The organism is Actinomadura sp. ATCC 39365, assembly GCF_054392275.1.
Genome location: NZ_CP184335.1, coordinates 4652683 through 4710353, shown reverse-complemented (window position 1 = coordinate 4710353; position 57671 = coordinate 4652683). Strand labels below are relative to the sequence as shown.

Genomic DNA, 57671 nt, shown 5'->3' with positions numbered 1-57671 from the left:
CCGGTGGCGACGCCGGTGTCCAGCACGGCCACGGCGGTGCCCGCGCCGGTCAGCCCGGCCGCCCTCGTGCGGTCGCCGCCGATCAGGGGGACGCTCTGCCCGAGGGCCGGCGGCACCGGCCGGTCCTCGGACACGCTGAGCACGCCCGGCCGGGCGGCGAGCCGCTGCAGGCCCGCCTGGTCGGTCCGCAGGGTGACCACGGGCAGGCGTGACAACGTCTGGAGCACCTGGCCGGCGCCGGAGCCGGCGACGGCGGCCAGCTCGTCGCGATCCCTGGTCACGACGTTGACCCGGAGCCTGCCTCCGGCGTCGAGCCTGCCGGCCAGTCCGGGTTCCACCCACGGTCCCGCGTCCGTCCGCGGTCCCGCGTCCGCCCTCTGTCCGGCCGCGGCGGCCGGCGCTGCGGTCGCGACGGTGAGCGAGGAGAGCAGGATCGCCGTCAGGACGAGCACGCGGTGGACGGCCGCCCTGACGGTGGCTGATCGCCTCATGAGGCTCTCCTTCGGCGCGGGACGATGATGCCCGCGCAATGTACGCGGCCCCTGTTGCCACCCGTTTGCCAGCGACGTCAGCGGCCCTCGCGGCTGCCGATCCGGCTGAAGATGGCGGTCGACTCCTGGCGGGCGGCGCCGGCGTGCGCGGCCTCGCCGTCGCGCGACTCCAGACGGGCCAGGACGGAGAGCGTGCGGGCCCGCCACAGCGGCAGCTCCAGCGTGTCCCACAGGTCGAGGGAGGCGGACAGCGCGGCTCTGGACTCGGCCGTCGCGTCCTGCTCCAGGCGCAGTTCGCCGAGCGTCCGCAGGCCGAGCGCGCGGCCGAAGCGGTCGTCCTGGCGGGTGAAGACACGCAGGCTCGTCTGGAGCGCCCGCTCGGCCTGCGGCAGGTCGCCCACCCGGATCCGGATCTTGGCCAGGGACTGGTCGGCGTAGGCCGCCCCGTGCGGGTCGGACAGGACGGCGAACAGGCGGCGGGACTCGCGGGTCCTGGTCGCGGCGTGCCCGTACTCGCCCCTCGCCCGGTGCACCAGGCCGATGCTGCGCTGGAGCAGGGCCTGGCAGCGCAGGTCACCGATCTTCTGGTACGTCTCCAGCGCCCGGCTGAGCAGCCACAGCGCCAGCTCGTCGTCGCCGCGTTCGCGTTCCACGAAGCCCAGCATGTAGATGGCGTGCGCGTGCCCGGCCTGGTCACCGAGGGCGGAGAAGAGCGAGGCCGCCTCCAGCAGGTCGGTCTCCCCCTCGGCGAACCAGCCGCCCTCGGCCCGTACGGTGCCCAGCCCGGACAGGGCGGCCGCCAGGTGCCGCCGGTCGCCGAGCCGCTGGAAGGCCCGCCGGGCCTCCTCGTAGGCGGCCACGGACTCGGTGAAGCGGTCCTGGGCGAAGCGGATCCGGCCCAGGCCGAGCATCACCAGCCCCTCCCCCTCCAGGTCCCCGGACCTCCTGACGGTCTCGGGGCCGCCGGCGCCGCCCTGCCCGGCCCGGCCGCCGAGCCGGGGGTCGCCGCGCAGGATGTCCAGGCGCAGCCGTACCAGGGCGGGGCCGGGATCGAGCCCCAGCTCCTCGCTCAGGTGCGCGCGTGACCGTTCGAAGGCGTCCAGGGCCTCGGCGATGCGGCCGGAACGGTAGAGCGCGAGCATCAGCAGGCCCACCAGCCGTTCCCGGGTGGGGGCGGTCGCCACCTCCTCGGCCAGCGCGCCGAGGACCCGCCGGTGCCGGCCGAGCCGCAACGACGCCTCGGCGTGCTCCTCGATCGCCTCGCGCCGCGCCTCCTCCAGCCTGACGCAGAGCGTGTCGCGGGCGGCGCCGACCGCCGCCTCGTCGAGCACCGGGCCGCGCCACAACTCCAGCGCCTGCCGCAGCAGCCCGGTCTTCTCCTCGTCGTCGTCACTGGCCCCGGCCCGCTCCTTCAGTACGGCGAAGCGGTGGGCGTCCACGGCCATGGGGTCGATGCGCAACCCGTAGCCGGAGCCGGTGGCGAGCACCTCCACGTCGCTCCCGGCGGCGCCCGCGAGCAGGCCGCGCAGCCGCGAGACGAGCACCTGGACCTGCCTGCGCGCGCCCTGCGGCGCCCCCTCGGGCCAGAGCACCTCGACCAGCCGCTGGAGCGGGACGATCCGGCCGGCCGACAGGGCCAGCACGCCGAGCAGCAGCCGCTGCTGCCGCCTGCGCAACGCCACCGGCGCCCCCGCCCACCGGAACTCGACCGCCCCGAGCACCCGGACGCCGTCGTTCGGTGAATCGATCACCTCCCCATGATTGACCGATTGTCGAAGCCCACCGTCAACCGATATTCAACCGAGACAAATCCCGCATTTGTCCGACGAAACCTTGGCGGCTCCGATACGTGGGCGATATCCGACTGAGACGAACCAACCGCCGAGAGGAGGCAAGTCACATTCCGTAACGCTTACTCGAACATAAACAGCGCGTCACGGACACATGCAGAAGTCGTTTTCCCGGCACGCGAGACCGGCTTCACGGGGGTGAAGCCGGTCTCTCCGGCGTGCAGGGCGGGCACTAATCCACGTAGCCCTTTCTGCCGTGATCGACGCGCACCGCGGAGATGATGTCCGCCTCGACGGATATGGCGACCCAGTAATCCTTCCGGCAGTTCTCGCACTCGACATAGCCGGCGCCTTGGAAGTCGCCTCCTTCGGGGCGCACCGAGGGAGATCGCAAGCCCTTCGTCCCCCACTCGACACGGTCCCCCACCCGGTAAGGCCGCAGTTCGAGGAGCCCGAACTGGAACTCCGCCTCGGCCTCGCCGGTATATCCGCACCTGGGGCAGGTTTCCGTGAAGGACAGCAGATTGTAAGTGCTCACTAGGGCATCACCCTGCGGAGGGTTACCCCCGGGAGCCGTAGGGTCTGTGTGACGAAATTGGTCAGGTTTCGCTCCATCGTCACCGCGGTCATCCCGCTGGCGGCCGCGAAGCCCACCAAGGCGGCGTCACCGCGTCCCTTCTCTCCCACCACGGCGTTGAAGGCCGTCCGGAACTCCGAGGAGGAGGCCCACTCCTCGGCCTGCTGACCGGTGATCGTCTGGATGTTGTTCTCCTGGAGGAAACGACGCCGTGCGTTCAGCCCGTTGGTGACGTTGAGGAATTCGTGTCGCTGGTTCGGCGTGATGTACACCGTCGAGGCGTTCTGGATCTCGGCCAGCGCCTGTGCGTGGCCCCCTATCGCCTTCACCATGAGGTTGTTGTCGGCGAGGATTCCGCAGTTGTGAACGAGGACCGAGGTGTCCCCGGTGACCACATAGTACGTGTGGAGGTCGGCGACGGTGAGGTTGTGGACGCGGGCTTGGGCGGTCCACGCCCTGACCGCCTTGATCTGGACGTAGGTGCCGGCGGCCGTACGGAGGAGCTGGCCGGGACGTAAGTCCTTGGCCTCGCGCCAGCTCCCCGCGTCCGCCACCCAGAAGGGGTGACCGTCGGTGGCGACGATGTCGCGGGTGCTGCCGCCGCCACTGTCCACGGTGACGGTGACCAGGTTCTTGGGGCCCTCGCCGGCGATGGTGGCGGTGACGTCCTTGGCTTCGGTACGGCCGGTCTCCGGGTCTGTGGCCAGGACCTTGTCGCCGGGTTTCAGCTGGTCGATGGGTTTACTGAAGCCGCCGGCGAGCAGGACCCTGGTTCCCGGGACGAAGCTGTTGGACAAGGGGCAGGAGCCGCCCGCCGATGGGTTCTTGCTGCGTTTCGCGACGCGGGCGAGGAGCCCGTCCAGGGCGGCGATCTTCTTGTTGATGTCGTCGATCTTGGCGTCGATGGCCTCTATGGCGCGGCGGGCCGCCTTGATGACGCCCTGCACCTTCTTGTAGATCTTGATGCCCATCCGGACCCTGGTGGACAGTTTCCAGATCAGGCCGCCGATCTTCTTGGCCGGCACGAATTCCAGGATCAGGCTGACGCAACTGCCGACGCTGCCGCCCAGACAGCCTTTTATGTCGTCTATTTTCAGGAAATCTTTGATGAATCCGATGCCTGCGGCCTTCAAGGCTTCGAGCACCGCGTTCCGTTTGGCGGTCTGCTGGTGCTGCTGCCGCTCGTTCTGTGCCGAGTCGCGGGCGTTGCCGAGGTTCTTCCTGGCTCCGCCCGGATCGCAGGGGCCCTCGCAGTCAGGGCTGTCGTAGTCCCCGGGCGCGCAGGGAGGAGCCATGGAGTGGAAGCAGGCGACGCCGGTGCAGCAGGGTTTCTTGCCTGAGGGGTCGGCGAGCGTGGACGGATTGTTGTTGGCGTAGTTGTAGCCGTTCATCTGCTGGGAGTCGCCCATCTGGATGAGGGGGTCGACGGAGATGAAGCGGCCGGTGAGCGGGTCGTAGCTGCGGGCGCCGAGCGTGGTCAGGTCCGTGCTGGTGTCGTTGATGCCGCCGACGAACCCGCGCTGGTGATCCTGGGGCCAGGCGCCCTGGCTGCCGCGCAGGGTGCCGAAAGGGGTGTAGCGGCGCTGGCTGAGGGCGCCGGTCTCGGCGTTGATGGCCAGTTCGGCGGTGCCGTGGTGGTCGCCGAGGACGTAGGTGACCCCGGTGGTGGTCCGCATGGCGTTGCCGACGTAGCGGCTGGCCGTGGGGCTGGTGGCCCCCTTGACCAGGTGCACCTCCAGATCGGGCAGGTACAGCGTGGTGCCGTCCTTGTCGCGCCGGATGAGCCGGTCGCCGTCGGCGGTGTAGAGGAAGCGGGTCTCGCCCTTCTTGTCGTCGTCGACCTTGACGAGCTCGCCCTCGGCGTCCCAGGTCAGCGTCTGGTTGCTCGCCTGGGTGTGGCGCTCGACGGTGTTGCCGGAGGCGTCGTAGGCGAAGGAGGCGGCGCCGGGGACCGTGGTGAGACGGTGAACCTTGGCCGGGTCGTAGACGTAGGTGCGGTCCGATTGCTGGACGCCGCCCGCCGGGCCGGCGCCGTGGAGCGACTCGCTGCGGCGGTTGCCGGTGTCGTCGTAGGTGTAGGCGGCCCGGTAGGGGGCCGGCCCGCCGACGGTGGCGTTCGCGCCGGTGGCGGCGCAGGCCGCGTCGCCGTCCTGGGTCCAGGCCTCCGACAGGCGGGACAGCTCGTCGTAGCGGAAGCACTGGTTGTCGACGCCGTCGCGGGAGGTGTCCTTGATCTGGGTGATGTTCCCGGCGGGCTGGTAGGCGTACTGGGTGCTGCGGTCGGTGCCGGACATGCCGAAGTGCCAGGTGGTGGCCTTGGCCAGGCGACCGGTGCCGAACTCGTAGTCGAAGGTCTGGTCGATCTGCTTGCCGTCGCCGCCGGACTGCATGCGCAGGCCGATGACCCGGCCGGTCTTGGTGTAGTCGGTGCCGACGACGTACGTCGACAACTGGGACTTGGTGGAGACCAGGCGGCCGAGGTCGTCGTAGGTGTAGGCGATGTTCTCCGCGGGCAGCCCGCCGACGGCGGGGCTGCTGGTCGCGGCGACGCTGCCGTCGAGGTTGTAGCTGGTGTCGAAGACGTACCCCTGGGCGGGCGCGAGGCCGCCCTCGACGGCGGGCAGGATCACCCTGCTGCGCTGCGGGCGGTCCAGGTTGTCGTACGCCTCCACCTGCGTGGTGTACCGGTCGTTGCCGACGATGCGGGTGGAGCTGGTGAGCTGGCCCTTGCGGACGGTGTCGTACACCCACTCGGCGACCTTGGTGCCGGGCGACGACGTGGTGGCGTCGTACCTGGCGACCATGCGGTCGAGCCCGTCGTACTCGATGCCGATCTTCTGGTTGCGGGCGTCGGTCATGAGGACCGGCCGGTCCAGGTTGTCGTAGGCGGTCTTCTCGACGCCGCGGTCGGGGTCGTTCGACTGCACCCGGCGGCCGAGCAGGTCGTAGCCGTAGGACCAGACCTGGTTGCCGGGGCCGGTCACCGACTCCGGCTGGCCGCGGTGGTTGTAGGCGAACTTCGTGACGACCGGCCCGGAGGCCGTCTGCTGCTGGATCTCACGGGTACGGCCGTGCACATCGGTGTAGGTGGTGACCGGGGTGCCGCCGGACGGGGGGACGACCTTGGTCCAGTCGCCGCCGTACTCGTAGCGGGTGTTCCACAGCTCGTTGGTGTCGCCGTCGCTGTTGCCGGACAGCAGCCGTTCGGCGAGCAGCCGCCCGCGGCCGTCGTAGGTGTTCCACAACTGCGACTCCACCGCGCCCACGGTCGCCACCCCGAACCGCTTGGGCTCGGGGTCGCCGTCGGCGTAGTAGGGCGCGAAGGTGTAGTGCACCTGCCCGGCCCCGTTGTAGACGCTGTCGGAGACGATCCGGCCCTTGGTGGCGCCGTTCTTGCCGGGTGCCTGCGACTGCCTCGGCCGCAGCCATCCGTCGAACAGCGTGTACGACGTCTGCTGGCCGCCTTCGTTGGTCAGCGTCTTCGCGCCCACGGCCACGATCGCGCCGGCGCTGACCAGGTACTGGTACTCGTTGTCGGGCGTCATGCTGGTCGTGCGGCCCGGCCCCCAGACCTTCGAGGTGCGGCCCAGCGCGTCCCGCTGCGCGATGGTCACCTTGCCGGCCGGGTTGGTCTCCTTGGTCGCCAGGCCCCAGGCCGGGTCGAGCACCCGGGTCGTGATCATGGCCGAGTCGGGGTCGTCGGCGCGGGCCCGCGGGGTGGTGGTGGTCACCTGCGTGGTGACGCCGTGCGTCTCGGTGTAGTCGGTGGAGGTGGTCAGCCCGGCGGCGTCGGCGACGGTCTTGGGGCGTCCCAGGTCGTCGTAGCTCGACCGGGCCATCACCTGGTAACCGGTGATCGCGGTCGCCGAGGCGGCGCTGCCCCGTTCGGTCCTGGTCACGTCGCCGTGCTCGGGCGCCGCCTTGAACGCCTTGTCGTCGTAGTAGGTGCGCGCGTCGGCGATCAGGTCGGTGAGCAGGTTCGGGGTGTCGGCGCACCGGCGGGCCACCGTGGTCACCCGGGCCGGCAGGCGCAGCACCCGCGCTCCGTCTGCGGTCAGCTCGGTCCTGGTGCACTCCTCGTCGCCGGCGACGCCCACCTCGCCCTCGTCGTCGGTGGTCAGCGCGGCGCCGGTGGTCAGGTCGAACTCGGTCACGGTCGAGCGGGTCTGCTGCCAGGACAGGCCGACCAGGCCGAAGCTCCGGGTGGACCTGGTGCCGGTCAGGTTGGCGGTGATCGTGCCCCAGGGACGGGACCTGGAGGCCGTCTGGTGGTACCACGGCGTGCTGATCGACTTGCTCACCGGCACGCCGCCGGCCTTGTCGTAGGTCACGGTGCGCAGGGTCGTGCCGTGCAGGGACTCGTGGTCGGTGTACGTGCCGCCCTCGCCGTCCTCGACGGTGACGGACCTGGTGCCGCCGGAGACCGCCGCGCGGTCGCCGTGCATGCCCTGGAAGTACCAGTAGTCGGTCTGGGACGGGGTGCCGCCGCTGGCCGCGCTGGTGGCGCCGCCGATCACGCGGACCTTGTCGAAGCCGCGCCAGGCCGACCACGTCTTGAACTTCTCCGGCGTGATGCCGTCGTCGTCGGCGTAGTGCCAGGCGGGCTTGCCGATGCTGTAGTCGTAGCGGGTGACCATGTCCGAGCCGCCGCCGGTCAGGTCGGTCTGGATCAGCTCGCGGACGACGTACTTGTGGAACCAGTCCAGGCTCGGGTCGGCGCCGCCGTTGGAGTTCTGCCAGAACGTCGGGAAGCACAGCCGCCGGTTGCTCGCCGGTTGCGGCAGGTCGGAGGGGCTGCAGTCCATCCCCGAGTAGGTGACGTCGAGCTTGCCGCCGGTCTCGTTCTGGATCGAGGCCACCCGCTCCTTGACGAACGGGCCGACGTCGTCGCCGAGCTTGTCCACCCGGTTGGCCAGCTGCTGGTAGACGAAGCTCACCGGCGGCATGGTGACCGGCTCCGCGCCGGCGTGCCCGGTGTGGACGATGTCGGTGAGCTTGAGCTGCCGGTCCACGTCGGCGATGCCCCACAGGTGCTTGAACTCCCAGGAGTCCACGTCGCGGTGGCCGGTGCCCGCCGCGTTGACGACCTTGGTGGTGACCTTCGTCAGGCGCTTGCGGGTCCAGAAGCTCGGCGAGGCCGTGCCCTTGCCGTCCTTGCACTCGGTGCCCTCGTCGCAGTTCATGTCCCAGGGCACGTCCGGCCAGCGGGCCGGATGGGCGGCGATGTCGGCGCATTCGGCCGCGGTCAGCAGGCAGCGCTCGGCGTTGGTGAAGTCGACCCGCGCGGGCGGCGTGGCCGGGAAGAGGTCGTCGCGGCGCAGGCCGTACTGGATGGAGGTCAGGTAGCCGCCGCGGTCGTAGGCGGTGTCGTCGGCGGCGCGCAGGTTGCGGCCGTAGCGGTTCTGCTCCTTGGCGTAGGAGAAGGTCACGGCGTTGCCGTGGGTGTCCTCGATGTAGTCGAGGTTCCACCGCCAGGTCTGACGGCACCAGGAGTCCTTGAAGGCGTCCTTGTGGCAGGGTTCGCCGGCGTCGTCGCCGAACACCGGGACGTCCCAGGCGGAGTTCGTCTGGGGTTTGCCGGCGGTCCAGCCCGGCAGGCGGTTCTTGCCGAAGTAGTACCGGGTGCCGTCGGCGGTGGTCACCCGCCAGTACTCGTTGTCGTCGTCGCCGTTGGCGGTGTCGGTGCCGGTGCCGGTGAGGCGCTGGACCCGGGTGCCGTCGTCCCTGGCCAGGACCCAGGTGTCGGGGCCGGTCGGGACGAGCTCGCCGCCCGATCCGCCGAGGGCGAGCGTGGCGTTGTCGTAGGCCCAGCACTGGTCCATCGGCTCGACCTGGTAGGTCGGGTCCTTGGGGACGCCGTCGTCCTTGCACGACTTGTACTTGCGCTCGATGTACCCGGGCGACAGCTCGAAGCCGTCGCCGAGCCAGGACGCCTGGTTGTTGGTGGTCGCGGTGCGCCCGTCGATGGAGGCCGCGGAGTAGTTGACCACGAGGTTCGGCACCAGCCCGCCGGGCACCGGCGGCACCCGCAGCGGGTAGGACCAGGTGAAGTCGCCCGTCTGCGGGCTGACCTGCCAGGTCGCCGACGGCGACAGCGAGGTGACGCCGAAGTCGCCCTTGTCCCCTGACGTCCCGGAGGTCACGGCCAGCACCATCGGCTCGGCGGCGAGATCGACGTCGGCGCTGAGCGTCCTGGCCGCGGTGTCGTTGCGGCCCTTCAGCGGCACGGCCCGGCGGCACTCGGCCTTGTCCGGGCTGGTCAGCGCACATGCGGGCAGGGCCGCCAGGCGCACCCGGGAACCGAAGCCGCCTCCGTAGGCTTCGGCGAAGGGGGCGTAGTCCACCTTCATCGTCACCCTGCCCGGCGATCCGGACGTGCGGGCCGCGGTGAAGATCGGGCCGCCGACGCCCGCGCGCTGCGAGGCCGCGCGGTCGTGGGTCTGGATCCGCACCCGCCCGGCGGAGAAGGCGTCAGCCGGCGTCGCCGACAGCGCGCCCGCCTTGCGGGCGGCGGCGGACGCCGGGGACGCTGGGGGCGCGGCCAGGTCCACCTCGACCGTGCCCGGCGCGGGCCAGGCCGCCACGGGGTCGGGGGCCTTGCGTTCGGTGATCCGTGGTTTCACCGCGGCGGGCCGGCCGGGCACGACCCGTTCCCGGTCGACGGGTTCGGGCCGATCTCGTCCGGACGCGGCGTTCGCGGACGGGAGCGTCGCGGGCACGACCATCAGGCCGGCCGTGAGCAGCAACGTGAGGGCCGCGCGGAGCAGCCGGGACCAGGAAGAGCGACGTCGGCGTGCGGCATGGACGCGCATGCCGTACCTCCCAGGGAAGAGAGCGGAAGCAAGGAGGAGAGGCGGCGGGGGCGCCGGCGCGGCGCCCCCGCACCGGGGTCAGTCAGGGGTGTTGTCGTTGAGCGCGTCTTCGGAGACGGTCGTCATCTCCGACCACAGGGACAACAGGTCGATCAGGCTCTCGTCGGCGGGGCCGCGCAGCACCCACACGTCGTCGACGTGGCCCGACCAGTTGAGTCCCGTCCCGCCGCGGCCGAGCTGGGCCGAGGTGATGGGGCCCGCCAGGGTGACGTCGTTGCGGTAGGACTTGACCTCGGCCTCCGGAGCCGCTTCGAGGGTGCCGTTCACCCAGAACTCCAGCGTCTTCTCCCGTGCCCGGTAGACGATCGCCAGGTGGTCCCAGTCGCCGAACCCGGTGTGGAAGGCGGGGTGTTCCACGGCGGTGCCGCCGGGGATCTCCACGACGTACCGGCCGGTCTCGCCCATGTCCGGGTCGCCGCGGGCGGGGTCGAACTTCACTGTCAGGGCGCTGCCGGTGGCCATGGGCAGGTTCAGCAGGGTCATCGCCTTGCGCGCCTGGCCGCTGGTCTCCACCCAGGCCGAGAGCGTGAAGCTCTCCCGCGGATCCAGCACGGCCGACTCGACGGCCGCGTAGTCGCCGGTCGCGCCCGGCAGGCGCAGGGAACCGGGCACCACGCTGTTGCTCATGGGGGTCTTGGCCACGAAGCGGGCCGTGCCGTACAGCTTCACGGGGGTTCTGGGCGCCTCGCCGCTGTCGTCGGGGACGTTGTTGAGGTGCCACTTGTGCGTCACCGTCAGCATCTCCTTGGACAGCGCCGCCGCCTCCTCGACGCTGACGATCCGGTCGTAGACGCGGACGTCGTCGATCTTGCCGGGGAAGTGGTCGAGCTGCTGGGTGCCCCACAGGACCCGGCCGATGGTGAGCGGGCCGTTGGCCGCCCAGGCGCTGGTGTAGTCCATCTCGGTGCCGGGCTCGCCGTTGACGTAGATGCGCACCTTCTTGGCCACCGAGTCGAAGACGCCCATCAGGTGCGTCCACTCGCCGGGTCTGGCCTGTTTGGCTGACCACGCGCTGGCGGAGGCGGCCGAGGTCGAGTCGGCGTTCATGCGCCAGAACACCCATTTGCGGTTCGGCGCGTCGTACCGCAGGCAGAAGCCGGACACGTTGGCGCCGTCCTGGGCCAGCACGGTGGCGTAGGACGAGGGCAGGACGTCCGGCAGCTTCGCCCACGCGGTCACCGTGAAGCTCTTGGTGGTGTCGAGCACCGCGGCGTCGGTACGGGCGAAGGCGGTGGTGCCGTTGCCGCCCATCGCCGTGCCGCGGGAACCGGCCACGCCGAGCTGCGGCGTGCCCGCGGTACGGGCCGGGTAACGGCCGCCGGTCTCCGCCAGGGTGGTGGATCCGGCCGGGTCGTTGAGCTTCCAGTGGGCCTTCGGCCCGCGGCCGGGCGCGACCCGGAACCGGTAGACGGCCGAGCCCTTGGAGTAGTTGCCCGCCTGGTCCTTGACGCGGACGTAGAGGCTGTTGCTGCCGACGACCTTGGGCAGGATCTGGACCGTCTCGGTGGCGCTGCCCGCGGTCCTCTTGCGGAACTGGGTGGGGTCGTCGTTGACCGCGTACGCCCACTCGGTCACCGACGGGTCGAAGGTGATGACGAACCGGCCGTAGCGGCCCAGGCCGTCCTGCGGCGTCTGCGCCGGGTCGAGGGGGTTCTCCGCGACGTACCCGTCGGCCCCGGACGAGGTGATCACCGGCAGCGGCGGCGCCTTGGTGTCGAAGACGAAGTAGCAGGCGGTCGCCGCCCCTGCCGAGCTCCACGGCCCCTTGCCCTTGCGGCTGTCCTGGGCGCGGACCTGCCAGTTGACGACGGTGTTCTCCGGCAGCAGCCCGCGCGGGACCTGCGCCATGAAGCTGTTGCCCGCCTTGCCGGACTTGGCGCTCTTGGCCGGCGTGAGGTACCGCCATTCCTTGTTCTGGCCGGCGGCGTTCTTCCACGACACCAGGAACTCCGCCTGCACCTTGTCGGCCGTGCGGTTGTAGGTGTCGGGGTCGCGGAGGTTCTTGGCGATCAGCTTCGGCGTGGACCAGTTGAACACCGACGGGCTGCCCGGCCCCTTGCACGGCCCGCCCGGCTCCATCTCCAGCTGGCTCATCCTCGGCTGCAGCGGCGGCCGGTTGTAGTGCACGCGGAGGTAGGCGCGCGACTCGAACCGTTTCCAGCCGAGCTGGTCGCCCTCGTCGGCGGCGCGCAGGCCGAACGTGGTGTCCCGCCAGCCCTTCTGCGCCGCCTCCCTGACGCCCGAGGTCACGTTGAACAGCACGTCGCCGGCCGGGCAGGACTTGGCGGCGCATCCCGACCAACCCTTGGCCACGTTGCGGCTGTCCAGCTTGCGCAGCCAGTTGTCGGAGGTGGAGTTCCAGGTGGAGTTCTTGCCGAACGCCTTGGCCAGGTGGATGTTGACCGGCCGCTTGCTGCCGGAGGCCGCCCACACCTCCCGTACGTGGAACTCGGCGGACAGGACCTGCTTGCCGGCCAGCCAGCCGGTGGGGATGCGGTAGAACAGCCGCTTCTTGTGCGGGGAGCCGCAGCTCTTGCCGCTGGAGGGCAGGCCGATCGGGCATCGGCCCATGCCCTGGTCCTTGGTGAAGTTGTAGATCTCGAACCCGCTGCTGGCCACCATGAGGTTCGCCGAGCTCATCGGCGTGCGGTACATCGGGTCGATGTAGATGGGGAACGTCGTGTCGGCCGCGGTCAGCATGGCCGGGTCGGGGGTCAGCGTGAGCTGTCCCTGGCCCAGTTCGGTGCCGATCGTGGCGATCTTCGAGGCGTCCCCGGGGGCGCCGTCCGTGGCGTGGGTGGTCGGGGGGTCGACGGGGCCGTCCTCGCCCACCAGGGCCGTACCCGCCGCGGGGGGCGCGGCCGCCGAGTCCCACATGATGGGCCTGGGCGCCTCGAAGATCACCGCGCCGTTGTCGGGGTCGACCGCCTCCTGCGTGCCGTCGGCGCCGGTGCTCACCGTCAGCGTCGGCGCGGACAGGCCGAGGGTCAGGCTGGCCAGCCGGGGGTCCTGGGCGGCGGCGGGGGTCTTCACCACCAGCGTGTGCGCGAAACCGTCCGCGGTGGCCCGCACACGCAGGTCCACGTCCGGCCCGAGCACGCCGGCGTACACGGCGGTGTCGCCGTCCAGGCTCGGCGTGGGCAGCGTGGTCGGCCAGGTCAGGGACATGGTGTGGCCGGAGCGGGTGAGCGTGGCCATCGGCCCCGTCCCGCCGGCCGACAGCCTGAGGTCCACCAGCGAGGAGTACGGCCGGACCGTCCCGTCCTGGAACCGCAGGCCGTTGTACAGGGGGACCCACGTGTCGCCCTGCTTCTTCCTGATCGGGGTGAGCCGGTCGTTGACGTACATCGTGCCCTCGGGGGTGGCGTACGCCTCCCGCGTCTCGCCCCGCTCGGCCAGCACCTCCACCAGCTGTCCCGTGGCCTCGGCGGAGGCCAGCGCCTCGGCCTCGGCCTGTTTGGGATCGGTGGAGACGGTCCACTTCTGCTCGGTCAGCGAGACGTTGTCCAGGTAGGCCGTCAGCGCGCCCTGGCCGCCGAACTGGAAGGTGAGCGCCCCGGTGGTGGTGTCGGCGGTGGAGTCGAAGGTGAAGGAGAAGTGTTGCGGCTGGTCCGGCAGCTCCACGTCCGTGGCGAAGATCTCCGGGCAGGTCTCGACGTCCTCGCAGAGCACGGCCTTGATGGTCGCCGCGGCGGTGGCGTGGGCGTCGAAGGAGAGCGTGTACGTCTTCTTGGCCTGCAACGTGCGCCCGAGCTGGCGCAGGTGGGCCTGCCCCGGTTCGGTGGTGCCGTCGGCCACGGTGACCTTGAGCACGCCGTTCTCGACCGCCGTCGTGGTCGGCCCGGCGGCCTCCCATGACGTTGCGTCCGTGGTGAACTCCCCGTTGAGCAGCAGCTTCTTGCTGAACGAACCCCGTCCGTAGAAGGCGACCTTCTGGTACGTCCAGCCTTCGGCGAGCGCGCGCGCCTTCTCCGCCTCGCCGACCGCGTACCGGTGGGAGGGGCCCTTGACGAGCTGGTGGACGGGGAGCAGCCCGTCCCCGGCCGCGGCCTGCGCGTGGAAGCGCACGCCCTCGTCCACGTAGCCCTGCGCGACGGCCTGGTCGCGCTCGCCTTGGTCGAGGGTGAACATGCGGTCGCCGCCCGGCTTGCGCAGGCCGGAGACCGGGGACAGCCCCGTCACCGCCTCGCGCGAGACGTGCAGCACCTGGCCCTCAGGGGTGTAACCCCATTTCGTCACCGCGCTGTCGTACTCCGTCTCCCAGGAGGTGAACAGCGTGTTGTCGGTGCCGGTGGTGCTCCGTAGCCGGAACAGGGGTTTGACCATCCACGCGGTGGCGGCGTCCACCGCTTCGGCGACCGCCTGCGGCGGCGTCCACACCGTGCCGGCCAGGCCGCCCACGGCCAGCGACGCCACTGCCAGGACGGCCGTCCACCTTCGTAACCCCATGCGTACTCCCCTGGTACACGATCACGTGGCATGCGTTCCGCCACAGCATCGATCGCCGCCGGCCCGCCGGGGTAGGCCACGGCGACCGGTTGGGAAAACGTGGGAAACGGTTCCGGCCCGGCCCGGTTCCGGCGGGCCCGGCGTGGCAGCATGAACGCGACCGCCGACACCCCCGGGAAGGGCCCCCATGAACACCGCGGACCTGTACGACGAGCGCGGCGACGAGCTCGACTCCTGCGACCTGCAGCTGCGCCAGTACGGCGGTCGCCGCGCCTTCCACGGCACGATCGCCACCGTGCGCTGCCACCAGGACAACGCCCTGCTCAAGGAGGTCCTGTCGGAGCCCGGCGCGGGGCGGGTCCTGGTGGTGGACGGCGGCGGCTCGCTGCACGCCGCGCTGATGGGCGACATGATCGCGGGCGCGGCGGTGGCGGCCGGGTGGGCGGGCGTGGTGATCCACGGCGCCGTCCGGGACGTGACCGCGCTGCGCGAGCTCGACCTCGGCGTGAAGGCCCTGGGTTCCAACCCGCGCAAGAGCGGCAAGACGGGCGCGGGCGAGCGGGACGTGCCGGTGACGTTCGGCGGCGTCACGTTCTCGCCGGGGGCCGAGCTGTTCAGCGACGACGACGGGATCCTCATCACCCGCGTACCGGGCTGACCCCGCCGCCCGCCGGGCTTCCACGGGGACGCCGGGGTGTGGTTTCGTGACAGGACATCACGATCCGGAGGCGGACCATGGCATTCCAGCTCATCGTTCTCTACCACCACCCCGAGGACGTCGCGGCCTTCGACAAGCACTACGACGAGATCCACGCGCCCCTGGCGGCCAGGCTTCCCGGCCTGCGGGCCTACACCGTCCAGCGGCCGGTGGCCGGCGGCGGGCAGCGGCCCCCCTACCACCTGGTCGCGGTGCTGACCTGGGACGACGAGCAGGCGTTCATCGCGGCGATGAGCAGCCAGGAGGGGCAGGCGGCGGTCGCCGACGTGGGCGAGTTCGCCGGGTCGGGGGTCACGATGACGACCGGGCCGTCGGGTTCGGTGCTCTGAAGGACATGCGAGAAGGGCGTCCCCCGCGGGGAACGCCCTTCACTCGTGCGTGCGTGTTACTTCTTGACCGACAGCGGGGCCGTGCCGGTGTCCTGCTGACGCCAGGCACCCGTGTCGAACGCCACCGGAGCGGCCTTCCTGCCCACACCGTCACCCCACTTGGTGACCACATACTGGATCTTGATGTGACCCTCGCCCTTCACACCGTCCACACCCAGCGTGTCCGGGTTGAACCGGCCACCGGTCAGCTCGGCGAACGTCTTGGCGTCCAGGTCCAGCATCACCCCACGACTGGAGGGGTCACCAGGACCACGGTCACCCACGAAGAACGGCAGCTTCTTACCCTGGTAGACCACGTAACCCTCGGTCATCAGCGGCCACGACGGCGAAGCCGCCAGACCCTTCTGCATCGGCTTACCGGCCGCCGGCAGACCCGTGTCACCAGCACGACCCGAGGAGTCGTCCCAGAAATACGACGCGGTCGTCGAACCGGCCAGCACACCCCGACCGCTCACATCCGCATCAGCATGCGCGGGATGGGCAGCGGCACCGATCGTCAGCGCCGACAGAGCAGCGGCCGAAAGCATGGCGAAAGAACGCAGGCGAGCAGTCATCAGCAGTCTCCTTGGTGACATCGATCATCAGGGGGGCATGCGCTCGCTTGACTCAGACAAGACATGAAGGTCGTAGCCGGGCACAAACGCCATCGGTCGCTACGTGGAGCGCAATTTACTGTGCGGGTGGTCCCACGGGAACGTGATGTGGTTCCACCGGCTGGATAGATACAACACTAACCCAAGAAACGGACAAACGCAAACCAAACACCCCAAAACGGGCAATGATCTACCCCTGAACCGTAAACCCCGGGCAAACGGCCTCAATCACTGCCAAAGCCCATGGGGTATGCGTATGTAAACCACCGGCAAGCTCCGGGCATTCCCCCCATGACCTGGGCGTTCTTCCGGGGGCCGATCCCCGGTGACGGCCGACGTGCGTGGCCGTGCTCGCCGCTACCAGCCAACTGCAAAGAGGATGCAAGCCCGTTCCCAGTGCCGTCCGAGATCGTTGCGCCAGCGTCAGCGCAACAGACACGAGGTGAGGAATGGCGACGACGATCAGCGCGTCCACGCTCAACGGACGGCACCACAAGGGGGCACTCACGGTCTTCATGCTCATCGTGGTGGCCCACTGGGCCGAGCACCTGGTGCAGGCCGTGCAGGTCTACGTCTGGGGGTGGCCGCTGAGCGAGGCCCGCGGGGTGCTCGGCCTGCCGTTCCCGTGGCTGGTGACCTCGGAGTGGATGCACTACGGGTACGCGCTGCTCATGCTCGTGGGCCTGTTGATGCTGCGCAAGGGGTTCGCCGGCCGTTCGCGCACGTGGTGGAACATCTCCCTGGGCATCCAGGTCTGGCACCACATGGAGCACCTGCTGCTGCTCGTGCAGAAGATCACCGGGCTCTACCTGCTGGGACGGCCGGTCCCGACCAGCGTCCTGCAGATCTTCCTGCCCCGGATGGAGCTGCACCTGTTCTACAACGCGGTCGTCTTCGCGCCGATGGTGGTGGCGATGCTGCTCCACCGCCGGGCCGCCGAGCACGGCGGGGCCGCCTGCACCTGCGCGGTGGCGCACTAGCTCATGGCGGTCACCAGACGACGTCCGAGCGGGTTCACGGTGGTGCTGGCCGTCGTGGGGCTGTTGCTGCTGTTCGTGTCCGTGCCCGAGTTCGGCCCGGTCGTCCGGGCCGCCCGCGCCGACGGGGTGAGCGGCGCGTTCACCGCCCGGGAGCTGCGGTGCGTGCAGCATCCCGGGCACGAGTCCTGCGTCTGGGCCGGGGACTTCACCTCCGGCGACGGACGGGTCCGGCGGCGCGACGTCGAGCTGTACGGCAGCGACCGCGGCACCCTGGCGGCCGGACAGGCCACCGCCGCCGTGGACACCGGCCGTCTGACCCGTGTCTACGGGCCGGAGGGCTCGGACGAGTGGCTGTTCACCGCGCTGCTCACGCTGGCCGGGGCGGCCGTGCTGACGGTGGCGGCCAGACGGGCGCGCCGCCCCCGCGCCTGAACCCGCGGCTGCCGCGTACGGGCGATCGCCCGTACGATTCCTCCAGCGTTTTCAGGATCTTGTGAGGTTTGTGTGTTCGGGATCATCCGTCCGTGCGGTGAGCACGGGTGCGCGGCGGTACGCGCGGCGTGGCGGGCGCACCTGTGCGGGCTCTGCCTGACACTGCGGGACGGGCAGGGGCACGCCGCCCGGCTGACCACCAACTACGACACGCTGATCCTCTCGGTGCTGACCGAGGCCCAGCTCCCGGCCGCCGTGCCGCACCGGACGGCCGGGCCGTGCGCGCTGCGCGGATTCCGCTCCGCCGACGTGGTGGACGCCGACGGCCGCGGCGCCCGGCTGGCGGCGGGGGTGTCGCTCGTCCTGGCCGCGGGCAGACTGCGCGACCAGGTGGCCGACCGGGACGCCGCCCCTGGCACGGCTCCGGCCCGCCGCCTGCTCGCGGCCCGCTGGGAGGCGGGCGGCGCCCGGCTGGCCGCCGGCGTCGGCTTCGACACCGCCGTGTTGTCGGCGACGGTCGACCGGCAGCTCGAACGCGAGCGCCGGGCCCTGGCCGCCCCCATGGACGTGCTCGACCTCACGGCGCCCGCCGAGGAGGCGGTGGCGGCGGCCTTCGCCCACACCGCGGTGCTGGCCGGACGGCCGGGGAACGCGGCGGCGCTGGCCGAGGCCGGCCGGTTCTTCGGCCGCATCGCGCACCTCCTGGACGCCGTCGAGGACCAGGCGGCCGACGACGAGCGGGGCGCGTTCAACCCGCTGACCGCCACCGGCACCGGCCGCGAGCGGGCGCGGCGGCTCTGCGACGACGCCGCCCACGGGCTCGCCCTCGCCGTGGCCGACCTGGAGCTGGCCGAGCGGCACCTGGTGGAGCGGCTGCTCGGCGCCGAGGTGCGCCGGGCGGTCGAGCGCGGGTTCGGCGCGGCCTCCTACCGGCGTCCCGGCTGGATCCGCAAGTCGGGGGCGGGGGTGGCGACGTTCCTGACCTGCGGCCTCTGGCGGCCGAGGTGGAGCAAGAAGGCGGGCCGGCCCTGCTGCGAGCGCTGCTACCTGGACAACTGCAGCAGCTGCGACTGCCCCGACTGCGGCGGCTGCTGCGACTGCGGCTGAGCCGGCGAGAGGGTTCAGGGGGCCGAGATGTGCAGGACCTCGCCCGCCTTGTGGTAGCCGACGCGGGCGTAGACGCGGCCCGCGGCGTCGTCGGCCGGGGTGAGGAACGGCATCGTGATGCCGGCCTCGACGCCCGCCCTGGTCAGCAGGGCGGTGACGGCTCCGCCGATGCCGCGCCGCCGGTGCGTGTCACGCACGGCGATGCCGGCGATCTCGGCCACGCCCTCCTGGGGGCCGCCGAGCTGGCCGGCTCCGACGACCTCGCCGGTGGCGGCGTCGGTGGCCGCGGCCACCAGACCGCCGCGGCCGAGCACGCCGCGCAGCCGCGCGACGTCGTGCTCGTTGGCCTCGGGCGCGTCGAAGGCCGCGTTCATCACCCGCGCGACCTGCCACAGGCCCGGGTCGTCGGTCACCAGCGCGAGCCGTACGGCGGCGTCGGCGGGCGGCTCGGCCAGTGACCCGGCCGGGCACACCAGCAGCGGGAAGCGCCCTTCGGCGGCGAACCCGGCGGCCAGCAGGGCCTCCTCCACCTTGGGCGCGACCTGCGGCACGTACTCCAGCCGGGGTGTCCTGCCCCGCTCGCGGAAGGCGGCGGCCAGCGCGGCCACCTGCTCGCCGGTGGGCGCGAGGTCGTCGTCGGGGATGGCGTAGTTGAACGGCGGCGCGTCGTCGTGCTCGTCGAAGCGGATCAGGAACGGCCCGGCCCGGTGTGCCCCGGTTCCGGCCGCCGCTCGAAGGTATGCGTGCACGCGGGCGCCCAGCAAGTGAAGTCCTCTCGGTCGACGTACGACGGTCACAAGGTAGGGCCGCCCCCATCGCCGGGCAACCGGTTTTCCACCTGCGACCGCCGTGGGTCAGGCGGCCAGCCAGAGGTCGGGGCCGAACACCTCGTAATGGATGTCGCGGGGCGCGACGCCGGCCTCGATGAGCTGGGCACGGGCGTCGCGCATGAAGGCCAGCGGGCCGCACATGTACACGACCGCGCCCTCGGGGATCTCCACCCCGGTCAGGTCCATGCGCCCGGTGCGGGGGCCGTCGCCCTCCTCGTACCAGAAGACGCCTCCGGCGCCGGCCAGGCGTTCCATGTCGGCGCGCAGGGCGTGGCCGTCCTCGGAGCGGTCGGCGTGCAGGACGAGGACGTCCCGGTCGTCGCCGGCCGCGGCCAGGTGCTCCAGCATCGCGACGATCGGCGTGCAGCCGATGCCGGCCGAGACGAACACCAGCGGCGCCTCGCCCCCGGCCAGGGTGACCTCGCCGAAGGGCGCCGACAGGGTCAGCTCGTCGCCCGGCCGGACGGTGTCGTGCAGCAGCGCCGACACCTCGCCGTCCCGCTTGACGGTGATGCGGCGCAGGCCGTCGGCGCCGGAGCCGGACAGCGTGTACTGGCGGAGCTGGTGGACGCCGTCGGGCATGCGGACGCGGACGCTGACGTACTGGCCGGGCAGCGCGGCCGGCGCGGGTTCGTCGCCCAGCGGGGCCAGGACCAGTGAGAACGCGTCGGCCGTCTCCTCCCGGCGCTCGGCGACCCGCCACTGCCGCCAGGTGGCGCCCTCCCTCGCGCCGGCCTCGGCGTAGATGCGCGCCTCCATGGCGATCAGCGCCCCGGCCATCAGCCAGTAGACCTCGTCCCAGGCGGCGGCGACCTGCGGGGTGACCGCGTCGCCGAGCACCTCGGCGATGGCGCCGAACAGGTACTTGTGCACGATGACGTACTGGTCGTCGGTGACGCCGACGGCGGCGTGCTTGTGGGCGACGCGGGCCAGGAGGGAGTCGGGGCGCTCGCCGGGGTGGTCGAGCAGCGCGCCGGCGAAGGCGGCGATCGAGCCGGCCAGGGCCCTGCGCTGCTCGCCGTTGCGCTGGTTGCCCCGGTTGAACAGGCCGTCGAGCAGCTCCGGGCGGTCGGCGAACATGGTGTCGTAGAACCGGGCCGTGATGTCGTCGAGGGCCGCTCCGACGACGGGCAGGGTGGCGCGGACGACCGCCGCCGACTCATCGGACAACATGGGGGACCTCCAGAGGGGGAAGGCAGCACGAAACCGCCGCTCAGAAAATTGGTATCTGAGATACATATTACGGAGCGGTGACGGCGGCCCTCTCCCCGGGGGTGGTCAGCGACAGCAGCGCGGGGCCCGTGGGGGCGTCGACCAGGGAGGCGACGGTCACCGTGTCGAGCGAGGCGTAGAAGGCCTCCTGCGCCTGGCGCAGCGCCGTACGCAGGCGGCAGGCGGCGCGCAGCGGGCACGGCGGGTCGTCCTCGCAGCCCACCACGTCGCCGGCCGCCTCCAGGGCGCGGACGAGCGCCCCCACGGACGCCGCCCGCCCCTGTGCGGTGAGCGCCAACCCGCCGCCCCGCCCGCGCCTGGCCTCCACCACGCCGAGCTCGCTCAGCCGGGCCACGGCCTTGGCCGCGTGCGTGTACGGGACCGCGAGCATGCCGGAGACCGCGCGGGTGGTCAGCGGCTCCCGCTCCCGCGCGACGGCCAGGCGCATGACGATGCGCAGGGAGATGTCGGTGAAGGCGGTCAGGCGCATGTCTTCACGTTAGGCGCCACCGGAGGGTCGCCGGGTCACCAGCGGTCGAGATGCAGCACCTCGTCGAGCGGCTGCCGCGCGGCGGGCCGGAAGGTCTCCCCCGTGAAGTACGCGGTGGGCAGCAGCACGCCCTGGCGCACCTCGGCCGGGATGCCGAGCAGCTCGGCGATCTCGCTCTCGTACTCCAGGTGCAGGGTGGTCCACGCGCTGCCGAGGCCGCGGGCGCGGGCGGCGAGCATGTAGCTCCACGCGGCCGGCAGCAGCGAGCCCCACAGCCCGGCCTGGTTGCCCTCGGGCAGGCGGCCGCCGGGCAGCTCGATCGCGCCGATCACCAGCACCGGCACGTCGCCCATGTGCTCGGCCAGGTAGGCGGCGCTGCCGCTGACGCGCTCCTGGACCGCCGCGCGGGCCGGGTCGTCCCGGAACATCGAGTGGGCCGAGCCGTCCGAGGTGTGGTAGCTGTTCCACGACCGCCGGTAGTAGTCGCCGATCACCTTGCGCCGCTCGGGGTCGGTGACCACGATCCAGTGCCAGCCCTGCCGGTTGCTGCCGCTGGGCGCCTGGAGCGCGACCTCCAGGCTCTGGCGGACCAGCTCCGCCGGGACCGGGCGGGACAGGTCGAGGCGCCTGCGCACGCTGCGGGTGGTGGTGAGGAGGGTGTCCGGGGCCAGTGGTTCGATCGTCATGGGCTCATCATGTCAACGCGGGCCGCCGGAATCCCGTAGCCCGTACGGCCCGGCCTGGGCCTGATTTTCCGCGCCCCGGGACGTATGATCACGCCAGCCGGACTCGACCGACGCAACCGAAGGAGCCGACCGTGGCCGACGACGAGCAGGGCGCGCCCGCCCTCGACGTGGACACCACCAAGCCCAGCGTCGCCCGCGTCTACGACTACATGCTCGGCGGCAAGGACAACTTCGAGATCGACCGCGAGGTGGCCCAGATGGCGCTCCGGATCGCCCCGGACGCCCCGCAGGCGGCCCGGTCGAACCGGGACTTCCTGGCCCGCGTCGTCCGCGACCTGGTCGTCGAGGCCGGTATCCGGCAGTTCCTGGACATCGGGTCGGGCCTGCCCACGCAGGGCAACGTGCACGAGATCGCCCAGGCGGCCGCGCCGGGCTGCCGGGTGGTCTACGTCGACCACGACCCGATCGTGCTGGTCCACGGCCGGGCCCTGCTCGCCGTCGACGACGGCACCACCGTCATCGAGGCCGACATCCGCCGGCCCGACGACGTCCTCGACCATCCCGAGACCAGGCAGCTCCTCGACCTGGACGAGCCGGTGGGCCTGCTGCTGTTCGGGATCCTGCACCACCTGTCGGACGAGGAGGACCCGGCCGGCATCGCCGCACGCCTGGCCGGACGGCTCGCGCCCGGCAGCCACGTCGCGGTCTCCCACTTCCACAACCCGATGGAGGAGCGCCCGGAGGTGTCGCGGCAGGCGTTCGAGGCCGAGCGGCTGTTCAACGACACCATGGGCACCGGGCGGTGGCGCACCCGCGAGGAGATCCTCGGCTTCTTCGACGGCCTGGAGCTGCTGGAGCCCGGCCTGGTGCCGCTGGCCGAGTGGCGGCCCGAGCCGGGTTACCGGCCGGCCCTGGGCATCACGTACCACACCTTCCTGGGCGGGGTCGGGCGCAAGCCGTGACGGTCAGCAGACCGCGTCCGGCAGGGTGATCGGCACCTGCTGCCGGTCACCGGGCGTGAAGCGGCGGCCGAACACCTCGCACAGCCGCCCCCGCCAGGTGTCCGGGTCGAGCCGGAGCAGGTCGGTGGAGTAGCCCGCGGCGCCGTCGCCGCCCTTGAGGCGCAGCAGCAGCGAGCCGTCGGGCGAGATGTCGAGGAAGTCCTGGGCCTGGCGGAAGGTGTAGCCCTCCTCGTAGGACACCCCGGTCTCGCCGAGCCCGAAGACGCTGATCTCCCGCTCGCGGAACAGGAACAGCCGGCCCGCGTTCTCCGGCATGATCGAGGTCATGCGCTCGCCGCCGCGGATGTTCTCGCCCGACGAGCGCAGCGGGCCGAGCACCTTCCTGAGCGGGTGGGTGAGCCACACCTCGGGCAGCATGCCGCTGCGGAACAGCAGCAGGTGGGTGCCCGCGTGGTCGAAGACGAACCCGCTGACGACGTCGGAGCCCACGGTCAGCCGGCGGTCCTTGACCTCCTCGCCGGTACGCAGGTCGATCGTGCGCAGGTGGTCGGCGCCCTGCACGGCGACCATCAGGTGGCCGTCGTTCCACGGGCTGACCTGCACCTCGGTGACCACCGTGCCGGGGCCGGCGACGTCGAAGGCGCTCTTGCGGCGGCCGGTGGCGGGCTCCCAGCGCTCCAGGCGGCGGCCGGCGAAGGTGAACAGGTCGCCGTCCTTGAAGAAGTAGGTCAGGTGCGTGCCCTCGGGCGGCCGGGCGGTGGTGACCTCGGTGACGGGGGACAGCGAGGGCAGCGCGCGGATGGCGACCCTGGTGGCGGTGACGGCGTCGGCGAGCAGGCGTCCTGACGCGTCCACGACGGGGTCGCCGTCGGCGTCGAGGCCCTTCGGGCTCTTGGCGCGGGAGACGTCGGCCAGGGTGCGCTGCGGCTCGCCGGTCTCCATCAGGCGCAGCCGGGCGCCGCCGTCGGCCTGGGCGACCATCCGGGTGCCGCCCTGGAGCAGCGCCGGGTTGCCGATGAGCTGCTCGCCGTCGCGCAGCGCGGTCAGCACCAGGGTGTCGGGCGACCTGGTGAGCAGCTCCTGCGCGCCGGGCGCGCCCACCAGCGCGACCGGGGCGGCGCTGGTCTGGGCGTCGATCCAGGTGCGCGACAGGGTCAGGCCGCCGGCCAGGTCGACCAGCTCCCAGCCGGAGGCGCCCTGCTCGGCCACGCGCTTTCCCTCCCGGTCGACGACGAAGGCGCCGCACGGGCGTCCGGCCTGGAAGCCGCCCAGCCGCTCGCCGTCGCGCACCGCGAACCCCGTGTACGTGGCGGCGCGGCCGTCGTCGCTGGTCCGGCAGGTCACGGCGGTGGCGCCGTCGCCGGAGACGGCCAGGCCGTCGGCCGGGCCGAGCTCGCGGATAGTCAGCTGCCGCCACACCGGGCTGCCCTTGCTGCTGAACACCTTGGCCACGCCCTTCTCCCGGACGACCAGGGTGGTGGCGTCGGGGCCGAAGCGCACCAGGTCGGCGGGCAGGTCGTACACCCAGGTGCGGGGCGTGCCGTCGGTGCCGAGCGACTGGAGCACGAGCTTCTTCGGGCCCGCGGTGACGATCCAGCCGTCGTCGCCGTCCGCCCTGACGTCGGCGGCGGGCTCGTCGGCGGCGAGCCCGTCGGCCGGGGCCGGCCGGTCCTGGCGGGCCAGGACGTGCCCCTGGTCGAGCAGCTCGCCGTCGCGCGGGTCGACACGGTGCCAGACCACGCCGCCGTCGTCGAGGGCGTAGGCGATCAGGCCGCCGTCGGCGGAGACGGCGGGCCGGCTGGTGCCGCCCCGGTCGGGCAGGTGGGCGGGCCGGTAGCGGCCGTCGGGGCCGCGGGTGAACAGCGTGGCGCGGCCGGAGGCGGAGGTGGTGGTGGCCAGCAGGACGCGCGCGTCGTCGCTGGCGTCGGCGGCCGTGATGGAGCCGAGCGCGCCCGTGGCCACGCCCTTGGTGTACCGGTGTTCGACGTAACGCTGCAGGAGCTGGGCCCTGGCCTCCTGGGTGGGCGCCGAACGGTAGGCGCCGACGGCCAGCAGCGACGACAGCTCGGGGTCGCGTTCGGCCAGGTCGGCCGAGGCGCCCGCCAGGGCGCGGGAGCGGGACTCGGCGGCCCGCTGCTCGCCGATCCGGCCCTGGTAGAACGTCCAGGCGACCAGCGAGACGACCGTCAGCAGCGCCACCCCCGCGCCGGTGATCGCGCTCCGGCGGCGCAGCGTGCGCCGCTGCTGACGGCGGCGGCCCTGGTCCAGGTAGTCGCGCTCGTCCTCGGTCAGGTCGCCGGGGCGTTCGGCGAGCCAGCGGGCGGCGGCGGCCAGCTCGGGCGGGCCGGGGAGCCGGTCGGGGGCGCGGTCGGCCTGCCGCCAGCGGCCCATGTCCTGGTGGAGCAGGTCGCGCCATTCGAGGAACTTCAGGTCGGCGGCCACGATCCCGGCCAGCCGGGGCCATTCGGTGATCAGCGCCTCGTGGGCCAGCTCCACGGTCTGGCGGCCGTCCTCGCCGGTGTCCATGACGAGCAGCCGCCCGGCGGCCAGCCGGCCGGCCGTCAGCCAGCGCTGTTCCCCCGCCTCCTCGCGGGTGACCCGGCGGCGCAGCGGCGCGTGCGCGCCGGCGGCGACCCGGACGAGCCGGGACAGCAGTTCCTCCCCGGCCGCGGTGTCCTGCTCGGGCACGCACGCCGCCCAGACCTGCTCGGCCTGGGCGCCCAGGGCCCCGCGTACGCCGCGGCACGCCTCGTAGGAGGTGTGGGTGATGCGGCCGCCCTGCTGCTCGTGCCAGAGGCGGTCCAGCAGGAAGCCGATCAGCGGCAGGGCGCCGGGCGCGCTGCCGGCGTCGCCCAGGATGCGGTCGACCAGGCCGGGGTCGTACGTCACGGCGGGGACGGCGTCCAGCGGCGCCTCGACGGCCTGCCGGAGCTGGTCGCGGGTCATGGGGGTGAGCCCGTAGGTCTCGCGGCCGAGCGAGCCGCCGAGCGCGGGATGGGACAGGGCGGCGGGCAGGAAGTCGGCGCGCAGCGTGAACAGCACCCGGACGGCCGGGCAGGCGCGGGCCGCGGCCAGCACCCCGGCCGCCTCGTCCACCTGCTCGGGGTCGCCGACCAGCAGTTCCTCGGCCTGGTCGACGACGAGCAGCAGCCCGGTGGCGCCGGTGTCGCGCAGGACCTGGGCGACGACGTCGGGCAGCCGGCCGTTCCTCAGCGGCTCGCGCAGCGCGTCGGCCCTGGCCAGCGCGTCGGCCCCGGTCAGGCCCGGGTGCGACAGGGCGGCCAGTTCGGCGGCCAGCGCGTCGGGCCAGGACCGCACGGCCGAGGGCCGCAGGACGGCGACCTGGCAGCCCTGGCGGCGCATGGCGGGCACCACCCCGGCCAGCGCCAGCGAGGACTTGCCGCAGCCGGACGGGCCGGTGAGCGTGACCTCGGGGTGGGCCTGGAGGAGGCGGGCGATCCGGGCGGTCTCCACGTCGCGGCCGAAGAAGACGGCGGCGTCGCCCTCGCGGAAGGCCGACAACCCGCGGAACGGCGAGGCCGGCCGTACGGTCGCGGCCAGGGCGGGGACGGCGCGGGTGAGCGACCGGGTGGGGATCACAAACGCCTGGCGGGGCCCGCCGGGCTGGGCCGCGACCACCATGCCGACGACGTCGCCGAGCTCGACGTCCCAGACGGGGCTGCCGCTGAAGCCGCTCTCGATCGGCACGCCGCTGGGGTCGTCGGGGGCGCACTGGAGCCAGCCCTGCTGGGTGCCGCCGAGCAGCCGGCCGGTGTGCCAGCCGCCGCCGCGCAGGCCGTGCGGGAACCCGGCCACGACGACCCGGTGGCCCCACAGGCTGCGCGGCTCGGCCATGCGCAGCGGGCGTCCGCCCGGGGGCGCGGCGTCCAGGCGCAGGACGGCTATGTCGCCCGAGCCGTCGGCGGCGGTGTGGACCCAGTGCTCGACGTGGGCGCGCACGGGCGCGTGCTCGCCGGCGAAGGGCAGCTCGACGGTGACCCAGGCGCCCGGCGGGGGCGGGCCGTCGGCCTGGCCCAGGGCGCCGGAGACGACGTGCGCGCAGGTCAGGGCGCGGTCGGGCGCGATGAGGAAGCCCGCGCCCGCCACGTCCCCCTCGGGGCCGCGCACGCGCAGGACGGCGAAGTTCAGCGCCTCGTCAGGCCCCGTTTCCATCACTTACGGTCACCGTCCGTCACTCCGGGTCGTCAGGTGAGCCAGTATGGCCGCTGGGCGGGGGCGGCGTTTGCCGTTCCTTGACATGCGAGAAGGGCGTCCCCCGCGGGGAACGCCCTTCACTCGTGCGTGCGTGTTACTTCTTGACCGACAGCGGGGCCGTGCCGGTGTCCTGCTGACGCCAGGCACCCGTGTCGAACGCCACCGGAGCAGCCTTCCTGCCCACACCGTCACCCCACTTGGTGACCACATACTGGATCTTGATGTGACCCTCGCCCTTCACACCGTCCACACCCAGCGTGTCCGGGTTGAACCGGCCACCGGTCAGCTCGGCGAACGTCTTGGCGTCCAGGTCCAGCATCACCCCACGACTGGAGGGGTCACCAGGACCACGGTCACCCACGAAGAACGGCAGCTTCTTACCCTGGTAGACCACGTAACCCTCGGTCATCAGCGGCCACGACGGCGAAGCCGCCAGACCCTTCTGCATCGGCTTACCGGCCGCCGGCAGACCCGTGTCACCAGCACGACCCGAGGAGTCGTCCCAGAAATACGAAGCCGTCGTCGAACCGGCCAGCACACCCCGACCGCTCACATCCGCATCAGCGCTGGCCGGATGCGCGGCGGCACCGATCGTCAGCGCCGACAGAGCAGCGGCCGAAAGCATGGCGAAAGAACGCAGGCGAGCAGTCATCAGCAGTCTCCTTGGTGACATCGATCATCAGGGGGGCATGCGCTCGCTTGACTCAGACAAGACATGAAGGTCGTAGCCGGGCACAAACGCCATCGGTCGCTACGTGGAGCGCAATGGGGGCGGACCCGAATGGGTCACTCACCCGCCGATAGGTACAACACTAACCCAAGAAACGGACAAACGCAAACCAAACACCCTAAAACAGGCAAAGATCTACCCCTGTACCGTAAACCCCGGGCAAGCAACCCCAACATGGGCAAAAGCCCAGGTCACTGGCGCGCGGGTGTCCGTATGTAAACCCCGGGCAACGCGCGGGCATTCCCGGCCCCCGCGAACGCCATGACCTGGGCACGAACCGCGCGGCGGTCACGGCCTCCGGTAGTCGGCCGCCACCCCCACCAGCGAGATCAGGCCCGCGGCGAACTCCATCGCCTCGGCGTGCCCCTCCTCGAACGGCGGCTGGAAGCCCACGCCCTCCCACGTCCGGGCCGTCGGGTTCCACAGGTCGGCGCCGACCTCGAAGTCCCAGCCGTAGATGCCGTGGTCGTACCAGAGCTCGTCGGCGGAGTTGCCGGCCGCCGAGTAGAGCACGTCGGTCACCGGCCCGGTCTGCTGCGGCCAGATGACCGTGCCGCGCTCGGCGGCGATGGCCTGCTCGATCGTGCGGGCCGAGCGCATGAAGTACGCCTCCTCCTGGGCGCTCGGCCTGGGCAGCGCCACCCGGCCGTCGAGCTTGTACGCCCCGGGCGGCCACATGAAGTACCCGCCGTAGCTGTGCACGTTCATGGCGAACCGGATGTTGCGGTACGTCTTGGCCAGCCACATCACGTTGCGGCTCTCCGGCTCCGAATGTTCGGCCGGCCCGGCGTACGTGCCGCTCTGGCAGTTGGCCGAGGCGCCGAAGTAGCCGTCCGACAGGGAGCCGACGGCGTAGTTGCGGTTGACGTCCACGCCCCAGGTGTTGCGCTGCGCCGGGTCGGACTGCGCGGCCGGGCAGTGGTTGGTCATGTTCTTCCGCTGGCCGTTGAAGTCGTAGAAGCTGTAGTTCGCGCCGTCGGGGTTGACGGTGGGGACGATGAAGATGTCGGTGCGCTGCAGCAGCCTGCGGGTGGCGGGGTCGCGGGCGTAGTTGCGCAGCAGCCGCTCGGCGGCCTCTACGGTGACCAGCGGCGCCACCCATTCCCTGGCGTGCTCCTGGGCGTAGGCCAGCACGCCGGTGCGCGAGCCGTCGCGGTGGACGCCGACGCGCAGCGCCAGCACCCGCATGGGCTTGCGGGAGACGTCGGCGGGCGCCTTGAGCGAGTCGGTGAGCCGGGTGGCGGGGGCCGCGGCCATGACACCGGCGCCGGGGTCGGTGCGGTAGGCGGCGGCCTTGAGCCCGGTGCCCGCCGTGGCGTTGATCGCGGCGACGACCTGGGCGGCGGTGCTGACCGGCGTGCCGGAGCCGTCGGTGGCCAGGCTCACCGTCACCTGCCTGCCGGCCACGCTCACCTGGATCGGCCGGTCCGGCGCGCCGGGGGCGGCCAGCTCGACGGACAGGTCGTTGCCGCCCTCGGAGCCGTAGGCGTCGGAGGTGGCCACGATCGCGGCGCCGGGCGGCGTGCCGATCAGCGCCTGGGCGCGGCGGCGGTAGCCGTTGGTGAGGTTGGGCAGCGGGATGACGTCGGTGAGGGCCGGGTACCGCCGGTGCAGCGCCTGGATGCGCTCGTTGAGCTGGGCGGGCGGCATGTACTGGGTGACGAAGTCCTTCTGGTAGCCCGGCGCCCGGTGGTCGGGGCGCTCCCTGTCGGGCCATTCCCGGACGCGGGCCTCGGCCTTGCCGCCGGTCGCCGAGGTGACCGTGACGCGCTGCGGCTCGGCCGTCACCGGGGCGGGCGTGCTGAACTGGTGGCCCAGGTAGGCGCCGGCGTCCACGTACGGGACCATCGCGACCTGGCCGGTGGCGCCGCGGCGGCCCGTCCAGGTGGCGGTGAGTGCGGCCGTCTCGCCCGCGCTGCTGCTGGCCTCGACCGACAGGAAGTACCCGTCGCGGGACTTGTACCAGACGGCCCGTTCGATGACGATCTGGTCCTGCGCGGCGGTGGCGGACGGCGCCTGCCGCGCGGCGGGCGGCGTGCCGGACGCCAGGCCCACGCCGATCGCCCTCAGCTCGGCGAGCTTGCCGGCCGTGAGCACGGCGTCCACCTGGACGCTGCCGTCGGCCTGCGGACGGACCCGCTCGGTCAGGTCGGCGCCGGAGGCGACCAGCCGCTCCATCGCGGCCCTGTCGGGCACGGAGAGCGTGACCAGCGACGCCGGCTCGGGATCGGCCGGCCCCGCCACCGCCGGCAGCGACGACGGCCCGGAGGCGAGGAACGTCGAGACGACGATCATCAAGATGACTGCGGACGCCCTCAAGCCACGCATCGGCTCCTCCAGGATCACCGGTATCCCGATCATTGAAAGCCGACTTGACCCAACCGGCAAGACCCAGTTTCACCTTTCTGTGGAGGCGGCGACGTCCCGAATCGCCGCGACGACGAGATCGGGCTGCCGATGGTGCACGTAGTGCTCGGAGGTGCCGGCCACCACCACCCGGCCGCGCGTGGACCGGGCGGCCACGCGTCGGGCCTGGTCGAGGGCGCTGCGCGGCCCGCCGGACGGGATGACGACCACGACCGGCGGCCCGCCCGGCCCCTCCGCCGTACCGGCGACCTCCCGCGCGCTGTCCAGCGAGGCCCACGCCTCGGCCCTGGCGGCGGCCATGCTGCCCGGCCCGTAGACGACGGGGGCGGCGGCGCGCGCCGCGGAGGTGGCGTCGCCGGGCACCAGAAGGTCCCCGGCCAGCCGGAGCAGGCCGATCCTGGCCAGCGCCTGGTTGGCGGTGAGCTGGGCGGCCATCAGCGGCCGGGACACCCGCATGGCCGCCACGGCCCCCTCGTCGGTGGCGTCGATCAGCACCAGGCCCGCCGTCACGTCCGGGTACCGGACGGCGAACAGGCGGACGATCTGGCCGCCGTAGGAGTGCCCGGCCAGGACGTACGGGCCGGGCTCGCCCGCGGCGGCCAGCAGCGCGCGCAGTTCCCCGGCCGCCCGGCCCGCCGTGCGCGGCCCCGGGCCCTCCTCGCTCCAGGCGTAGCCGGCCCGGTCGTAGGAGCACACGCGCAGCCCGGCCGACAACCGCCGCTGGACCACCTCCCAGCTCGCGCTGGACTCGACCAGGCCCGCCTCCAGCACCACCACCGGGCCGCCGGACCCCGTGCAGCGCAGGTGCAGGTGGTGGCCGCCGACGTTCACCAGGCGGCCCGGGGGCGGGTAGCGGGTGGCGTCGCCGCGCCGGGCGGCGGTCTCGTAGCCGAGCCCCGCGCAGGCGGCCACCAGCAGCAGCCCCGCGCACCAGGCGGCCGTCCGCCGCGCTCTTCTCATGCCACCGAATCTAGGGAGCCGGCCGCCGGGTTTCCTCGTCCTGGCGGGCGAACGCGGGCTGGGAGCGGGGTCCCGGAGTGCCGTCCTTCAGCGGGAGGAGGCCGCGCGGCAGGCCAGCTGGAGGGCCAGGCGTTGCCGCGGGTCGGCGAGGTCGGCCTGGAGCAGGGTCTCGATGCGGCGCACGTTCCTGCTGACGGCGTTGCGGTGCAGGTGCAGCTCCTCGGCGGCGCGGGCGGGCGAGCCGTTGTGGTCGAGGTAGGCGCGCAGGATGGCCAGGAGGTGGGCGGCCCGCTCGCCGCCGAGGTCGAGGATCGGTTGCAGCAGCTCCCTGACGGCGTGCTGGGCGGCGTCGGAGGCGTACCACTCCTCCAGCATCCGGTCGAGGCCGGCCAGGTCGTAGGTGGCCAGCGGCAGGGTGCTGCGGCGCAGGGCCGTACGCGCCTCGGAGGCCGAGGTGCGCAGGCCGAGCAGGCCCTGGTGGGCGGTGCTGACCCCGCAACGCAGCTCGGCGCCCGCCGGGCGGACCCGGTCGAGCAGGCGGGCGGCGTCGCGCACCGCCTCGCGCAGGCCCGCCCTGCCCTGGTCGCGCCGCTGGCTGCGGACCACGATGAGCGCGTCGCCGGCGAGCGCGGCGTTCCAGGCGGCGCCGCCCAGCTCGCGGGCCGCGCGCACGGCCCGCGAGGCGGCGGTCTCCAGCAGGGCGTAGCGTTCCTGGCCGCCGTCGGCCGGGCCGTCCGCGGCGGCGTCCGGGGTTTTGGCGGGGTCCTTCGCGGGTTCCAGGCGCAGGACGACGTGCCAGTCGTCGATCGGCAGGCCAAGGGCCCTGGCGCGGGGGGCCAGCTCCTGCGCCTGGTTCTCGGGGGCGACCAGCAGCTCGGTGAGCAGCTGGGCGCGGGAGCGTCCGGGCAGCTCGTCGGACGGGCCCGCGGCGGCGGCCAGGGCGGCGAGCCTGAGCACGATCCCGGCGGCCCGGTCGAAGTGCGTGCCGGCGGGCCCGCCCGTCCGGGCGGTGAACGTGCCGCCCTCGGCCCGGACGGGACGGCCGAGAGCGGCGCCGGCCGCCTCCGCGATGCGCTCCGGGACGCCGCCCGCCCCCGCCACGGCCTCGGCGGCGCGCGCCGTACGGACCAGGGCCTCGGCGGCGTCGCCCGCGACGGCCCGGTCGATGGCCACCACCAGCTCCGCCAGGTCGCCGTCGGCCGCCAGCAGCGCGACCCCGCCCCGCTCGGCCAGCGCGGCGGCGCTCCGGTCGACCGCGGCCTCCAGGGCCTCCAGGGCCGCCGCGGACTCCGCGGTGAGCACGAGCGCCACGGCGCCGGCCGCGGCCGCGTCGCGCAGCGCGACGTCGAGGCGGTAGCCGGCCGCCTGCCGCGCGGCCGCGCCCGTCAGGACCAGCACCGACCCCGGCGGCTGGCCCGCGATCCGGCCCAGGTCCTCCACCAGGCGCACGCCGGAGGCCGCCGCCGGCACGCCCGGCCCGGCCAGCGGACGCAGCTCTTCCAGCAGGAACATGCCATCAGTGTGCCATCGGCACACGAAGCCCGGCAAAAAGGTGCGGCGGGAACATCCGGCTTGACCTGCGGCTTCGTAACCTCGTCAGCATGGACCTCGACACCGGGCTGCTGCCCGCCTTCGCCCGCGGCTGCGCCGTGCTCGGCTCGGGCGGCGGCGGTCCCGTGACCATCGCCCGCGCCGCGGCGCTGCAGGCGCTGGAGGACCACGGGCCGGTACGCGTCGTGCAGCCCGCCGAGCTGGACCCCGAGCTGCTGGTCATGCCCGTGGGCACCGCGGGCTCCTCGGCCGTGATGTCCGAACGCGTCGGCGGCACCGACGAGCCCGTCTACCTGCGTGACAAGATCGAGGAGCTGTACGGCGCGCCCGTCGGCGCGGTGCTGGCCAGCGAGATCGGCGGCGCCAACGGCTGCCTGGCGGTGGCCTGGGCGGCCCGCGTCAGCCTGCCGCTGGTGGACGCCGACGGGATGAGCCGCGCCTTCCCCCGCATGGACCAGACGGTGATGCAGCTGCGCGGCATCGCGCCCACCCCGGCCGTGCTGTGCGACGAGCGCGGCCGGACCGTCGTCGTCGACCGGGTGACCGGCGGCTGGCTGGAACGGCTGGTACGGGCCTCGCTTGAGGCGTTCGGCGGCCAGGTCGCGACCAGCGAGTACATCATGCGCGGCGACCAGGTGGCCGCCTCCACCGCGCTCGGGTCGGTCAGCCGGGCCGTGCGCCTGGGGACGCGGCTGCCCGACCCGCTGGTCACCGGCAAGGTCGCGGAGACGTCCGGGTCGATCCTGGTCGAAGGGCTCGGGTACGACCAGGGGCGGCTGGTCCGCGTCCAGGCGGGCAGCGAGTTCCTGGCCGTCGTCGAGGACGGCGTGCCGCTGGCCGTGGTGCCCGACGTGATCGCGATGCTGGACACGCGTACGGGCGAGGTCGTCCAGGCCGAGCAGGTCCGGTACGGGCTGCGGGTCAGCGTGGTGCGCGTCCCCTGCGACCCGGTCTGGCACACCCCCGAGGGACTGCGGCTGGCCGGGCCCGCCGCGTTCGGTCTCACCGGACTTCCCACCCCTCCCCCACCGGCCGTGCCCCCCGTCCCCGCGACGCCGGAAACCCCGGCGGGCACGGCCTTCAGCCCCTCCCCCACCGGGTCCACCGGGCGGGAGGCGGGGGCGTGAGGGCCGGGGTGGACGTCGGGCCGACCAACACCGACGCGGCCGTCGTCGCCGACGACGGCCGGGTGCTGGCCACCGTCAAGATCGCCTCGATCCCCGGCGACCCGGTGGCCGGCGTGCGCGCCGCGCTGGAACGCCTGCCGATGGACGGCGAGCCGGTACAGGTCGCCGTCGGCCTGCGTGGGGCCGCCACCGCCGTGACCAGGCGGTCCGGGCTGCGCAAGGTGGCCGTGCTGCGCATCGCGGGCGTGTCGGCGACCGCGGTGCGCCCGCTGTCCGGCTGGCCGCCCGACCTGCGCGCCGCGGTGAACGCCGGCACCGCCGTCGTGGACGGCGGCGGCGGCCTCGACCGCGAGGACCGCACGCCCCTCGACCGCGACGCCGTGGCCCGCTTCGCCGCGGGAGTGGCCGGCACCGCGCAGGCCGTCGCCGTCGCGGGCCTGTTCTCGCCCCTGGACGGCGAGCAGGAGCGTGAGGCCGCCGAGATCGTCCGGGCGGAGCTGGGCGAGGACGTGCCGATCGCGCTGTCGGCCGACCTCGGCTCGCTCGGCCTGCTGGAACGCGAGAACGCGACCGTGCTGGACGCCGCCCTGTCGGGGTTCGCGGGCGCGGTCTCCGGCGGGCTGGCCACCGCGCTGGCGGGCCTGTGCCCGGGGGCGGCGGTGTTCGTGACCCGCGGCGACGGCACGCTGATGAGCCTGGAGCATCTGGCCCGCCATCCCGGGCTCAGCCTGGGCAGCGGCCCGGCGAGCGTGCTGCGCGGCGCCGGCGCGCTGACCGGGCTCGGTGACGCGGTGGTCGCCGACGTGGGCGCGACCCGCGTCCGGGTCGGCGTGCTGGCCGGCGGCTATCCGGAGGAGGCCGTGGGCGGCGCGGACATCGGCGGCGTGCCCGTCGGGCTGCGCATCCCCGGGCTGATCAGGGTGCCGCGGCCGGTCGACCCGACGGAGCTGGCCGAGGCCGTGGACCGGCTGCAGCCGGGTGCCGGGCTGCTGCCGCTCGTGGTCGTGGGCGGCGGTGAGCACGCCGTGCCGGAGGGGCTGCATCCCGAGCACGGGCCCGCGGCCGGCGCCATCGGCGCGGCGGTCAGCCCGGTCGGCGGCCAGTACGAGCGCATCGTCCGCCTGCCCGACCGCTCGGCGCTGCCGGCCGCGCTCGAACCCGTCGCCGAGGAGGCCAGGGCGGCGGCCGTCCGCGCCGGGGCCGATCCGCGGCGGGTGCGGGTCATCGGCGTGGAGGAGATCCCGCTCGCCTACCTGCCCGGCCCGTTCGTCCGGCTGCGCGCCCGCGCCGCCGGACCGCCCTCACTCCTGTGACCAGCCCTGAGACCAGCCCTGTGACCAGCCGCTCGTGAGCCCCCCGCTCGTGAGCCCCCGCCACGACCCCCCGACGCGAAGGAAGACCACCATGACCGACTCCGACTACCCCCTGGAGCGGGTGCCGCAGGCCGCCCGCTACTCCTGGTTCAACGTGGCCGTGCAGCGGTTCGGCCAGCTCTCCGACCTGACGCAGTTCCTGCTGGGCGCCACGCTCGGCGCCGGGCTGTCGTTCTGGGGGGCGTTCTGGGCGTTCACGCTCGGCTCGGTGATCCTGGAGGTGGTGTGCATCTTCGTCGGCATCGCCGGGATGCGCGAGGGCCTGTCCACCTCCATGCTGGCCCGCTGGACCGGTTTCGGCCGGTACGGCTCCACGATCATCGGCGTGATCATCGCCCTGAGCCTGTTCGGCTGGTTCGGCGTGCAGACCGCGGTCTTCGCCTCGGGCCTGCACTCGATCATGTCCTGGCTGCCGCTCTGGGGGTGGTCCATGATCGCGGGCATCGGCGTGACGCTGCTGGTCATCCGAGGGTTCAAGGCGATGGGGATGACGGCGTTCATCACCGTGCCGGCGTTCCTCGGCCTGGCCGGCTGGGCGATGTGGGTGGAAATTTCGCGACATGACCTGGGGTCGCTGGTGGCGTCGCCGCCGTTCGGTGAGCCGATCAGCATCGCGACCGGCGCCACCATCGTGGCCGGCTCCTACATCATCGGCGCGGTGACCACGCCCGACATGACCAGGTTCAACCGCAACACCGGCGACGTCGTCAAGCAGACCCTCGTCGGCATCTCCCTCGGCGAGTACGTGCTCGGCCTGGCCGGCGTGCTGCTGGCCTACGCGGTCAAGTCCTCGGACGTGATCGCGATCATCACGGCCTCCTCCGGCGTGATCGGCGTCATCGTCCTCATCTCGGCCACCGTGAAGATCAACAACTGGAACCTGTACTCCGCCGCGCTCGGCCTGCTCAACGCCGTGGAGTCGACGGTCGGGGTGCGGCTCAACCGGGTCGCGGTCACCATCGGCATCGGCGTGCTGGGCAGCGTGCTGGCCGCCGCCGGGATCCTGGAGCGCTTCACCGACTTCCTGCTGATCCTCGGCGTCATCACGCCCCCGTGGCCGGGATCATGGTCGCCGAGTACTTCGTGGTGCGCCGCTGGCGCCCGGTGCTGGACGCCTCGCGCGCCACCGGCACGCTGCCCGAGACCGAGCCGACGTGGGTGCCCGCCACGCTGGTCATCTGGGCCGCCGCCGCGCTGGTCGGCTGGCTCAGCGACCACTACCAGTGGATCGGCATCCCCGCCCTGAACTCCCTGATCCTCGCGGGCCTGGGCTACGTCGTCGCGGGCCGGCTCGGCCTGGTCCGCGGCACCCGCGAGGTCCCCGTCGAGCGGCCCGCGCTCACCGTCTGAGAGTCGCGGGCCGCGCTCACCGTCCGAGAGTCGCGCGGCCCGCGCCCACCGTCCGAGAAGAGAGTCCTCCTTCATGCGTATCGGCATCGACGTGGGCGGCACCAACACCGACGCCGCCCTCATCGGCGACGACGGCCAGGTGCTGGCCACCGTCAAGTCCCCCACCACCGCGGACGTCACGGGCGGCGTCGCCGCGGCCCTGGCCGGCCTGGGCGCCACCCGGGTGTCCGCAGTGATGATCGGCACCACCCACTTCGTCAACGCCCTGGTCGAGGCCGCCCGGCTGGAGCCGGTCGCGGCCGTCCGGCTCGGCCTGCCCGCCACGGCCGCCCTGCCGCCGCTGGTGGACTGGCCCGACCGCCTGCGCCGGGCGGTCGAGGGCGCGGTCTACCTGTGCCACGGCGGCTGCGAGTACGACGGCGCCTCCATCTCCCCCCTCGACCCGGACGAGCTGCGCGGCGTCGCCGCCGACATCAGGCGGCGCGGCCTGCGCACGGTCGCGATCTCCTCGGTGTTCTCCCCGGTCAGCGACGCCCACGAGCGCGAGGCCGCGCGGATCCTGGCCGCCGAGCTGGGCCCCGAGGTGCACCTGTCGCTGTCCTGCGAGATCGGCCGGGTCGGCCTGCTGGCCAGGGAGAACGCCACGATCGTGAACGCCGCCCTGCGCCCGCTGGCCGGCCGGACCGTGGCCGCCTTCGGCGAGGCGCTGCGGGTGGCCGGGATCGACGCGCCGCTGTTCCTGTCCCAGAACGACGGCACCCTCATGGACGTGGAGCAGGCGCGCCGCTACCCGGTGGCCACGTTCGCGTCGGGGCCGACGAACTCGATGCGCGGCGCGGCGTACCTGTCGGGGCTGACCGACTGCGCGGTGGTGGACATCGGCGGCACCACGTCCGACGTGGGCATCCTGGTCGGCGGGTTCCCGCGGGAGGCCGCCGGGGAGGCGCTGGTCGCCGAGGTGCGCACCAACTTCCGCATCCCCGACGTGCTGTCGATCGGCATCGGCGGCGGCTCGCTGGTCGCCGAGGACGGCACCACCGGCCCGCGCAGCGTCGGCTACCGGCTGACCGAGGAGGCGCTGGTGTTCGGCGGCGGCACGCTGACCGCCACCGACCTGGCCGTGGCCGCCGGGCTGGCCGACATCGGCGACCGCGACAGGGTCGCCCACGTCGACCCGCAGCGCCCGCTCAAGCTCATCGCCGAGCGCGTCTCGGAGGCGGTCGACCGCATGCGCACCTCGTCCGCGCCGCTGCCCGTCGTGCTGGTCGGCGGCGGCAGCGTGCTCATCCAGGAGCTGCCGGGCTTCGACGACGTGCGCCGCCCGGCGCACTTCGAGGTGGCCAACGCGGTCGGCGCGGCCATCGCCCAGGTCGGCGGCGAGGTGGACCGGGTCTTCTCCGGCCCGCGCGAGCGCATCCTGGAGGAGGCCAAGAGCGAGGCGATCATCCGCGCCGAGCGCGGCGGCGCCCGCGCGGGCAGCGTGCGGATCGTGGACGTGGAGGAGCTGCCGCTCGCCTACCTGCCCGGCGACGCCACCCGGATCAGGGTGAAGGCCGTCGGCGACCTGGACCTGGAGAAGATCGATGCGTGAGATCGGAATCGACCGGCTGGACGACATGGCGCGCGGCGCCGGGATCCTCGGCACCGGCGGCGGCGGCGACCCGTACGTGGGCAAGCTGCTGGCCCGCGAGGCCATCCGCAGGCACGGTCCCGTGCCGCTGGTGGCCATCGACGAGGTGCCCGCGGACGCGACCGTCGTGGCGGTCTCGGGCATGGGGGCGCCGACCGTGCTGCTGGAGAAGCTGCCCGCGGGCACCGAGGAGCTGACCGCGCTGCGCGCCCTGGAGGCGGTGCTCGGCCGTCCGGCCACGCACATCGTGCCCATCGAGGTCGGCGGCGTGAACTCGATGATCCCGATCGCCGCCGCCGCGCAGGCGGGCCTGCCGATCGTGGACGGCGACGCGATGGGCCGCGCCTTCCCCGAGGCCCAGATGGTGCTGCCGACGCTGATCGGCGTGCCCAACACGCCCATGGCGCTGGCCGACGACAAGGGCAACACGCTGGTGCTGGAGACGGTGTCCAACGTGTGGGCCGAGCGCCTGGCCAGGGCGGCGTGCGTGCAGATGGGCTGCCAGGTCTCCTGCGCCGACACCGTCATGCGCGGCGACCAGCTGCGCGACGGTCTGGTGCCGGCCACGCTGACGCTGGCCGAGGACCTGGGCCGGGCCGTGCGGCTGGCCCGCGCCGGGCACGCCGACCCGGTGGCGGCGGCCCTGGACGTGCTGGGCGGCCTGAAGCTGTTCACCGGCAAGGTCGTGGACGTCGAGCGCCGCACCACCGGCGGCTTCGCCCGCGGCCAGGCCCGCCTGGAGGGCACCGGCACGCTGGAGCTCAGCTTCCAGAACGAGCACCTGCTGGCCCGCCGGGACGGCGAGATCGTGGCCACCACGCCCGACCTGATCTGCGTGCTGGACACCGACTCGGGCGAGCCGGTCACCACCGAGGCCATGCGCTACGGCCTGCGCGTCACGGTCATCGCCGTGCCCTGCGACCCGCGCTGGACCTCGCCGGGCGGGCTGGAGCTGGCCGGGCCGCGGTACTTCGGGTACGACTGCGACTACCGGCCGCTCGCCACGACCCCGGCGTAGACCCAGCGGCCGTCGAGCCGGACGAACCTGCTGTGCTCGTCGAGCACCCCCGGCACCCGCCGGTTGACGAAGTGGGCGCGGAACCGCACCGTGCCCTCGGTGTGGACGGGGCTGCCGCCGGTGCTCTCCAGCACCTCCAGCTCCGTCCACGCGACCTTCCTGTCGAGGTCGAGGCGGGCCGGGCGGTCGGCGGGATGCCAGGTGGCCATGAGATAGGCCTCGTCGCCCACGGCGAACGCGCTGAACCTGGACCGCATGAGCGACTCCGCGGTGGGGGCCGACCCCTCACCGCGGTGGTATCTCCCGCAGCAGTCCGCATAGGACGCGGGCAGACCACAGGGGCATGGACGAGGAGGCATGCCCCCCATTGTGCCGCCCCCGCGCCACCCCCGTGCCAGCCCCGTGCCGCCCCCGCGTGCCCTCCCATGCCACCCCTGTGCCGCTCTTGCGGCCCGGCCGGGTGCGGGTGTGGGGTCAGAGGCGGGCGGCCAGCTCGGTCAGGGTCGCCCCGAGCGGGGCGTCGAGCAGGAGCGCCGCGTCGGCGTCGGCGCCGGTCGGGCCCTGGTTGACGATGGCGACGGGCAGCCCGAGCTCGGCCGCCCTGGTGACGAAGCGCAGCCCCGACCTGATCGCCAGCGACGACCCCAGCACGAGCAGCGAACGCGCCCCGCCCACGAGCGCGAAGCACTCCGCCACCCGATCCCTCGGCACGTTCTCGCCGAAGAAGATCACGTCGGGCTTGAGCAGGCCGCCGCAGGAGACGCAGTCGACCACCTGGAACCCGGCGACCTGGGCGTCGGTGAGGGCCGCGTCGCCGTCGGGGTTGACGTGGCCCTCGGCGGCCCAGCGCGGGTTGGCCGCGCTGAGGCGGCGCTCCAGCTCGGCACGCGGGGTGCGTTCGCGGCACGACAGGCACACGACGCGGTCGAGGCCGCCGTGCAGCTCGATCACCCGGCGCGCGCCGGCGGCCTGGTGGAGCCCGTCGACGTTCTGGGTGACGATGCCGGCCAGCAGGCCGCGCCGCTCCAGCTCGGCCACCGCGCGATGGCCGGCGTTGGGGGCGGCCCGGCCGATCTGCCGCCAGCCGACGTGGCTGCGCGCCCAGTAGCGCCGGCGCGCCTCGGCGCTGCCGGTGAAGCGCTGGTACGTCATCGGCTCGGCGCGCCGGGACCGCCCGGTCGGGCCCCGGTAGTCGGGAATGCCGGACTCGGTGGACAGTCCGGCCCCGCTGAGCACCACGACACCGCCACCGGCCACCAGCTCGGCCAGCGACGCGATGGCGGGCGCCGCCACGGGTGCCGCTGCGGATGCCGTCACGGGTGCTGTCGCAGTCTCTTGCACACCATCCATAATGCCCGGTCAGAGGTAGTTGCTGAGCTCGACCAGGTTCCCGTCGGGGTCGCGCAGGTAGACGCTCCTGATGGGGCCGAGCGCTCCGGTCCGCTCCACCGGGCCCTCCTCGATCCCGACGCCGTGGCGGGCCAGCTCGTCCATGACCATCTCGATGGGGTCGGCGGCGATCAGGCACAGGTCGGCGCTGCCCGGCGCGGGCCGGGCCGCCTTCGGCTCGAACTCGCGGCCCGCCTCGTGCAGATTGATCTTGCTCTGCCCGAACGCCAGCGCCCGCCGCCCCTCGCCGAACGTCACCGCCTCCATCCCCAGCACCGTGGTGTAGAAGCGCACCGCGGCCTCGACATCGGCGACGGTCAGCACCAGGTGGTCCAGGCGGTCGATCCTCATGTGCTCCCTCGTTCCTCGATCGGCTCTCCGTTCCATAGTCTCCGCATCTCGGGACACGTGCGCAGCAGCTCCCCCAGCGGCCCGCGCCCCGCGACGCGGCCCCGGTCGAGGACGACCACCTGGTCGGCGCGTTCGAGCGCGGCCCGCCTGGAGGAGACCACCAGCAGCGTGGCGGGGCCGTGCCGGGCGACGCGCTCCCACAACAGGTTCTCGGTCCCGACGTCGAGGGCGGACGACACGTCGTCCACCACGAGCAGGTCCGGGGCGCGGACCAGGGCGCGGGCGGCGGTGGCGCGCTGCACCTGACCGCCGGACAGGCGCACACCCCGGGGACCGACGACGGTCTCTAGGCCGTCCGGCATGGCGGCCAGGTCGTCCTCGAAGGCGGCCAGCTCCAGGGCGCGGGCCAGGTCGGCGTCGCCCGCGGGCAGGCCGAGGAGCAGGTTCTCGCGCAGGGTCTCCGAGAACAGGCGCGGGATCTGGCTCGCGTACGCCGCCCGTCCGGGCACCAGGAACGCGCCGGGGTCGGGCACCGGGCGGCCGTTCCAGGAGATCGTCCCGGCGTCCAGGGGCAGCAGGCCGAGCAGGGCGCGCACCAGCGTGGTCTTGCCCGCGCCGACGGCCCCGGTGACGACGGTGAACGTGCCGCGCCGAAGCGTCAGGTCCACGTCCTGCACCCCGCGCCCACCGGGATGCCGCACACTCAACCCCCGCACCTCCAACACCTCCAGCGTCGGCGCGGCCGGCTCCTCGCCGCTCGGGGGCGGCTCCGCCGGAGGTGCGGGCGGGGTGGCACGGAGGTGGAGGGGGTGGTTGTGGGTGAGGTCGGTGGTGTTCTGGTGGGGGGCGAGGAGGGCGGTCAGGCGCTCGGCCGAGACGTCCGCCCTGGGCAGGCGGTACAGGACGGAGGCGATGGTGCGCGGCAGCGCGGTCAGCCAGCCGACGTAGCTGGTGAACAGCGCGAGGTCGCCCACGGTGAACTCGCCGCGCCGCATCGCCCCGGCGGCCAGCAGCAGCACGACGCCGATGCCCAGCTCGACCGTGGTGCCCGTGGCGGCCTCCAGCAGGTCGGTGGCCAGGCGGCTGCGTACGGCGGCGTCCCGGCGGCGGGCGTTGAGTGTGCGCAGGCGTTCGAGTGCCGCCCGTTCGGCCCCGGCCGTCTTGATCGCGAGCACGCCGCCGAACAGCTCGCCGACGAAGGCCGTCACGCCCGCGCCCAGTTCCCTGGCCCGCTGGTGCCGCCGCCTGATCACCCGTCCCATGAGCCTGCTCAGCACGCCGATCGCGAGCATCGGCACGACCAGCGTCACGGTGACGACGGGATCGATCGAGAGCATGACCGCCAGCGCCGCCCCGCCGAACAGCACGCCCCCGGCCAGGGGCACCGACTCGTCGGCGAGCTCGACCAGCTCGGCCACGTCGTCGCGCAGCCGGGCCAGCGACTCGCCCGGGGAGCGCGGCAGCCGGGCGGCGACCGGGCCGCGCGCGGTCAGCACCGAGCCCAGCACGTTGGCGCGCAGCAGCGTGGCCGCCGCGTCCCACCAGTAGGAGCCGTAGGACCAGGCGAACACCAGGACGATCCCGCGTACCAGCTCGACGCCCGCGAACGCCGCGCACAACCACAACGACTGCCGCAGCGTCGCCGGGCTGTGCCCGCTGATCTGGTCGAAGAGCTGCCGCAGCACGAGGCCGCCGCCGAGCGGGAGCACGTGGACCGGCAGCCACAGCAGGATCTGCAGCACGTACAGGCGCACGTCGAAGCCGATCAGGCGGCCCGTCACGCCCAGGGCCCGGCGCACGCTCACCGGCTCGTCCCGGCGGCGGCCGGGAGCCGGCCGAACCTGAGCCCTGCGCGCGCTCACCGGCTCACCCCCGCGGCGTCCAGGAGCCGGCCGAACCTGCTGCCGGGGTCGGCGGCCAGGTCGGCGCGGCGTCCGTACTCGACGAGCTTGCCGCGTTCCAGCACGGCGATCTTGTCCACGTGCGCCAGGGAGGAGAGCCGGTGCGCGATGAGCACGCCGGTCCGCCCGTCCAGCAGCCGCCGTACGCCGTCCTCGACGTGCCGTTCGGTGGCCGGGTCGAGCCTGCTGGACGCCTCGTCCAGGATGACCAGGCCGGGGTCGGCCAGGAACGCCCGCGCGAAGGCGAGCAGCTGGGCCTCCCCCGCGGACAGGCCGCCCGGCTCGCCGTCGAGCCCGCCGGGCAGCGCGGCGATCCAGCCCCCGAGCCCCACCCCGGCCAGCACCTCCAGCAAATGGGCGTCGTCGTGGCGGGGGCCGGTCAGGGCGCCGAACAGCGTGAGGTTGTCGCGGACGCTGCCGGCGAACAGCCGTACGTCCTGGGTGACCACGCCGACCCGGCGGCGCAGCGACTCCGGGTCGGACTCGCGCAGGTCGAGGCCGCCGATCTCGACCGTGCCGCCGGTCGGGTCGTACAGGCGCAGCAGCAGCTTGGCCAGGGTGGTCTTGCCGCTGCCGGTGCGTCCCACCAGGCCCAGGCGTTCGCCGGGGGCCAGGGTGAGGGTGATGCCCGACAGCGCGGTCTCGCCGTCGTCGGGGTAGGCGAAGCTCACGTCGTCCAGCCGCAGGCCGAGCGCGCCGGCGGCGGGCAGCGGCCGGGGCGCGGCGTGGACGGGCAGCGCGGGCCGCTCGGCCAGCAGGGAGCCGATGCGGGCGAACCCGGCCAGCGCCCCCTGGAACTGCCTGAGCTGGTCGATCAGCCGCTCGAACGGCGTGCGGATCATCAGGGTGTACTGGAAGAGCAGCACGGCGGTGCCGACCGTGAGCGCCCCGGCGTCCAGCAGCCAGGCGGCCAGGGCGAGCATCAGCGCGGTCCCGGCCGCGAACGCCACGTTCGTGGCCGCGAGCAGGCCGCCGGCGATGCGCGAGCCGTGCCACTCGGCGCGGAACCAGGCCCCGGCGACCTGGTGGAAGCGGCCGAGCGCGTGCCCGCCCGCGCCGTTGGCCCGCAGGTCCTCGGCCCCGGCCAGCCGCTCTTCGAGGTGGCCGTAGAGCGCGGCGCTCGCCTCCCGCGACCGGGTCGCCGACGGCACGGCGAGCCGCTGTGCGCCGGCCATGCCGAGCCCGACCAGCAGGCAGTACGCCAGCAGCGCCGTGCCCAGCCGCCAGTCGACGGTGAACACGACGGCGAGCACACCGGCCAGCAACAACAGCCCGGCCACGACGTCGAGGACGAAGGCCACGACGAAGTCGGCCACCGCCGCCACGTCGCCGTCGACGCGTTCGATCAGCTCGCCGGGCGAGTGGCGGGCGTGGAAGGCCAGGTCGAGGCCGAGCACGTGCCCGGCCAGGTGTTCGCGCAGGCGGTTGGTGCCGTCCCAGGCCAGGCGGCCGGCGAGCCAGGCGGCGGCCATGCGGGCGGCCTGACCGGCGGCGGCCAGGCCGAGGTAGCCGAGCGCGATCAGGACCAGGTGGCGCAGCCCGGCGCCGGCGACGGCGTCGTCGACGAAGCGGCGGGTGACGTGCGGCGCGGCCAGCGGCAGCGCCGTGGCCGCGGCGGTGGCGGCGCCCAGCGCGAGCGCGGCGCGCGGGGCGGGCCGCAGGTGGCGCAGGGCCTGCCGGGCGGGTCTATCTACATGCGGATGCGTCCTGGTGAGCGGAGATCTCAAGAAGCGTCATGCCCTCTGAATAGGTGGGTGTCCTGTGCTGGGAGGTCATGAACGCTGTCCTCATCGATCCGCTCCTTCGTCCGGCGACCGGTGCCGCCGGGAAGTACAACAGCCGCCCGCGCCGCGCCGCAACAGGTTTTGGCCGCCTACGGGATCTATACGCCGCCTATACAGCCGCTGCTCACGCTGAGCACCGAACGGCCTTACACCCCCCGCGGAGGTTGGACGGTGTTGAAGAAACCCAGGCGGCTGACTCCCTTACCGCCGCTCGTCGTCCTGTTGCTGACGTCCACGGCCCTCGTGCCGCTGCCCGCGCGGGCCGCCCCGCCCGCGCCCGCCAAGGCCCGGGCGGCGGTCGTCTGCCCGGACGAGATGCCCACCGAGATCTCCGCCCGGCTGGCCGCCGCGGTCTGCGGCAAGCGCGTCAGGGCGGTCTCGCTGACCACCGAGACCGACGAGTTCTTCGTCGACCCGGCCGGCACGGTCACCCAGGAGCACCGCTACCGCCCGGTCCGGGTCAGGCGGGGCGAGGCGTGGGTGCCCGCCGACCCGACGCTGGCGGCGAGCCAGGACGGCACGGTCGCGCCGAAGGCCGCCGCGGTCTCCTACAGCTTCTCCGGCGGCGGCGACGGCCCCCTGGTCACCGCCACCGAGCGGGGCACCCGGCTCACCCTCGGCACGCCGCTCGGCGCCCTGCCCAAGCCGGTGCTGGACGGCGCCACCGCCACCTACCCCGACGTGCTGCCGGGCGTGGACCTGGTGCTGACCGCCGACGTGGACGGCTTCGCCGAGAAGCTCGTCGTCAAGACCCGGCAGGCCGCGGCGAACCCGGCGCTGAAGGAGCTGAGGTTCGCCACGTCGGTGAAGAAGGGCGAGGCCAGGACCGACAAGCACGGAAACGTCTCGATCCTCGACGCCGAGGGCGAGCCGGTGTTCGGCTCGGCGGCGCCGGAGATGTGGGACGCCGCCACCGAGTCGGCCATGACCCGCAACCCGGCCACCCCGGCGCTGGCCGCCCAGCCGGGCCGGCGGGCCAGGATGGGCGTGCGGCTGTCGGGCCGCGAGCTGCGCGTCACCCCCGACGCCGCGCTGCTGGCCGACCCCGCCACGGTCTACCCGGTGACGATCGACCCGAGCTTCACCTCGGCCAAGTCCGGCTGGACGTACGTGGACTCGGCCTATCCCTCCAGCGCGTACTGGAACTCGACGAACGACGCGACGGCCGGCACCAGCAACGGCGGCGGCTACAAGCGGCGCTCGTTCTTCAACATGGGCCTGTCGGGCCTGGCCGGCAAGCACATCACGGCGGCCACGTTCAACATCAAGGAGACGTGGGCCTGGTCCTGCTCGGCGCGGAACGTCGAGCTGCACAGGACCGCGGCCGTCGGCTCGGGCACGACGTGGAACAACCAGCCCGCCTCGAACCTGAACATCGGCGCCAAGAACGTCGCCTACGGCTGGTCGTCGGCCGGCCAGGGCGGCGCGTCGAGCTGCCCGGCGGCCTGGGTCGGCTGGGACGTCACCAGCGCGGTGCAGAGCGTGGTGAGCGCGAACGGCACGTCGGTCACCTTCATGGTCAAGGCCGGCAGCGAGACCGACAACTACTACTGGAAGCGCTTCGCCAACAACCCCAACATCGCGATCACCTACAACACGCTGCCGGGCACGCCGTCGGCCCTGGCCGTCGCGCCCTGCTCGGTGTGCGCCAGTCCGGCCGTGGTGGGCGCGGCGCAGCCGACGCTGTCGGCCAAGGTGAGCGACGCCGACGGGCAGGCGCAGCGGGCCGACTTCGAGATCTGGACGGCCGACCACGCGACCAAGGTGACCGGCGGCTCGGCCGCGAACGTGGCGAACGGCGCCATCGCCTCCTGGAAGGCCGGCACGGCCCTGGCGAGCACGTCGTACGCCTGGCGGGTGCGCTCGCACGACGGCACCGACTACGGTCCCTGGTCGGCGTGGTTCGCCTTCACGGTGGACGCCGCCCCGCCGCCCGCCCCGGAAGTCTCCTCCGGCGACTACCCGGAGGACGCGTGGGCCAAGGGCGCCGGTCAGGCCGGCCAGTTCACCATCACCCCGGCCTCGGCCGACGCGTCCTCGGTGCTGTGGTCGTTCGACGGCGGCGCCCAGCAGTCCGCCGCCAGCTCAGGCGCGCCGCACACGGTGAGCTGGACGCCGCCCGCCGACGGCCCGCACACCCTCAAGGCGTGGGTCAAGGACAAGGCGGGCAACCTGTCGCCGGCGGCGACGTACGCGTTCAACGTGGGCGGCTCGGCGGTCACCTCGCCCAAGGACGGGCAGTCCACCGCCCGCCGGACGGTCCTGTCGGCCACGGGCAGCGCGGGGCTGAGCGCGGTCACCTTCTCCTACCGGCGCGGCGAGGCCGACTCCTGGCACCAGGTGCCGGCGGCCGACGTGCGCAGGAAGTCCGACGGGTCGGCGGTCGCCTGGCCGGTGGCGATGAGCGCGGGCGCCTCGCCCGAGCTGGTCTGGGACACCACGCACACGCTGGCCGAGGACGGCTCGATCGAGATCAGGGCCGAGTTCGTCACCTCCTCGGGCACGGCCGCCTCCCAGCCGGTGGACCTGGTCGTGGACCGGGACGGCGAGGGCGCCTCCACCCAGCCGGTCGGCCCCGGCTCGGTCAACACGCTGACCGGCGACTTCAGGATGGCCGCCACGGACGCCAACGTGTACGGCATCGGCCTGATGCGCTCGTTCTCCTCGCGTGACCCGCGCAAGGGCTCGGCGCTGCCGGGCGTGGCGGCGATCTTCGGCACCGAGTGGACGCCGACCGGGCTCGCCCAGTCGGGTCAGGGCACGTTCGCCCAGCTCCGGGCCACCTCCTCCACCTCGGTCGAGCTGAGCGGCGAGGGCTCGGCGGTGGCCTTCACCAAGAACGCCGACGGCTCGTACGAGCCGCAGCAGGACGCGGCGGGCCTGAAGCTGACCTTCGACGCCGCGGCCGACCGCTACACGTTGTCGGACACGAATTCCGCCGAGCGCACGGTGTTCGCCAAGGTGGACGCCGCCGCGCCGATCTACCTGGTGCGGGCGGTCTACCCGGCCAGCGGCAAGGGCAGCACGGCGTTCGTGTGGCAGTCGGTGACCGGCTCGGACGGCAAGGCGCTGGCCCGGCCGATCAAGATCATCGCGCCATCGTACACGCAGGCCGACTGCGACGTGGACACGCTGGCGAGCCTGCCGCAGGGCTGCCGCCTGATCAGGCTGGACTACGCGACGACCACGACCGCGGGCGCGCAGCTCGGCGACGTGGCCGGGCAGGTCAAGGCGATCAGCCTGTGGGAGGGCGGCGCGAGCGCGCCGCTGGGCCTGTCGGAGTACCGCTACGACGACCTGGGCCGCCTGCGCGAGCAGTGGAACCCGGCCACCCCCGGCATCAGGACGCGCTACGACTACGACCTCGGCGGCCGGGTGAACCGCTACACCCCGCCCGGCGAGCTGCCGTGGACGTTCGGCTACGGCAAGGCGGGCAACGCCGACACCGCCGCCGACGGCATGCTGCTCGCCGTCTCCCGCCCGACGCTGCGGCCCGGCACGCCGAGCGAGACGAACGGCACCGCGGTCACGTCGGTGGTCTACGACGTGCCCATCAGCGGGACGGGTGCGCCGTACGGGATGAGCGAGACGGCCACGGCCGCCTGGGGGCAGAACGACCCCCCGGTGGACGCGACCGCGATCTTCCCGGCCGACCAGGTGCCGGCCAACCACACCGGGCGCGGCGGCCTGGCCGCCTCCGACTACGGCCGCGCCACGATCACCTACCTGAACGCCTCCGGGCAGACGGTCAACCGGGTGGAGCCCGGCGGCGCGGTCTCCACCAGCCAGTACGACGCCCAGGGCAACACGGTGTCGTCGCTGTCGGCCGGCAACAGGGCGCTCGCCCTCGGTCAGACGCCGGACGCCGGCGCCGAGCTGACCCGGCTCGGCCTGCTCAACGCCTCGCCCGCCGACCGGGCACGGCTGCTGGCCGAGGAGTCCGCCTACAGCTCCGACGGGCAGCGGATGGTCTCCGAGCTGGGCCCGCTGCACCTGGTCACGCTGAACGGCGCCCAGGTCGCGGCCAGGAAGCACACGGTCAACACCTTCGACGAGGGCCGGCCGGCCGACGCCAAGGTGTCGAACCTGGCCACGACGGTCGCGGTGGGCGCGTACGTGCCCGGCGCGGCCTCCGACGCCGACGTGCGGACGAGCCGGACGTACTACGACTGGAACACCGGCAAGAGCGTCAAGACGGTGGAGGACCCCGGCGGCCTGGCGATCACCAGGACCACGACGTACGACTCCGACGGGCGGGTGGTCGCCACCACGATGCCGAAGTCGTCGGGCGACGACGCGGGCACCACGACCAGCGAGTACTACACCGCCGACGGCACCGGCGCGTGCGGCGGCAAGGCAGAGTGGGCCGGGCAGCTGTGCCGGACGAAGTCGAGGACGGGCGTCGGCGACAGCGGCACCCGTCCCGCCGAGCTGGTCACCAAGGTGTACGCCTACGAGCCCGGCGGCCGCGTGTCGTCGGTGACCGAGACGGCCAACGGGGTGACCAGGACCACGACGACCACCTACAACCCGGCGGGCGACATCGTGAGGACCGTCGTGTCCGGCGGGGCCGGGACGGCGGTGCCCGAGGTGAGCACCACCTACGACGCGGCCGGACGGGCGGTCGGGACCACGGCCTCCAACGGCACCTCGATCACCCGCGAGTACGACGCGCTGGGCCGCCAGACGTCCTACACCGACGCCGACGGCGGCGTGACCAGGGTCGAGTACGACGCCCTCGACCGCATCACCAGGAAGACCGACGGCGCGCCCTCGACGGTCACCTACGCCTACGACGACGTGCGCGGCGCGCTGTCCACCATGACCGACTCGGTGGCCGGGACGTTCACCGCCACGTACACCGTCGACGGCTCGATCAGCCACGAGAACCTGCCGGGCGGCCTGTCCTACGACCTCGCCCGGGATCCGTCCGGCGCGCCGGTCTCGCGGGTCTACCGGACCGCGGCGGGGGTGCGGCTGCTGGACGACTCGGTGACCTGGTCGATCCACGGCCAGCAGGTGAGCCACAACGGGCTGTCCGCCCAGAAGATCGGATACGACAAGCTGGGCAGGATCGCCTCGGTGGACGACACCGTGAGCGGCCTCTGCTCGCGCCGGGCCTACGGCTACGACGCCAACTCCAACAGGACCGGGCTGACCACGAGCGCCTGCGACGGCTCGGGGGCGGTCACCGAGAACCACGCCTACGACGGCGGCGACCGGCTGGCCGACGCCGGCTACGAGTACGACGCCTACGGCCGCACCACGGCCACGCCGGCCGGGCTGAAGGCGGAGTACTACACCACCGACCTGGTCCGGCGGATGACGTCAGGGGCGGTGCGGCAGTCGTACACGCTGGACCCGGAGCTGCGCCGCAACACCACCACGCTGGAGCAGCTGTCCGGCGGCACGTGGAGCGCGGCCGGCCGGCGGGTCGAGCACTTCGACGCCGACGACGACACACCCGCCTGGGTCGTGGAGGGCGGCGCGGTCACCAGGAACGTGCACTCCATCTCCGGCGGCCTGGCCGCGGTCACCTCGGCGACCGGGGACGTACGGCTCCAGCTGACGAACCTGCACGACGACATCAACGTGGTCCACGCCGACGGCGTGCCGCTGGCGCTGGACTTCGACGAGTTCGGCAACCCGCGCGCCGGCCAGCCCGCGATGCGCTACGGCTGGCACGGCGCGGCCGAGCGGGCCGCCGACACCCCCGACGGCACGATCCTCATGGGCGTGCGGCTCTACCAGCCCAAACTCGGGCGGTTCCTGCAGACCGACCCGGTGGAGGGCGGCAGCGCCAACGCCTACGACTACGCCAACCAGTCACCGACCTCCAACGCCGACCTGGACGGCAGGAAGTGGTACTGGTGCACCAACTTCTGGCACTTCGCCTTCAACCACTGCGGCGTCAGCTACGCCTACTACCACGGGAGCTGGCGTTACGTGCAGTGGAAGAAGACGCCGGCCGGCTGGTGGGTGCGCGGCGTGTACTACGACTACTGCACCAAGTCACCCGACAAGCCGCTCGGCTACGACTTCCGCCAGGCGTGCATGATGCACGACTACGGGTACGCCCTGCGAAATATGGGGTATGTCCATAGCAAGTACCAGGTGGACTACATCTTCTACTACGTCCTGTACTGGGGCGTCTGCTCCCACTACTTCTTCAAGGGGACATGTCGCCGCATCGCGTACGCGTACTTCCTTTCGGTGGTCGCCTTCGGCCACCCGTGACCTAGGATGAGCCACCGGCGGGAGCTACCACGAAAGGCTCCCGCCGGTGCCCTTTTCTCCCGGTCGGCGCAGGGTTGACGGGAGTCGGACGTTGATGCACATTGAAGCAGCTTTGATCTTCCTTGTGCACCAACGTCCTTGCCGGGAGCGCGATGGAGTTCGCCGTACTTGGGCCGCTTCACGTCTCGGGTGACCAAGGGCCGCTGCCGCTCGGCGTCGGCAAGCAGCGCACCCTGCTGGCCGAGCTCCTGTGCCGGGCCGGCCGCCCGGTCTCCCCCGCCACGCTCGTCGAGGCCCTGTGGGAGCAGCGCCCGCCGCGCACCGCCGCCGACAACCTCCGCCTGTACGTGCACCAGCTCCGCCGCACGCTCGGCCAGGACCGCATCACCCGCACCGACGCCGGTTTCGTCCTTGCCGTACACCCCGGCGAGCTGGACGCCGAACGCTTCGAGACCCTGGCCGGCCGGGGCGGCGACGCGCTGTCCGGCGGCGACCACGAACAGGCCGCCGCACTGCTGCGGCAGGCGCTGGAGTTGTGGCGCGGGCCCGCCTACGCGGGGCTGAACCTCACCGCCGGGCTCCGCGACCACGCCCGCCGCCTGGAGGAAGAGCACCTGGCGGCCCTGGAGCACCGGATCGAGGCGGACCTGGCCCGCGGCCTGCACGCCGTGCTCATCGCGGAGCTGACCGAGCTGGTCGCCGAGCACCCGCTGCGCGAACGCCCGCGCCGCCAGCTCATGCTCGCCCTGGCCAGGTCAGGACGGCAGGCCGAGGCGCTGGCCAGCTACCGCGAGGCCCGCCGGGTGTTCGCCGCCGAGCTGGGCCTCGACCCCGGCGCCGAGCTCAACCGCCTGCACCAGGCCATCCTCACCGGCACCCTCGACCCGGCCCCCGGCGGCGCCGCCGGGCCCGCGGCGCGCTCCCCCGCCCAGCTCCCGACCGACATCGCCGACTTCACCGGACGCGGCGAGCAGCTCGCCCAGCTCACCTCCCTGCTCGGCGACGAACCGCCGCAGGGCCCTGGCCAGGTGCGGGTGTGCGTGATCGCGGGCATGGGCGGCGTCGGCAAGACCACGCTGGCCGTGCACGCCGCGCACCGCATCGCCCGCCACTACCCCGACGGCCAGCTCCACACGAACCTGCACGGCGCCGAGGCCAGCCCCGCCGACCCCGGCCAGGTGCTGGCCGCCTTCCTCACCGCGCTCGGCGTGCCGCGCTCCACGCTGCCCGAGAGCGTGGACGAGCGGGCCGCGCTGTTCCGCAGCAGCCTGGCCGAGCGGCGCATGCTGATCGTGCTCGACAACGCCGCCTCCGAGCAGCAGGTGCGCCCGCTGCTGCCCGGCACGTCCGGCTGCGCCGTCATCATCACCAGCAGGGCCAGGCTGAGCGGCCTGTCCGGCGCGGCCCTGATCGAGCTGTCGGTGCTGCACCTGCGGCAGGGCGTGCGCCTGCTGGCCAGGATCGCCGGCTCGGGGCGGGTGGAGGCCGAGCCGGAGGCGGCGGCGGAGATCGTCCGGCTCTCCGACGGGATCCCGCTGGCCGTGCGGGTGGCCGGGGCCCGGCTGGTGGCCCGGCCGCACTGGCCGCTGACCCGGCTGGCCGGGCAGCTCAAGGACGAGCGGCGGCGGCTCGACCAGTTCGCGACCGGCGACCTGGCGGTCCGGGCGAGCCTGGCGCTCAGCTACGTGGGGCTGGAACCGGCCGCGCGGCGGGCCTTCCGGCTGCTCGGCACGCTGGAGGTGCCCGACTTCGCCGGATGGGTGGCGGGCGCGCTGCTGGACCTGCCCGTACCGGTGGGCGAGGAGCTGGTGGAGTCGCTGGTGGACACCCAGCTCGTGCTGATCAGCGGCGTCGATCCGGCCGGGCAGCCGCGCTACCGCTTCCACGACCTGGTCCGCCTGTACGCTCGCGAGCGCGCCGAGCTGGAGGACCGGCCCGAGGCGGTCGCGGCGGCGCTCGGCCGGGCCTTCGGCGGCTGGCTCGCGCTGGCCGAGCAGGCGACCGAACGCGTCCAGGGCAGCTCCTCGGCCATCATCCACGGCTCGGCCCCGCGCTGGAACTCGCCCGACGGCACGCCGTGGGAGATCCGGCAGGACCCGATGGCCTGGTTCGACACCGAGCGCACCGCGCTGGTCGCGGCCATCCGGCAGGCGTGCGCGCTCGGCCTGGCCGAGGTCGCCTGGGACACCGCCTGCTGCGCCGAGCGCTACTTCGACGTCAGCGGCCTGTTCGACGACTGGCGGGCGCTGCACGAGCGGGTGCTGGCCGCCTGCCTGGCCGCCGGCGACCGGCTGGGCGAGGCGGTGATCAGGCGCGGCCTCATGCACGCCACCACCTGGACCGAGAGCGGCGGCGCCATGGCCGCCCAGTACGACGGCGCCGAACTCCTGATCGCCATGTTCACCGAGCTGGACGAGCGGCGCGGCCTGTCCGACGCGTACGTGCTGCGCGCCTGGGGCGAGGCGGCCAGGGGCGACATGGCGCAGGGCCTGCGCTCGGGCCGCATCGCGCTGGAGCTGGCCGAACGCAGCGGCCACCAGGGCGGCGAGGCCAGGGCGCACGTGTGCATGGCCGTCGCCTACGGCACCAGGGACATCAGGATGGCCATCGTCCACCTGCTGCGCGGCCTCGACCTGGCCGCCAAGCTCGGCAACCCCCGCTTCGAGGCCACGACCCTGCAGTTCCTCGGCCTCGCCCACGCCCACGCCAAGGAGTTCGAGGCCGGGCTGGAGTACATGGTGCGGGCGCTGGCCATCTACCGGCAGATCCGCGACCCGCTGCTGGAGGCCATGGGCCTGGTCGCGCTGGCCAAGCTGTACGCCGGCCACCACGACCCGCGGGCCAGGGCGATCGCCGAGGCGGCCGAGCTGCTGAGCCGCTCCCACCGGCTGGCCCACCACCAGGCCGACGCGCTGTGGGTGCTGGGCGGGGTGGACCTGGCCGAGGGCCGGGTGGAGGAGGCCGTCGCGCACCTGGAGGAGTCGGTGCGGCTGTGGCGCGCGCGGGGCTGGCAGGAGTTCCTGGCGGGGGCGCTGGACAGCCTGGCCGAGGCGTACACGGCGGCGGGCGACCCGGCGGCGGCGGCCGCGGCCCGGCTGGAGGCTCAGTCGCTTGCCGGTTCTCCTCAGGCGGGTTGAGTATCCGAACGCTCGTGTCCCCGTCCGCGCCGCGGGCATGCTGGCCGTCAGGACCCGATGTGAGGAGTGAGATGCCGCGTTCCGCCCTGCTGTGGGCCGTGATCCTGATCGCCGGAGGCGTCGCCGCCGTGGCCGTGTGCGTGCTCACCGCGCCCGCGGTCGCGCCCGGCGCGCCGAAGGACGTCCTGGACTCCCCGGCGCTTCTTCCGGCCTTCGCCGCGCTGGCGGTCCTGGCCGGGCTGGCCGCGTGGGCCGTCCCGCATCCGTTGTGGGGGGCCGTGGCCGCCGCGCCGTTCTTCGTGCACTTCGCCGCCGGGGTGGTGGGCGAGCTGCGCGGGGGCGGGCAGGGATTGTGGCCGATCGGGCTGATGTTCCTGGCCGGCCTGACGCTGCTGCCGCTGGCCGCCTCGCTCGTCACGTCGCTGATCGCCAGATCCCGCTGATCGCCGGATCCCGCGGAGCCCACGGCGACCGTACTGCGTACGGTACGATCGCCTACCCGCTCCCCATTTGATGTGACAAGAAGGGATTCCGTGGCCACCAGCGCCAAGTCCGACGCCGTACGCACCCGATCCGCCGATCACACCGCCGCCGACAGCCACGACGTCATCCAGGTACGCGGCGCCCGCGAGAACAACCTCACCGGCGTCGACCTCGACCTGCCCAAGCGCCGCCTCACCGTGTTCACCGGCGTGTCCGGCTCCGGGAAGTCCTCGCTCGTCTTCGACACGATCGCCGCGGAGTCCCGGCGGCTGATCGACGAGACGTACACCACGTTCGTCCAGAACTTCATGCCGAGCCTGGCCCGTCCCGACGTGGACTCGCTGCGGAACCTCAGCGCGGCGATCATCGTGGACCAGGAGCGGATGGGCGCCAACGCCCGCTCGACCGTGGGCACGGCCACCGACACCTACACGATGCTCCGGATCCTGTTCAGCCGGCTGGGCTCCCCGCAGGTCGGGCCGCCGTTCGCGTTCAGCTTCAACCGCGCCGAGGGCATGTGCCCCGAGTGCGAGGGGCTCGGCAAGGTCGCCGGCGTCGACGTCGACGAGCTGGTGGACCGGGACAAGTCGCTGAACGAGGGCGCCATCAAGGTCCCCGGGTACGCGGTGGACACCTGGTACTGGCAGATCATGGTCGGCTCGGGCCTGTACGACCCCGACACCAAGCTCCGCGACTTCACCCCCGAGCAGTGGGCGGACCTGCTCGACAAGCCGGCCACCAAGATCAAGTACGGCACCAGCAACTTCACCTACGAAGGGCTCGTCACCAAGGTCAAGCGCCAGTACCTGGCCAAGGACCGCGAGTCGATGCAGCCGCAGGCGCGCGCCTTCGCCGACCGGGCGCTCAAGCTGACCGGCTGCACCGCCTGCGGCGGCTCCCGCCTGAACGAGGCCGCCCGCTCCTCCCGCATCGACGGCCGCAACATCGCCGACTGCTCGGCCATGCAGATCAACGACCTGGCCGAGTTCGTCAAGGGCATCGGCGACCCGAGCGTCGGCCCGGTGCTCCACGGGCTGCGCGACACGCTGGACTCGCTGGTCGAGATCGGCCTCGGCTACCTCAGCCTCGACCGCGAGTCCGGCACGCTGTCGGGCGGCGAGGCCCAGCGGGTCAAGATGGTGCGGCACCTCACCTCCAGCCTGACCGACGTCACCTACGTCTTCGACGAGCCGACGGCCGGGCTGCACCCGCACGACATCCAGCGGATGAACAACCTGCTGCTCCAGCTCCGCGACAAGGGCAACACCGTGCTCGTGGTCGAGCACAAGCCCGAGGTGATCGAGATCGCCGACCACATCGTGGACCTCGGTCCCGGCGCGGGCACCGGCGGCGGCCGCATCTGCTACGCCGGCGACCTCGACGGGCTGCCCGGCTCGGGCACCCTGACCGGCCGCTACCTCGGACACCGGGCCGCGCTGCGCGCCGCCGTCCGCCCGGCCAAGGGGCATCTGGAGGTGCGCGGCGCCACGCTGCACAACCTGTGCGGCGTCGACGTGGACATCCCGCTCGGGGTGCTCACCGTCGTCACGGGCGTGGCCGGCTCGGGCAAGAGCTCCCTCATCCACGGGTACGTGTCCGGCCGCGAGGGCGTGGTGGTCGCCGACCAGTCGCCGATCCGCGGGTCGCGGCGCAGCAACCCGGCCACGTACACGGGCGTGCTCGACCCCATCCGCACGGCGTTCGCCAAGGCCAACGGGGTCAAGCCGGCCCTGTTCAGCGCGAACTCCGAGGGCGCCTGCCCGGCCTGCAAGGGCATCGGCCTGATCTACACCGAGCTGGCGATGATGGCCGACGTGGCCTCGGTGTGCGAGGCGTGCGAGGGGCGGCGGTTCACGCCGGAGGTGCTGACGTACCGGCTGCGCGGCAAGAACATCAGCGAGGTGCTGGAGATGCCGGTGGCCGAGGCGCGCGAGTTCTTCCCGAGCGGCCAGGCCAGGACGATCCTCGACCGCCTCGACTCGGTCGGCCTGGGCTACCTCGGGCTCGGCCAGCCGCTCACCACGCTGTCGGGCGGCGAGCGCCAGCGGCTCAAGCTGGCCATCCACATGGCCAAGAACGGCACCACGTACGTGCTGGACGAGCCCACCACCGGCCTGCACCTGGCCGACGTGGACCAGCTCCTGGCCCTGCTGGACCGGCTGGTGGACGACGGCAACACGGTCATCGTCATCGAGCACCACCAGGCGGTGATGGCCCACGCCGACTGGATCATCGACCTGGGTCCCGGCGCCGGCCACGACGGCGGCCAGGTGGTGTTCACCGGCACCCCGGCCGAGCTCGTCGCGGAGGGCGACTCGCTCACCGCCGTCCACCTGCGCGACTACGTGGGACAGGCGTAATCCGACGCCCCCTGGGTCACCGGGCTCAGGGGGCCCGTCCGGCGGGCTTCAGACGGCCAGGCGGGCGAGGATGCGGGCGAACTCCGGCGGCGGCGCCACCACCAGCCTCGTCTGCCCCTGCTGCAACACGATGTCGGCCTTGATCAGCGTCAGCCGCCCCTGGTGCCACCAGTAGACCTGCGCGCTCAGCCCGCCCGTGCGGGCCGCGTGCACCCGCAGCCGCTCGATGGCCCGTACCACCCCGATGCCGTCCACCGGGCGCACCAGCACCGTGTACGGGTCCGGCAGCACCACCAGCACCCCGTCGGCGGGCACCGTGAGGTGGTCGCCGAGCCAGCGCAGGTGTGTGGCGGCCGACGGGCTCATGCCGGTCAGCCGGGTCACCGGCGTGCCGCCCAGCTCGATGCGCTCGACCTGCAGCCGCTCGGCCCGCCGGACGTTCGCCACGGCCAGGTCGAGCGCCTGGGCCGTCGGGACGGGCCAGCAGCCGGCCTCCTCGGGCCGCACCAGGCGGGAGCCGACGGTCAGCAGCTCCACCAGGTCGGCGTTGAGGTGCCGCCCCACCACCCGGGTCAGGTCGGGGACCTCGTCCACCGCCTCCACCCGGGTGCGCAGCAGGGGCGCGGCCTGGTCGAGGTCGCAGGCGTCGTAACGCTCGTCGGCGGTGGCCAGGGCGTGCGCGAGGTGCTCGGAGACCAGCACCGGCCAGTCCTCCCTGGCCCGGCGCCCGGCCTCGCGGCGCAGCCCGGTCAGCTTCACCACCAGCTCCGCGACGCCGTCGCCGCGCAGGGTCAGCGACGCGCCGTCGCGGGCGAACTCGCACACGAACCCCAGGGACTCCGCGACGAGGCCGAGCAGTGAGTCGAGGTCGACGTCCTCGATCGGCCGGCGGGAGGGCTCCCGGTCACGCCTGAAGAAGCTCACACACCGTCCCCTCTGTCGGATTCGTCCCTTTAGGTGTCTTCCTACCTTGCCTGCTCGCCGTCGCGGAACGGACCAGCCAGGGAGCACGATTCGGTATCGATAGCCCCAAGCTCCCCCAGCCACACGCTCATCTGTGGTGACCCGTGCCCCACCGGCAGCCCGGCCACCACCGGCACCCCGAGCGGCACGAGCCGGTCCGCCAGCAC

The 57671-nt window shown here is 73.3% G+C and carries 38 protein-coding genes (2 of these 38 only partly in view); 16 read left to right on the top strand and 22 right to left on the bottom strand.

The window, feature by feature from the left end; translation table 11 throughout:
- The 5 genes from ACNF49_RS23230 to ACNF49_RS23210 all read right to left on the bottom strand — a co-directional run.
- On the bottom strand, positions 1–491 hold the beginning of the coding sequence (locus ACNF49_RS23230) for a S8 family peptidase (protein WP_482944970.1). Its footprint begins 1945 nt before the window's first position; 491 of the gene's 2436 nt are visible here — the first part of the coding sequence; the start codon lies at positions 489–491; its stop codon lies off the left edge, out of view.
- Positions 492–568: 77 nt separating this feature from the next.
- Positions 569–2242, bottom strand: a complete 1674-nt coding sequence (locus tag ACNF49_RS23225; protein ID WP_482944969.1) for an AfsR/SARP family transcriptional regulator — start codon at positions 2240–2242, stop codon at positions 569–571.
- A 271-nt stretch (positions 2243–2513) separates the two neighbouring features.
- A complete protein-coding gene (locus tag ACNF49_RS23220) occupies positions 2514–2819 on the bottom strand; it encodes a hypothetical protein (protein ID WP_482944968.1) in 306 nt (101 codons plus the stop codon).
- Positions 2819–9670: a polymorphic toxin-type HINT domain-containing protein gene (locus tag ACNF49_RS23215; protein ID WP_482944967.1), complete on the bottom strand. Its 6852-nt coding sequence runs from the start codon at positions 9668–9670 to the stop codon at positions 2819–2821. Before ACNF49_RS23215 ends, ACNF49_RS23220 begins: the two co-directional genes overlap by 1 nt.
- A 78-nt stretch (positions 9671–9748) precedes the next feature.
- Positions 9749–14179 (bottom strand): LamG-like jellyroll fold domain-containing protein, encoded by a 4431-nt coding sequence (locus tag ACNF49_RS23210; protein ID WP_482944966.1) that lies wholly within the window; start codon positions 14177–14179, stop codon positions 9749–9751.
- Between the two features lie 187 nt (positions 14180–14366).
- Here ACNF49_RS23210 and rraA point away from each other — a divergent pair, with 187 nt between their 5' ends.
- On the top strand, positions 14367–14837 hold the full coding sequence (rraA, locus tag ACNF49_RS23205; RefSeq protein WP_357977117.1) for a ribonuclease E activity regulator RraA: 471 nt from the start codon (positions 14367–14369) through the stop codon (positions 14835–14837).
- 77 nt (positions 14838–14914) lie between these two features.
- On the top strand, positions 14915–15226 hold the full coding sequence (locus ACNF49_RS23200) for an EthD family reductase (protein ID WP_357977114.1): 312 nt from the start codon (positions 14915–14917) through the stop codon (positions 15224–15226).
- A 56-nt stretch (positions 15227–15282) separates the two neighbouring features.
- Here ACNF49_RS23200 and ACNF49_RS23195 read toward each other — a convergent pair whose 3' ends face one another.
- Positions 15283–15840, bottom strand: a complete 558-nt coding sequence (locus tag ACNF49_RS23195) for a hypothetical protein (protein WP_482944965.1) — start codon at positions 15838–15840, stop codon at positions 15283–15285.
- Positions 15841–16328: 488 nt separating this feature from the next.
- On the opposite strand from ACNF49_RS23195, the gene ACNF49_RS23190 reads away from it, so the two are divergent.
- The 3 genes from ACNF49_RS23190 (at position 16329) to ACNF49_RS23180 (ending at position 18398) form a co-directional block, all read left to right on the top strand.
- Positions 16329–16859 (top strand): hypothetical protein, encoded by a 531-nt coding sequence (locus ACNF49_RS23190; RefSeq protein WP_482944964.1) that lies wholly within the window; start codon positions 16329–16331, stop codon positions 16857–16859.
- A 3-nt stretch (positions 16860–16862) separates the two neighbouring features.
- Entirely contained in the window at positions 16863–17291 is a 429-nt protein-coding gene (locus ACNF49_RS23185) for a hypothetical protein (RefSeq protein ID WP_357989004.1), read from the top strand.
- Between the two features lie 72 nt (positions 17292–17363).
- Complete coding sequence (locus ACNF49_RS23180; protein ID WP_357989006.1) at positions 17364–18398, top strand: DUF5685 family protein; 1035 nt, start codon at positions 17364–17366, stop codon at positions 18396–18398.
- Between the two features lie 14 nt (positions 18399–18412).
- On the opposite strand, the gene ACNF49_RS23175 is transcribed toward ACNF49_RS23180, so the two are convergent.
- From ACNF49_RS23175 to ACNF49_RS23160, 4 genes are all read right to left on the bottom strand, one after another.
- Positions 18413–19147: a GNAT family N-acetyltransferase gene (locus ACNF49_RS23175; protein ID WP_482944963.1), complete on the bottom strand. Its 735-nt coding sequence runs from the start codon at positions 19145–19147 to the stop codon at positions 18413–18415.
- A 105-nt stretch (positions 19148–19252) separates the two neighbouring features.
- Entirely contained in the window at positions 19253–20401 is a 1149-nt protein-coding gene (locus ACNF49_RS23170) for a globin domain-containing protein (protein WP_482944962.1), read from the bottom strand.
- A 67-nt stretch (positions 20402–20468) separates the two neighbouring features.
- Positions 20469–20930: an RrF2 family transcriptional regulator gene (locus tag ACNF49_RS23165; protein ID WP_482944961.1), complete on the bottom strand. Its 462-nt coding sequence runs from the start codon at positions 20928–20930 to the stop codon at positions 20469–20471.
- A 35-nt stretch (positions 20931–20965) separates the two neighbouring features.
- A complete protein-coding gene (locus ACNF49_RS23160; protein ID WP_357989014.1) occupies positions 20966–21616 on the bottom strand; it encodes a nitroreductase family protein in 651 nt (216 codons plus the stop codon).
- Between the two features lie 131 nt (positions 21617–21747).
- On the opposite strand from ACNF49_RS23160, the gene ACNF49_RS23155 reads away from it, so the two are divergent.
- A complete protein-coding gene (locus ACNF49_RS23155) occupies positions 21748–22578 on the top strand; it encodes an SAM-dependent methyltransferase (protein WP_357989016.1) in 831 nt (276 codons plus the stop codon).
- Between the two features lie 3 nt (positions 22579–22581).
- Here ACNF49_RS23155 and ACNF49_RS23150 read toward each other — a convergent pair whose 3' ends face one another.
- The 5 genes from ACNF49_RS23150 to ACNF49_RS23130 all read right to left on the bottom strand — a co-directional run bounded on the left by ACNF49_RS23150 (position 22582) and on the right by ACNF49_RS23130 (position 32362).
- On the bottom strand, positions 22582–26751 hold the full coding sequence (locus tag ACNF49_RS23150; RefSeq protein WP_482944960.1) for an nSTAND1 domain-containing NTPase: 4170 nt from the start codon (positions 26749–26751) through the stop codon (positions 22582–22584).
- Between the two features lie 136 nt (positions 26752–26887).
- Positions 26888–27445, bottom strand: a complete 558-nt coding sequence (locus ACNF49_RS23145) for a hypothetical protein (protein ID WP_482944959.1) — start codon at positions 27443–27445, stop codon at positions 26888–26890.
- A gap of 366 nt (positions 27446–27811) precedes the next feature.
- Positions 27812–29818 (bottom strand): M14 family zinc carboxypeptidase, encoded by a 2007-nt coding sequence (locus ACNF49_RS23140; protein ID WP_482944958.1) that lies wholly within the window; start codon positions 29816–29818, stop codon positions 27812–27814.
- Positions 29819–29920: 102 nt separating this feature from the next.
- Positions 29921–30850, bottom strand: a complete 930-nt coding sequence (locus ACNF49_RS23135; RefSeq protein WP_482944957.1) for an alpha/beta fold hydrolase — start codon at positions 30848–30850, stop codon at positions 29921–29923.
- An 87-nt stretch (positions 30851–30937) separates the two neighbouring features.
- Positions 30938–32362: a PucR family transcriptional regulator gene (locus ACNF49_RS23130; RefSeq protein WP_357983219.1), complete on the bottom strand. Its 1425-nt coding sequence runs from the start codon at positions 32360–32362 to the stop codon at positions 30938–30940.
- A gap of 89 nt (positions 32363–32451) precedes the next feature.
- On the opposite strand from ACNF49_RS23130, the gene ACNF49_RS23125 reads away from it, so the two are divergent.
- The 6 genes from ACNF49_RS23125 to ACNF49_RS23100 all read left to right on the top strand — a co-directional run bounded on the left by ACNF49_RS23125 (position 32452) and on the right by ACNF49_RS23100 (position 38899).
- The gene (locus ACNF49_RS23125) at positions 32452–33528 is read left to right on the top strand and encodes an S-methyl thiohydantoin desulfurase family protein (protein WP_482944956.1); all 1077 of its coding nucleotides are present in this window, start codon (positions 32452–32454) and stop codon (positions 33526–33528) included.
- Positions 33525–34841, top strand: a complete 1317-nt coding sequence (locus ACNF49_RS23120; RefSeq protein ID WP_357983225.1) for a hydantoinase/oxoprolinase N-terminal domain-containing protein — start codon at positions 33525–33527, stop codon at positions 34839–34841. Before ACNF49_RS23125 ends, ACNF49_RS23120 begins: the two co-directional genes overlap by 4 nt.
- Before the next feature lie 91 nt (positions 34842–34932).
- Positions 34933–36147, top strand: a complete 1215-nt coding sequence (locus tag ACNF49_RS23115; protein WP_482944955.1) for a purine-cytosine permease family protein — start codon at positions 34933–34935, stop codon at positions 36145–36147.
- Positions 36060–36251: a hypothetical protein gene (locus ACNF49_RS23110; protein ID WP_482944954.1), complete on the top strand. Its 192-nt coding sequence runs from the start codon at positions 36060–36062 to the stop codon at positions 36249–36251. The genes ACNF49_RS23115 and ACNF49_RS23110 overlap by 88 nt, the downstream gene beginning before the upstream one ends.
- A 73-nt stretch (positions 36252–36324) precedes the next feature.
- Positions 36325–37842 carry a hydantoinase/oxoprolinase N-terminal domain-containing protein gene (locus tag ACNF49_RS23105; RefSeq protein ID WP_357983231.1) on the top strand — a complete coding sequence of 506 codons (1518 nt, stop codon included), beginning with the start codon at positions 36325–36327 and terminating at the stop codon, positions 37840–37842.
- A complete protein-coding gene (locus tag ACNF49_RS23100; RefSeq protein ID WP_352329660.1) occupies positions 37835–38899 on the top strand; it encodes an S-methyl thiohydantoin desulfurase family protein in 1065 nt (354 codons plus the stop codon). The genes ACNF49_RS23105 and ACNF49_RS23100 overlap by 8 nt, the downstream gene beginning before the upstream one ends.
- Here ACNF49_RS23100 and ACNF49_RS23095 read toward each other — a convergent pair.
- From ACNF49_RS23095 to ACNF49_RS23075, 5 genes are all read right to left on the bottom strand, one after another.
- On the bottom strand, positions 38869–39156 hold the full coding sequence (locus ACNF49_RS23095) for a YchJ family protein (RefSeq protein ID WP_352329658.1): 288 nt from the start codon (positions 39154–39156) through the stop codon (positions 38869–38871). The genes ACNF49_RS23100 and ACNF49_RS23095 overlap by 31 nt on opposite strands.
- Positions 39157–39373: 217 nt before the next feature.
- The gene (locus ACNF49_RS23090) at positions 39374–40216 is read right to left on the bottom strand and encodes an NAD-dependent protein deacetylase (RefSeq protein WP_357983234.1); all 843 of its coding nucleotides are present in this window, start codon (positions 40214–40216) and stop codon (positions 39374–39376) included.
- 42 nt (positions 40217–40258) lie between these two features.
- Positions 40259–40639: a VOC family protein gene (locus ACNF49_RS23085; protein WP_482944953.1), complete on the bottom strand. Its 381-nt coding sequence runs from the start codon at positions 40637–40639 to the stop codon at positions 40259–40261.
- Positions 40636–42501, bottom strand: coding sequence for an ABC transporter ATP-binding protein (locus tag ACNF49_RS23080; protein WP_482944952.1), 1866 nt, complete (start codon positions 42499–42501; stop codon positions 40636–40638). Before ACNF49_RS23080 ends, ACNF49_RS23085 begins: the two co-directional genes overlap by 4 nt.
- Positions 42498–44267: an ABC transporter ATP-binding protein gene (locus ACNF49_RS23075; protein WP_482944951.1), complete on the bottom strand. Its 1770-nt coding sequence runs from the start codon at positions 44265–44267 to the stop codon at positions 42498–42500. The genes ACNF49_RS23080 and ACNF49_RS23075 overlap by 4 nt, the downstream gene beginning before the upstream one ends.
- Before the next feature lie 228 nt (positions 44268–44495).
- On the opposite strand from ACNF49_RS23075, the gene ACNF49_RS23070 reads away from it, so the two are divergent.
- From ACNF49_RS23070 to ACNF49_RS23055, 4 genes are all read left to right on the top strand, one after another.
- The gene (locus ACNF49_RS23070; protein ID WP_482944950.1) at positions 44496–50561 is read left to right on the top strand and encodes a phospholipase A2; all 6066 of its coding nucleotides are present in this window, start codon (positions 44496–44498) and stop codon (positions 50559–50561) included.
- A gap of 152 nt (positions 50562–50713) precedes the next feature.
- A complete protein-coding gene (locus ACNF49_RS23065) occupies positions 50714–53698 on the top strand; it encodes an AfsR/SARP family transcriptional regulator (RefSeq protein WP_482944949.1) in 2985 nt (994 codons plus the stop codon).
- Positions 53699–53769: 71 nt separating this feature from the next.
- On the top strand, positions 53770–54141 hold the full coding sequence (locus ACNF49_RS23060) for a hypothetical protein (RefSeq protein WP_482944948.1): 372 nt from the start codon (positions 53770–53772) through the stop codon (positions 54139–54141).
- Between the two features lie 90 nt (positions 54142–54231).
- The gene (locus ACNF49_RS23055; RefSeq protein WP_482944947.1) at positions 54232–56541 is read left to right on the top strand and encodes an ATP-binding cassette domain-containing protein; all 2310 of its coding nucleotides are present in this window, start codon (positions 54232–54234) and stop codon (positions 56539–56541) included.
- A gap of 48 nt (positions 56542–56589) precedes the next feature.
- On the opposite strand, the gene ACNF49_RS23050 is transcribed toward ACNF49_RS23055, so the two are convergent.
- Together ACNF49_RS23050 and ACNF49_RS23045 are read right to left on the bottom strand one after the other, a co-directional pair.
- Positions 56590–57465, bottom strand: coding sequence for a hypothetical protein (locus ACNF49_RS23050; RefSeq protein ID WP_482944946.1), 876 nt, complete (start codon positions 57463–57465; stop codon positions 56590–56592).
- Between the two features lie 41 nt (positions 57466–57506).
- Positions 57507–57671, bottom strand: partial view of a S66 peptidase family protein gene (locus ACNF49_RS23045; protein WP_482944945.1) — the 3' end only. It continues 729 nt past the right edge of the window; the window shows 165 of its 894 coding nt (coding positions 730–894); its start codon lies off the right edge, out of view; the stop codon is at positions 57507–57509.

What these genes read in the sequence shown, in the direction of transcription:
- ACNF49_RS23130 (WP_357983219.1), bottom strand. Translation starts at nt 32,362, where the DNA reads ATGTTCCTGCTGGAAGAGCTGCGTCCGCTGGCCGGGCCGGGCGTGCCG.
- ACNF49_RS23060 (WP_482944948.1), top strand. Translation starts at nt 53,770, where the DNA reads ATGCCGCGTTCCGCCCTGCTGTGGGCCGTGATCCTGATCGCCGGAGGC.
- ACNF49_RS23145 (WP_482944959.1), bottom strand. Translation starts at nt 27,445, where the DNA reads ATGACTGCTCGCCTGCGTTCTTTCGCCATGCTTTCGGCCGCTGCTCTG.
- ACNF49_RS23170 (WP_482944962.1), bottom strand. Translation starts at nt 20,401, where the DNA reads ATGTTGTCCGATGAGTCGGCGGCGGTCGTCCGCGCCACCCTGCCCGTC.
- ACNF49_RS23085 (WP_482944953.1), bottom strand. Translation starts at nt 40,639, where the DNA reads ATGAGGATCGACCGCCTGGACCACCTGGTGCTGACCGTCGCCGATGTC.
- ACNF49_RS23140 (WP_482944958.1), bottom strand. Translation starts at nt 29,818, where the DNA reads ATGATCGTCGTCTCGACGTTCCTCGCCTCCGGGCCGTCGTCGCTGCCG.
- ACNF49_RS23095 (WP_352329658.1), bottom strand. Translation starts at nt 39,156, where the DNA reads ATGCGGTCCAGGTTCAGCGCGTTCGCCGTGGGCGACGAGGCCTATCTC.
- ACNF49_RS23125 (WP_482944956.1), top strand. Translation starts at nt 32,452, where the DNA reads ATGGACCTCGACACCGGGCTGCTGCCCGCCTTCGCCCGCGGCTGCGCC.
- ACNF49_RS23135 (WP_482944957.1), bottom strand. Translation starts at nt 30,850, where the DNA reads ATGAGAAGAGCGCGGCGGACGGCCGCCTGGTGCGCGGGGCTGCTGCTG.
- ACNF49_RS23115 (WP_482944955.1), top strand. Translation starts at nt 34,933, where the DNA reads ATGACCGACTCCGACTACCCCCTGGAGCGGGTGCCGCAGGCCGCCCGC.
- ACNF49_RS23210 (WP_482944966.1), bottom strand. Translation starts at nt 14,179, where the DNA reads ATGGGGTTACGAAGGTGGACGGCCGTCCTGGCAGTGGCGTCGCTGGCC.
- ACNF49_RS23195 (WP_482944965.1), bottom strand. Translation starts at nt 15,840, where the DNA reads ATGACTGCTCGCCTGCGTTCTTTCGCCATGCTTTCGGCCGCTGCTCTG.
- ACNF49_RS23200 (WP_357977114.1), top strand. Translation starts at nt 14,915, where the DNA reads ATGGCATTCCAGCTCATCGTTCTCTACCACCACCCCGAGGACGTCGCG.
- ACNF49_RS23150 (WP_482944960.1), bottom strand. Translation starts at nt 26,751, where the DNA reads ATGGAAACGGGGCCTGACGAGGCGCTGAACTTCGCCGTCCTGCGCGTG.
- ACNF49_RS23215 (WP_482944967.1), bottom strand. Translation starts at nt 9,670, where the DNA reads ATGCGCGTCCATGCCGCACGCCGACGTCGCTCTTCCTGGTCCCGGCTG.
- ACNF49_RS23160 (WP_357989014.1), bottom strand. Translation starts at nt 21,616, where the DNA reads ATGACGATCGAACCACTGGCCCCGGACACCCTCCTCACCACCACCCGC.
- rraA (WP_357977117.1), top strand. Translation starts at nt 14,367, where the DNA reads ATGAACACCGCGGACCTGTACGACGAGCGCGGCGACGAGCTCGACTCC.
- ACNF49_RS23165 (WP_482944961.1), bottom strand. Translation starts at nt 20,930, where the DNA reads ATGCGCCTGACCGCCTTCACCGACATCTCCCTGCGCATCGTCATGCGC.
- ACNF49_RS23100 (WP_352329660.1), top strand. Translation starts at nt 37,835, where the DNA reads ATGCGTGAGATCGGAATCGACCGGCTGGACGACATGGCGCGCGGCGCC.
- ACNF49_RS23185 (WP_357989004.1), top strand. Translation starts at nt 16,863, where the DNA reads ATGGCGGTCACCAGACGACGTCCGAGCGGGTTCACGGTGGTGCTGGCC.
- ACNF49_RS23065 (WP_482944949.1), top strand. Translation starts at nt 50,714, where the DNA reads ATGGAGTTCGCCGTACTTGGGCCGCTTCACGTCTCGGGTGACCAAGGG.
- ACNF49_RS23105 (WP_357983231.1), top strand. Translation starts at nt 36,325, where the DNA reads ATGCGTATCGGCATCGACGTGGGCGGCACCAACACCGACGCCGCCCTC.
- ACNF49_RS23190 (WP_482944964.1), top strand. Translation starts at nt 16,329, where the DNA reads ATGGCGACGACGATCAGCGCGTCCACGCTCAACGGACGGCACCACAAG.